A 55873-nucleotide genomic window follows, 5' to 3' on the forward strand; every position below is an offset into this window, starting at 1 on the left:
TGCAATACATAAAAAAAGCGCAGCTACGCTGCGCCTTTCAACCATTCGACAATAAAGTCGGCGATGCTTTCCGGTCGGTTGAGATCCAGCTGCTTAGCCGAAATGGATAGCGGTCGGTCGCTGGCTACCGCCACCACAAACCGATCCAGCATGTCTTCCAACGGTCTGCCGATCTCGGCCCGATAAAGCAGGATTTTGCTGACCGGCTCATGTTTAAACCCTTCCACCAGAATCAAGTCGACCTTATCGGCGTCAAAACGCTCTGCCAGGTAGCGTAGATCCAAAGATTGTTGCTCCGGCGTTTCGGTCATCAATGCCCAGCGGCGATCGCTGGCGACCAGCGTTTGTTCGGCGCCTGCTTTACGCAGCTCATAGCTGTCTTTACCCGGCGTATCCACATCCATGTCGTGATGCGTATGTTTGATCAGTCCAATCCTTACCTGGCGTTGTTTCAGCAACGGGATCAGCTGTTTGAGCAGGGTGGTTTTCCCCGTTCCGCTGTAGGCGCCGATAGCCAGCAAGGGAGGCAATGAACGATTCATTTTTTGAGCTCTCGCGTTTGTTGCCAATTCAGGCAGTCAGCCGGCGTATTAAGGTTATGAAATGCCGCTTGCTGCCCGCTGAACACTACGCGTTGTGCGCCAATTTGATGCAAGAACAGCATCAGCTTGCGTTCACCGCGCGCCAGATAGTCGGCCAGCTGCGGCGCTATTTGGCTATGCAGTAACGCCAGGGTGGGGTGATCTCGTTCACCATCGCTGGCAAAGGCCGCCTGCGCCGCGCCTTTTTGCTGCCATAGCTGAGCGACTAAGTCGGCGGGAAAGTCGGGGACATCACAAGGGACGAAGGCCACCCATTCGCTGGAAGATTGCTTGAGCCCGGCCAGCATGCCGGCCAGCGGCCCGGCGAAATCGGGCGTCAGATCGCCAATCACCGGCAAACCGCTCGCCTGATAACATGCCTGATTGCGATTGGCGCTGATGACGATGGAAGTCACCTGCGGCCGTAACCGAGCCAATACGTGTTGATAGAGTGCGATCCCGCCAATCGACACCAGGCCTTTGTCTTCACCGCCCATGCGCGTGGCCCGTCCGCCGGCCAAAATGACGCCGCTGATTTCTTTATGCATCTCGTTTATCCCGCCTTGTCGATGCGCTGATTGTAGCGCTAAAGCAGACGTGACATCAGGATTTACCTTTATTGACAAGCCGGTTCTTTCACTGCGTGGGTAAGCCTGTTACTTTGTGAGTTTATTCATGCTATTGGACGATATTGAGATGAAAACGCATCGCGTAAACGAGTTGATCGAGCTGTTGCACCCGGCCTGGCAGGAAGATCCCGATCTCAATTTGATGCAGTTTTTGCAAAAGCTGGCGAAGGAAGCGGGCTTCCAGGGCGAGTTGTCCGAACTGAGCGACGATATTCTTATTTATCACCTGAAAATGCGCGGTAGCGCCGGCACGGATCAGATCCCGGGCCTGAAGAAAGATTATGAAGAAGATTTTAAAACGGCGCTGCTGCGCGCTCGCGGCGTTATCAAGGACTGATCCTCGTGCGGTGCGAGAAAGCATAGCGCGTGAAATGCGCCATTAATGCTACTATTTCTCATTCCCGGCACCGTGCTGTCAGCGATCAAACGAACGTTATGAATAACTCTGCTTTTAATTTCGACACCCTGTCGCCCGATTTGATTATGGACGCGCTAGAAGGAGTTGGCCTGCGCGTCGATTCCGGCCTGACGGCGCTGAACAGCTACGAGAACCGTGTCTATCAGTTTATGGACGAAGATCGCCGGCGCTACGTGGTGAAGTTTTACCGCCCGGAGCGCTGGAGCGCCGCACAGATCGGTGAGGAACATCAGTTCGCTCTGGATCTGGCCGGCGCGGAGATCCCGGCGGTGGCGCCGTTGGCGCTGCAAGGCGCTACGCTGCATACGCACGGCGGCTTTTTCTTTGCCCTGTTCCCCAGCGTGGGGGGCCGGCAATACGAGATAGACAATCTGGATCAGTTGGAATGGGTGGGCCGTTTTCTGGGGCGTATCCACCAGGTCGGCGGTGAGCGTTTGTTCGCCGAGCGGCCAACGATGGGGATTGAAGAGTACCTCACCGCCCCGCGCCAGGTGCTGGCCGATTGCGAGCTGCTACCGGCAACGCAGCGTGACGCGTTCCTGCAGGCGACGGATAATCTGATTGCGGCGATCAAGTCGCACTGGCATCTGAACTGGCAGCCGCGCCGTTTGCACGGTGATTGCCATCCGGGCAATATTCTGTGGCGCGATGGCCCGCTGTTCGTCGATCTTGATGACGCGCGCAACGGCCCGGCAGTGCAGGATCTGTGGATGTTGCTGCACGGCGAACGTCGCGATCAACTGATGCAGCTGGATGTCTTGCTGGAGGCGTATAGCGAATTTGCCGAGTTTGATCAGCGCGAGCTGGCGTTGATTGAACCACTGCGGGCGATGCGCATGGTGTATTACCTGGCCTGGGTCGCTCGCCGTTGGCAGGATCCGGCCTTCCCCAAGAGTTTTCCGTGGATGGCGGAGTCTGATTTCTGGTTGTCTCAGACTGCGGCCTTCACCGAACAGGTTAAGCTGTTGCAGGAGCCCCCTCTGCAGCTGACGCCAATGTATTGAAGCTTTAACACAATGGAGAGTTTAGTCTTATGAAAAAAATATGGTTGGCGCTCGTTGGCATGGTGATGGCATTCAGTGCCTCGGCAGCACAGTTTAGCGATGGCGCTCAGTATGTGACCCTGGACAAACCGGTGACCGGCGAGCCGCAGGTGTTGGAGTTCTTCTCCTTCTACTGCCCGCACTGCTACCAGTTCGAGCAGGTCTATCATGTGTCTGAGAACGTAAAGAAAGCGCTGCCTGCCGGCACCAAAATGACCAAGTACCACGTTGAATTCCTGGGGCCGTTGGGCAAACAGCTGACTCAGGCATGGGCGGTAGCGATGGCGCTGGGCGTGGAAGACAAGGTGAGCCCGCTGATGTTTGAAGCGGTGCAGAAAACCCAGACCGTGCAAACGCCGGATGATATCCGCAATGTCTTCGTGAAAGCGGGTGTGACCGCAGCAGATTATGATGCGGCCTGGAACAGCTTCGTGGTGAAATCTCTGGTGGTTCAACAGGAGAAAGCCGCAGAAGATCTGCAGCTGCGCGGCGTGCCGGCGGTATTCGTCAACGGCAAATACATGGTTAAGAACGATGGCCTGGACACCAGCTCGATGGACGCTTACGTGAAGCAGTTCGCCGATGTGGTTAAATTCCTCAGCCAGCAGAAATAAGCCAGACCCCATGCGAAAACGCCGGCATCGCCGGCGTTTTTTTATCCATATTGCCGTTTCAATTTATCCAGCAACCGATCTTTTTCCTGCCATAGCGTATTCAGCCACAGCTGGAAGCGCCGCTTGAACTGCTTGTCGTTGAAGTAGTCCCCGTGCAGGGTTTCATCGATCGGCAGCGTCTCTATTCTCACCACGATACGCGTCAGCCGCCCGCACAGCATATCCCTAAAAGGCCGTTGGTTATTTTCCGGATAGAGCAGAGTAACGTTCAATATTTTGTCGAACTGATTGCCCAACGCGCTGAGCGTAAACGCGATGCCGGCGGCTTTAGGCGCCAGCAAATTGCGATACGGCGAATTGCTTTTAATTTTCTTGGCTTCGGTGAAGCGTGAACCCTCGACGAAATTGACGATGGTGGTTGGACGCTGGCGGAATTTTTCGCAGGAACGGCGCGTCGTTTCGATATCCTTGCCGCGCTTTTCCGGATGCTTGAGCAAATAGGCGCGGGAGTAACGCTTCATGAATGGCATATCCAGCGCCCAGCAGGCCAGGCCGACAAAAGGCACCCAGGCGAGCTGTTGCTTGAGAAAATACTTATTCATTGGAATATGATTTCTGAACAGCACGCACAGTACGACAATGTCCGACCAACTTTCGTGGTTGCTGATCAGCAGATACCAGTTTTTGCGGTCCAGCCCTTCCAGCCCTTCAATATCCCAACGCAATTGCCCGTTAATGCGCAATAACAGCGCCAGCCCTTGGCACCAACACCACATCATGAAATCGGCGAAAGCCGAGATATATCGCCAGACGGCGGGAATGGGCACCAGGAGTTTCACGATGCCGGCCAGCGTGATGGGGATGGAGCACAACACCGTCACCAGAATGGTAAGTATGACGGAAATGATAAAGATAACAGGCGTTAACAATCTTGGCATGATTATGGGCTGACGGTTGTTGGGAACATCGTTGCATGCCAAAACGCATGAACAAAAACGCATTTTAACAGAAATCGCCGGGGTAAAGCGCCGCTAAAAATCACTGTTTTTCGTCTCATCGGATAACCATTTGCTGAGTTTTCGTGCAACTTGTCCAGCTTGTGCTATGGTAATTGAGGCGCCGAATTTGATGAATAGTGCGATTAAAATCCGGCGAAAGTTATATCCACAAATCCAATAAAAGCCAATAATAAAGCGTCGCCGGAATTCGTTCTTTTAACGCGGTGATTTAAATAGGAATTTTATTCGCCGTTATAACGATAATCGCAGCGTTATAATTCGGTCTCTTTTCTATGCACAAAGTTATCCACAGGTAAGATCTTGCGGATCCTCGCACACAATCACATCATTTTCGTCCGCAATGCACGCTAAGGTTCGTCTCCGACGGCCAGCTATGGCATGCTTACCCCTATGTCCGATCACGATAAAGAAACGCTATGGCCCAGATTGCAGAAAACCCACTAATCCTGGTTGACGGTTCCTCCTACCTCTACCGCGCTTATCACGCCTTCCCGCCGCTGACCAACTCGGCGGGCGAGCCGACCGGCGCGATGTACGGCGTGCTGAATATGCTGCGCAGCCTGCTGCTGCAGTATCAACCGAGCCACGTTGCCGTGGTGTTTGATGCCAAAGGGAAGACCTTCCGCGATGATCTCTTCGCTGAATATAAGTCACACCGGCCGCCGATGCCGGACGATCTGCGCGCGCAGATCGAGCCGCTGCACAGCATGGTCAAGGCGATGGGCCTGCCGCTGCTGGTGACGCCCGGCGTTGAGGCGGACGACGTTATCGGTACGCTGGCGCTGGAGGCCGAAAAGGCCGGCCATGCGGTGCTGATCAGCACCGGCGACAAAGACATGGCGCAGCTGGTGACGCCGAACGTCACCCTGATCAACACCATGAACAACACGATCCTCGGTCCGCAGGAAGTGTGCGACAAGTACGGCATTCCGCCGGAGTTGATCATCGACTTCCTGGCGCTGATGGGCGATTCATCGGACAACATTCCCGGCGTACCGGGCGTGGGCGAGAAAACCGCCCAGGCGTTGCTGCAGGGTATCGGCGGGCTGGATGCGCTGTACGGTAATCTGGAGAACATCGCCACGCTGAGCTTCCGCGGCGCCAAAACCATGGCGGCCAAGCTGGAACAGAATAAAGAGGTCGCGTACCTCTCCTATAAGCTGGCGACGATCAAAACCGACGTCGAGCTGGATCTGACCTGCGCGGACCTGACGGTCTCCGCGCCGGATGTCGACACGTTGCAACAGCTGTTCAAACAGTACGAGTTCAAACGCTGGCTGGCGGACGTGGAAGCCGGCGTCTGGCTGGAACACAAGAAAGGCGCGGGCGCGAAAGCTGCCGGCGCCGCCAAACCGGCTGCCGCCGTGGAAGCGCCGAAAGCCTTGGCGGAAGCCAAGCTGTCCCAGGACGGGTATGTCACTATCCTGGACGAAGCGACCTTTACCGACTGGCTGGCGCGGCTGAAAAAGGCCGACGTGTTTGCCTTCGATACCGAAACCGACGGTCTGGATACCCTGACCGCCAACCTGATCGGCCTGTCCTTCGCGATCGCGCCGGGCGAAGCGGCTTATTTGCCGGTGGCGCACGATTATCTGGATGCGCCGGCGCAGCTGGATCGCGCTTATGTGCTGGAGGCGCTCAAGCCGCTGCTGGAAGACGAGAAGGCGCTCAAGGTCGGGCAAAACCTGAAGTTCGACATGAGCCTGCTGGCGCGCTATGGCATCGAGATGCGCGGCATCGCCTACGACACCATGCTGGAGTCCTATGTGCTGGACAGCGTCGGCGGCCGTCACGATATGGACAGCCTGGCCGATCGTTATCTTGGCCACAAAACCATCACCTTTGAAGAGATCGCCGGCAAGGGCAAAAACCAGCTGACGTTCAACCAGATCGCGCTGGAGCAGGCGGCGCCTTACGCCGCCGAAGACGCCGATGTCACGCTGCAGCTGCACCTGGCGATGTGGCCGCAGCTGAAACAGAGCGCGGAACTGCTGACGGTATTCAATGAGATTGAAATGCCGCTGCTGCCGGTGCTGTCACATATCGAACGCACCGGGGTACTGATCGATCCGGCCATTTTGTCGGCCCACTCCCAAGAGCTGGCCAAGCGTCTGGCTGAGCTGGAAGCGCAGGCCCACGAGCTGGCGGAAGAGCCGTTCAACCTGGCGTCGACCAAGCAACTGCAGGCGATCCTGTACGAAAAACAAAAGCTGCCGGTGCTGAAGAAAACCCCGGGCGGGGCGCCGTCCACTAACGAAGAGGTGCTGGCCGAGCTGGCGCTGGACTACCCGCTGCCGAAGGTGATCCTGGAATACCGCGGCCTGGCGAAGCTGAAGACCACCTATACCGACAAGCTGCCGCTGATGATCAATCCGGTCAGCGGGCGGGTGCATACCTCGTACCATCAGGCGGTGACCGCCACCGGCCGCCTCTCCTCGAGCGATCCGAACCTGCAGAACATCCCGGTGCGCAACGAAGAAGGGCGGCGCATTCGCCAGGCCTTTATTGCGCCGGAAGGCTACCGCATCGTTGCGGCCGACTACTCGCAGATCGAGCTGCGCATCATGGCGCATCTGTCACAGGATGAAGGGCTGCTGAAGGCCTTCGCCGAAGGGAAAGACATTCACCGCGCCACGGCGTCGGAAGTTTTCGGCGTGCCGCTGGATAAAGTGACCGGCGAGCAGCGCCGCAGCGCCAAGGCGATTAACTTTGGTTTGATTTACGGCATGAGCGCTTTCGGCCTGGCGCGTCAGCTGGGGATCCCGCGTGGGGAAGCCCAGCGCTATATGGATCTCTACTTCGAACGTTACCCGGGCGTGCTGGATTACATGGAGCGCACCCGTCAGCAGGCTTCCGAGCAGGGCTATGTCAGCACGCTGGACGGCCGCCGTCTGTATCTGCCGGACGTCCGCTCCAGCAATGCCATGCGCCGCAAGGCGGCCGAGCGCGCCGCCATCAACGCCCCGATGCAGGGCACGGCGGCCGATATCATCAAGCGTGCGATGATCGAGGTCGACGCCTGGCTGCAGGGGCAGGAGAAGCCGTTGGTGCGCGCGATCATGCAGGTGCACGATGAATTGGTGTTCGAGGTGCATGAATCGGTGATCGACGAAGCCAGCCAGCGTATCCGCCAACTGATGGAAGGCAGCATGACGCTGGCGGTGCCGCTGAAGGTCGATGTGGGCGTCGGCATGAACTGGGATGAGGCGCACTGATCGCCGGGTTATCGCCGTATGCGCTAACTGGCGATAACCTAAGCACTTTTCGTAATTAAGCTACAAGATGCGGCGATAGTTTCCCCAACTTCGCCGTTCTTGCGCCGCAAATTGTGTAAGTAAACTACAAAAAATTCTTTTTCCCTGCGAAAAAATGATGTAGAGTTACAGGCGTAGGGTACAGAGGTAAGATGTTCTATCTTTCAGACCTTTTACTTCACGTAATCGGATTTGGCTGAATATTTAGCCGCCCCAGTCAGTATTGACTGGGGCGTTTTTTATTGTAAAAACAGCAGCAAACCATACGTTTTTCCTATCGCTCGGCCCCGCTTTTCATTTCAGCTTCCGCTCCCTCAATCCGCGTAATTCGGCGAGACAAGCCCGTTTTGGCAATAAGTCTTTATGATGGCTTTATTTCAAAAATGTAATTAGATAACGAAAAATCCCGCCTGCGGCCGATCTGCGGGCATAAAAAAGCCGATGCGGCGAGGCATCGGCTCAAACGTGCGATCAGGGCTTATTCGCCGATGTCCTCTTCCGGCAGCACTTCCGGCGGGATCTCGTTAAACCAGGTGTCCAGCTTCTGGCGCAGCTTGTCGACGCCGATCTTTTTCAGCGATGAGAAGGCTTCGACCTGGATGTCCCCCATAAACGGCAGCACCGCTTCACGCACCATGCTAAGTTGCGCCTTGCGTGCGCCGGAGGCCAGCTTGTCGGCCTTGGTCAGCAACACCAGCACCGGCGTGCCGACGTCGACCGCCCATTGGATCATCTGCTGGTCGAGATCTTTCAGCGGATGGCGGATATCCATCAGCACTACCAGCCCTTTCAGGCTGTTGCGCATCTGCAGGTATTCGCCCAGCGCGCGTTGCCATTTGCGCTTCATTTCTTCCGGCACTTCGGCGTAGCCATAACCCGGCAGGTCGACCAGACGAATGCCGTCTTCCACTTCGAACAGGTTGATCAGCTGGGTGCGCCCCGGCGTCTTACTGGTGCGCGCCAGGCTTTTTTGATTGGTCAGCGTATTCAGCGCGCTGGATTTACCGGCGTTGGAACGGCCGGCAAAGGCGACTTCAATTCCTGCATCCCCCGGCAGATGGCGAATATCGGGTGCGCTGGTGACGAAATGGGTCACATGATAGTTGTAGTTCTTGCTGGTCAAAATTTTTCGTCTCCGTGAGGATGGCTAACTGGTTGGCGATTATAACTGCATCAGCGGTAAAAATGGCGTGTTTCTCCGTTTTTAAGCGGCGGGGCGCGATAAAACGGCAGTTATGCCGACCGTACGTTGTGAGACATTTGCCATTCGAATCGCGGGTAATGTCGCTTTATTCGAAAGCGATATTTCTGTTTCTATTTTAAAAACAATGTGTTGTTTTTTCGTTGTGTGGAAATGTCAGTCAAATCGGCGTCAGGTGCCTTGAGCCTTCGCAACAATAACGTAAAGTACTCGTTAACGCAGGGTTGCGCAGGATTAGGGAACATCCGGGAAGGATGACAAATCTCAGGGAATGCACAGGGCGTGCAATGAGTGCCAGGATGAACGCAAAAGGAAGTGACCCTTTCGCGCCGGAATAGGCGGCAGGCACATCGGATGGTGAAGTATCGGCAGTTTGGATGCCCGCAGGAAGCACGTTCGGGAAGAGCGGATGCGAATGGATTGCGCCATGGACGATTTTCCTTTCAGGATGAAGGACGTAGTGGCAGGGAATGCGGTTATAGCAGAAGGAAAAACCGGGATGTTGCATGTACGCAAGGAGCGCGTAACAGGAATACCCTTCGCAAGAAGGTGCGAAATAGGCGGCAGGTTTAACCTGCCGCCTTTTTTCTTTGTCCGCTTTCTGCTAGATTCCGCCGCAATTCTATACTGAATCTACATACCTAAGAGCACACGCTATGAACCAGCCATCAAAAGCACCTCGCGGCAGCGCGGCGAAGTCAAAAACGAAAAAGAAAAGCCGTATGGAGCTCGATCAGGAAGCGCGCGAGCGCAAACGCCTGAAAAAGCGCCGCGGCCACGCTTCCGGTTCACGCACCCAGGTTGAGTCCGGCAGCCAAAAAAACAAATCGGCGGCGGAAGCCAAAGATCCGCGTATCGGCAGTAAAGTGCCGGTTGCGCTGGTGGTCGACGAAACCAAAGTGAAGGCCAAACCGCAGCCGAAGCCAAAGGCCGAAGCGAAACCGCGCCTGTCGCCGGAAGAAGAGCTGGCGAAGCTGGAAAATGACGAACGCCTGAACGCGCTGCTGGATCGCATCGACGATGGCGAAACGCTGAACGCGCAAGAACAGGCGTATGTCGATAAGACGCTGGATCGTATCGATGTGCTGATGGACGTGCTGGGCATCGAGCTGGGCGATGAAGACGACGAGGAAGAAGAAGAGAAGCAGGAAGATATTCTGAAGCTGCTGAAAGGCGGCAACCCGAAGGATGCTTTTTAACGCGCCATGTGGCTGATCCCGACAATAGCCCTACTCTTGATGTGTTATCTGCTGTGGTTATTCGGTAAACTATGGCGGCTGTCTAAGCGCAAAGCGCGTTTTCGCAGCGCTTCCGTGGCCAGACAGCGCAGACAACCGCCCCTCTCCCGGCCCGGTAGAAAAAGATATCGGAAGGAGTGAGCATGTCAGAGCAGACGATTGTCTGGGATTTGGCCCTGATCCAAAAATATAACTACTCAGGGCCGCGTTATACCTCATACCCCACGGCGCTGGAGTTTAACCAGCGCTACGACGAAGCGGCGTTTCAATGCGCCGCTGCGCGCTACCCTGAGCGGCCGCTGTCGCTGTACGTGCATATCCCTTTCTGCCATAAGCTGTGCTATTTCTGTGGCTGCAACAAGCTGGTGACGCGCCAGACGCACAAGGCCGACGAATACCTGAACGTTTTGGCGCAAGAGATCGCCAGCCGTGCGCCGCTGTTCGCCGGCCGCAAGGTTGGCCAGATGCACTGGGGCGGCGGTACGCCAACCTACCTGGACAAAGCGCAAATCAGCCGGCTGGTGGCGCTGCTGCGCGAACATTTTGATTTTCTGCCCGATGCGGAGATGTCGATCGAAGTCGATCCGCGCGAGATTGAGCTGGATGTGCTCGATCATTTACGCGCCGAAGGCTTTAACCGTTTGAGCATGGGGGTGCAGGATTTCAACAAGCAGGTGCAGCAGTTGGTCAACCGCGAGCAGGACGAAGCCTTCATCTTCGCTCTGATCGAACGGGCCAAAGCGCTGGGCTTCCGCTCAACCAATATCGATCTGATCTACGGCCTGCCGAAACAGACGCCGGAAAGCTTCGCTTTCACGCTGCAGCGGGTGGCCGAACTGAATCCCGATCGCCTCAGCGTGTTCAACTACGCGCATATGCCGAATTTGTTCGCCGCCCAGCGCAAAATCAAAGACGCCGATCTGCCCAGCGCGCAGCAGAAGTTGGATATCTTGCAGCAGAGCATCGCGTTCCTGACTGACGCCGGCTATCAGTTCATCGGTATGGATCACTTTGCGCATCCGGACGACGAGCTGGCGATCGCCCAACGCGAAGGCAAACTGCACCGCAATTTCCAGGGCTACACCACTCAGGGCGACAGCGATCTGCTGGGGCTGGGCGTGTCGGCTATCAGCATGCTCGGCGACAGCTATGCGCAGAATCAGAAAGAGCTGAAGCATTACTATGACAGCGTGCAAGCGCAGGGCAACGCGCTGTGGCGCGGGCTGGCGCTGACGGACGACGATTGCCTGCGGCGCGATCTGATCAAAACCCTGATCTGCAATTTCCGGTTGGCGTATCAGCCGCTCGAACGGCAATACGGCATCGATTTCACCGCTTACTTCGCCGAAGACCTGCAGCTGCTGGCGCCGTTTGAACGCGATGGGCTGGTGGAGCGCGATGAGCAAGGCATTCGCGTCACGCCGCGCGGGCGCCTGCTGATCCGCAATATCTGTATGTGTTTCGACCGCTATCTGCGGCAACAGGCACGCAGCCAGCAGTTCTCTCGGGTGATCTGAGGATGAAAAAACAGCCGCTGATGCGGCTGTTTTTTTAACTGAAGAAGTTAATCAGCGCGGCGCACAGCACCGCGGCGACCGCCGCCTGCGGAGTGTGGCTGGCGGCGGAGCCCAGCTCCGCGCCCTGAGAAATAAATGCGATGAATGAGTCCAGCATCGTCAACCTCCAGAGTGTGCGACACGATCATACTGCGCCCGCACCGGCTGTAAAGCCTGCGGTTGGCGTTTTTTTGTGCGCCGGACTGCGTTTTTCATCATCCATCCCCGTTCCTATTCCATGCCCAGCTCTTTAAGCTTGCGGGTGAGGGTATTGCGCCCCCAGCCCAGCAGGCGCGCGGCTTCCTGTTTGTGCCCCTGGGTATGGCGCAGGGCGGTGGTGAGCAGCGTGCGCTCCATTTCCGGCTGGGCTTCCGACAGCAGGTTTTGATGACCGGAACGCAGCGCGCGATCGGCCCACTGCGCCAGCAGCGTGGCCCAGCTGTCCGGCAGACTGTGGCTGGGGCTCTCCGGCGCGGCGGTTTCGAACAGCTCACCCGGCAGATCCTGAATCAGCACTTCCTGCCCGGCGGCCATCACCGTCAGCCAGCGGCAGGTGTTCTCCAACTGGCGCACGTTGCCCGGCCAGGGCAGGCGGGTCAGCGCAGTTTCGGTTTCCGGATGCAGGTTCTTGGCCTCGACGCCCAGCTCTTTGGCGGCGATCTGCAGGAAGTGGCGCGCCAGTCGCGGGATGTCTTCACGGCGCTCGCGCAGCGGCGGCAGGTGTACGCGGATCACGTTCAGGCGGTGGAACAGATCCTCGCGGAACTTGCCTTCCTGTACCCGCAGCTCCAGGTTCTGGTGCGTGGCGGCGATGATGCGCACGTCGACCTTCACCGGCGCATAGCCGCCGACCCGGTAGAACTGGCCGTCCGCCAGCACCCGCAGCAGGCGCGTTTGCACGTCGAGCGGCATATCGCCGATCTCGTCGAGGAACAGCGTGCCGCCGTCGGCCTGTTCAAAGCGCCCCTGGCGGATTTGGTTAGCGCCGGTGAAGGCGCCTTTCTCGTGGCCGAACAGCTCGGACTCGATCAGATCCTTGGGAATAGCGGCCATGTTCAGGGCGATGAACGGTGATTTGGCGCGCGGGCTGTGGCGGTGCAGCGCATGCGCCACCAGCTCTTTACCGGTGCCGGATTCGCCGTTGATCAGCACGCTGATCGACGAACGCGACAGCCGGCCGATGATGCGAAACACGTCCTGCATCGCCGGCGCCTCGCCGATGATGTCCGCCGCCGGATCGCTGGCCGGCTGGCTGCGCACCGGCTGCTGCTGCTCCTGATAATGGCTGATGGCGCGCTCGACCAGCGCCACCGCTTCGTCGATGTCGAACGGCTTCGGCAGGTAGTCGAAGGCCCCTTGCTGATAAGCGCTGACGGCGGCGTCCAAATCCGAATGCGCGGTCATGATGATCACCGGCAGCATCGGGTGACGCTGTTTGATCTGCTTGAGCAGCGCCAGGCCGTCTATACCCGGCATGCGGATATCCGACAGCAGCACGTCGGGGGTTTGCGTGGCCAAGGCTTCCAGCACGTCATTGCCGCCTTCGAAGGTGGCGCAGCTCAGGCCCGCGCCGGTGAGCGCGCGCTCAAGCACCCAGCGGATGGAGCTATCGTCATCGACGATCCAGACTATCCCTCGTTGCATAGCAAACCTCACTGACGAATGGGCAGGTAGACCGAGAATTCGGTATGACCTGGCCAACTGTTGAATTCAATTTTTCCGCAATGCTGATCGATCAGATTGCGTGCGATGGATAATCCCAGGCCGGTACCGCCTTCACGGCCGCTGACCATCGGGTAGAACAGCGTGTCCTGCAGCTGCGCCGGCACGCCGGGGCCGTCGTCTTCGACGTCGATGCGCGCCGCCAGTCGGTAGCGGGTACCGTGCAACGTAATCTGAAACGCGGTGCGGGTGCGCAGCGTGATGGTGCCGCCCGCCTCGCCCAGCGCCTGCAGCGCATTGCGGGTGATGTTCAGCAGCACCTGTTCTATCTGATCCGGGTCATGAGCCATTTCCGGCAGACTCGGATCGTAGTCGCGCACCAGCGTGACGTTATCCGGCATTTCCAGGGACACCAGTTGGCAGACGCGCTCCGCGACCTGATGAATGCTCTGGGTAATATGCTGGCCGGGCCGCTGCGGCCCGAGCAGACGATCCACCAGATTGCGCAGCCGATCGGCCTGCTCAATGATCACCTTGGTGTATTCGGTCAGCGCCGGATCGGGCAGCGCCTTGGCCAGCAGCTGCGCCGCGCCCCGCAGGCCGCCCAGCGGGTTTTTGATTTCGTGCGCCAAACCGCGCACCAGATCGCGGGCTGCTACCTGTTGGGCATGCTGCAGCTGTTCCTGGCTCAGGCGGCGCTGATTGTCCATCGGCGCCAGTTCGACCAGGATATAGCCTTCCGGCAGCGCCTGAGCGGTCAGGGAAAGGATATGCGCGCGGCCGTCGACCACCAGGGTCACTTCGTTATCGGTGAAGCCCTGCCCGGCGCGCAGGCTTTCGCGCATCAAAGAGACGTTCAGCGAAAAATAACCGAGCAAATCGGGCAGCGGCGTACCGAACAGCTTGCGGGAGCTTTGCGCCAGCAGCTGCTGTGCCGCCGGGTTGGCGTAGTGAACCGCCAGTGAGTCATCCAACAGCAGGATGCTGTTGATGAGTGAATTGAGGATCTGCCCAGCATCGGGCAGCTTGCCAGTTGCCATACAGCAGACTCCTGCACCTTTTTAGTGCATCTATCCTACTCCATCCGGGATCGACACGGTATGGAATAGTTTTGCAGAAAATACGGTGGAGAAAAAAACCCATCCGAAGATGGGCTGAAAGTTTCCACGGCAACAAAAAAGCGATAACAAAAATTGTGGGCGCCGTCCGCCAGGGCAGACGGCGCGGGTAGAACTTAGACGCTGTAGTACAGTTCGAACTCGACCGGGTGTGGCGTCATGCGAATGCGGTCCATCTCTTCTTTGCGCAGTTCGATGTAGGCATCGATCGCATCGTCGGTGAACACGCCGCCGCGGGTCAGGAACTCGCGGTCTTCGTTCAGTGCGGCCATCGCCTCGTCCAGCGAGCCGGCCACTTTTGGGATCTCGGCTTCTTCTTCCGGCGGCAGGTCGTACAGGTTTTTGTCCATGGCGTCGCCAGGGTGGATCTTGTTGATGATGCCGTCCAGGCCGGCCATCAGCAGCGCGGCGAAGCACAGGTATGGGTTAGCCGCCGGATCCGGGAAGCGGGCTTCGATGCGGCGCGCTTTCGGGCTGGCGACCACCGGGATACGGATGGACGCGGAGCGGTTACGGGCGGAGTAAGCCAGCATCACCGGCGCTTCGTAGCCCGGCACCAGACGTTTGTACGAGTTGGTGGTCGGGTTGGCCAGCGCGTTGATCGCCTTGGCGTGCTTGATGATGCCGCCGATGTAGAACAGCGCGGTTTCAGACAGGCCGCCGTATTTGTCGCCGGCGAACAGGTTGGTGCCGTTCTTGGACAGCGACATGTGGCAGTGCATGCCGGAACCGTTGTCGCCGAACATAGGCTTCGGCATGAAGGTTGCGGTTTTACCAAAGGCGTGCGCCACGTTGTGCACTACGTACTTGTAGATCTGAATTTCGTCGGCTTTCTTGGTCATGGTGTTGAAGCGGGTCGCCACTTCGTTCTGACCGGCGGTCGCCACTTCGTGGTGGTGCGCTTCAACCACCAGGCCCATCTCTTCCATGGTCAGACACATGGTGGAACGCAGATCCTGCGAAGAGTCGACCGGTGGAACCGGGAAGTAACCGCCTTTCACCGCCGGACGGTGGCCTTTGTTGCCGCCGTCGTATTTTGTGCCGGAGTTCCAGGCGCCTTCGATATCGTCGATCGCCACGTGGGAACCGCGGATGCTGCTGCCGAAGCGGATGTCGTCGAACAGGAAGAACTCAGGCTCTGGCCCGAACAGCACAGTGTCCGCGATGCCGGAGGAGCGCAGGAAGTCTTCGGCGCGTTTGGAAATGGAGCGCGGGTCGCGATCGTAGCCTTGCATGGTGCCCGGCTCGAGAATGTCGCAGCGAATGATCAGCGTAGGTTCTTCGAAGAATGGATCCAGAACCGCCGTGCTGGCGTCCGGCATCAGCACCATGTCAGATTCGTTGATGCCCTTCCAACCACCGATAGAGGAGCCGTCAAACATTTTACCTTCTTCGAAGAAGTCGGCGTTTACCTGGTGAGCCGGGATAGTCACGTGCTGTTCCTTACCCTTGGTGTCAGTGAAACGCAGGTCTACGAATTTCACTTCATGCTCATTCAGCATCGTCAAAACGTGTTCAGCGGACATACTTAACTCTCCCGGTTTATCATTGTCGTCGTCGTGGAACGAATCTGTGGAACTGGCTTTTTTTCGCCTTGAAAAGACTAAAGCGAAAAGCGTGCCAACTTTTAAAAAAGGCTTTCATCGCCTTTCTGCGCGGGTTTTACCCAACCCCAGTATGCACCATCAGTGATAAATTGCACCGAAATGGTGCAATCGGAGTGAGCGAGGGCACTGAAATGGTGCAAAAGTGCAACGATTGCGGCTTTTTGCACCGTGAAAGGGATCACAAACTGACCGGCACGCGGTTGTTTATAAGAGATGGTTGTGATCTTGTTTAGTCCCTCGCTTAATACGTGTACAATAGCGCGCTATTTCTAATGCCCGAGGCAAAGCTGTGATCGAAAATTTGCGTAACATCGCCATTATTGCCCACGTTGACCATGGTAAAACCACCCTGGTTGATAAGCTGCTGCAACAATCCGGTACTTTCGGAGAGCGTGCGGAAGCCACCGAACGCGTAATGGACTCCAACGATTTGGAGAAAGAGCGTGGGATTACCATCCTCGCAAAAAACACCGCCATTAATTGGAACGGTTACCGCATCAACATCGTGGATACCCCAGGACACGCCGACTTCGGCGGCGAGGTAGAGCGCGTGATGTCGATGGTTGACTCGGTGCTGCTGGTTGTGGATGCAATGGATGGCCCTATGCCGCAAACCCGCTTCGTGACCAAGAAGGCCTTCGCCAATGGTCTGAAGCCGATCGTGGTCATCAACAAGGTTGACCGTCCTGGCGCGCGCCCTGACTGGGTTGTAGATCAGGTGTTCGACCTGTTCGTGAACCTCGATGCGACCGACGAGCAGCTCGACTTCCCGATCATCTACGCTTCTGCGCTGAACGGCATCGCCGGCGTCGACCACACCGACATGGCGGAAGACATGACCCCGCTGTATCAGGCGATCGTCGACCATGTGTCTGCGCCGCAGGTTGAGCTGGAAGCGCCATTCCAGATGCAGATCTCCCAGTTGGACTACAACAACTACCTGGGCGTTATCGGCATCGGCCGCATCAAGCGCGGTAAAGTGAAGCCGAACCAGCAGGTCACCATCATCGACAGCGAAGGCAAAACTCGCAACGGTAAAGTGGGTAAAGTGCTGGGTCACCTGGGTCTGGAGCGTATCGACAGCACCCTGGCGGAAGCGGGCGACATCATCGCCATCACCGGCCTGGGCGAGCTGAACATCTCCGACACCATCTGCGACACCAACGCCGTAGAAGCGCTGCCGGCGCTGTCCGTCGACGAACCGACCGTCACCATGTTCTTCAACGTCAACACCTCGCCGTTCTGCGGTAAAGAAGGCAAGTACGTGACGTCGCGTCAGATCCTTGACCGTCTGAACAAAGAGCTGGTGCACAACGTGGCGCTGCGCGTTGAAGAAACCGACGATGCGGACGCCTTCCGCGTATCCGGTCGTGGCGAGCTGCACCTGTCGGTGCTGATCGAAAACATGCGCCGTGAAGGTTTCGAGCTGGCGGTTTCCCGTCCGAAAGTTATCTTCCGCGAAATCGATGGCCGCAAGCAGGAGCCATTCGAGAACGTGACGCTGGATATCGAAGAGCAGCATCAGGGTTCCGTGATGCAGGCGATGGGCGAGCGTAAAGCCGACCTGAAAAACATGGATCCGGACGGTAAGGGCCGCGTGCGTCTCGACTACGTGATCCCAAGCCGCGGTCTGATCGGCTTCCGTAACGAATTCATGACCATGACTTCGGGTACTGGTCTGCTGTACTCCACCTTCAGCCACTACGACGACGTGCGTCCGGGCGAAGTGGGCCAGCGTCAGAACGGCGTGCTGATCTCCAACGGCCAGGGCAAAGCGGTCGCGTTCGCGCTGTTCGGCCTGCAGGATCGCGGCAAGCTGTTCCTGGGCCACGGTGCGGAAGTGTATGAAGGCCAGATCATCGGTATTCACTCACGTTCCAACGACCTGACCGTAAACTGCCTGACCGGTAAGAAGCTGACCAACATGCGTGCTTCCGGTACTGACGAAGCGACTACCCTGGTTCCGGCCATCAAAATGACCCTGGAGCAAGCTCTGGAGTTCATCGATGACGACGAACTGGTAGAAGTGACGCCAACCTCGATCCGTATCCGTAAGCGTCACCTGACGGAAAACGATCGTAAGCGTGCCAGCCGCGGTCCAAAAGACGCTTAATCGCTGATTGAGTGTCTCATGCTTAGGGCGCGGTTCTCGCGCCCTGAGTTTTTTCCTCTGTTGTTCCCCGTTTGTGCGGCGCGCTATGCGCTTTTCCGTTCGCTCCCTGTTCAGCTGTTCCTTTTCCCGCTACAGTGAAATCTCACCGGCCCATCAGGAGAGGACTATGCTGTATATCTTTGATTTAGGTAATGTGATCGTCGATATCGATTTCAAGCGTGTGCTGGGCGTGTGGAGCAATTTGAGCGGCACGCCGTTGGCGGTGCTGTCCGATCGTTTCGCCATGGGTGAGGTGTTCCAGCAACATGAGCGCGGTGAAATCAGCGACGAAGACTTCGCCGGCAAGTTGTGCGATGAAATGGGCATCGCGCTCAGCTTCGAACAATTCGCCACCGGCTGGCAGGCGGTATTCGTCGCGCTGCGCCCGGAAGTGATCGACATCATGCAGCGCCTGCGCAACGAAGGCCACCGGGTGGTGGTGCTGTCGAACACCAACCGTCTGCACTGCAACTACTGGCCGCAGCACTATCCTGAAGTGGCCGCCGCCGCCGATCATCTCTATTTGTCGCAAGATCTCGGCATGCGCAAGCCGGAGGCCGAGATCTATCAACATGTGCTGGCCGCGGAAAACACCGCCGCCGCAGACGCGGTGTTCTTCGACGATCACCCGGCGAACGTCCTCGCCGCGCAGGCGCTGGGGATCAAGACGGTGCACGTCACCGATCGCGACGTGGTGCCGGCCTATTTTGCCCAATGAGCGCAGGGCGCGTTAAGCTTAAGGCGTATCAACGGACATCAAGGAGTGACCATGTCGTTTTTCCGCCGCAAGAAGCTGCCCCCTGCGATTAAGCCCGGCGTTACTTTTGGGCGTTTGCTGTACCAGCGCATCGACAACGATGGCCTGACGATGCTGGCGGGCCATCTCGCCTATGTTTCTCTGCTGTCGCTGGTGCCGTTGGTCACCGTGGTGTTCGCGCTGTTCGCCGCTTTCCCGATGTTTGCCGACATCAGCGAACAGCTGAAGCGCTTTGTTTTTGCCAATTTCGTGCCGGCCGCCGGCAATGTGATCCAGAACTACCTGGAGCAGTTCGTCGCCAACTCCAACAAGATGACCGCCGTCGGCACCTGCGGGCTGATTGTCACCGCGCTGTTGCTGATCTCCTCGGTGGACAGCGTGCTGAACACCATCTGGCGCAGCAAGAACAAACGGCCGATCGTCTTCTCCTTCGCCGTGTACTGGATGGTGCTGACGCTGGGGCCGCTGCTGGTGGGCGCCAGCATGGCCATCAGCTCCTACCTGCTGTCGCTCAACTGGCTGGCGCAGACCGGGGTTAACGGGCTGGTGGATCAGGTGCTGCGCATTTTCCCGCTGATTTTGTCGTGCATCTCCTTCTGGCTGCTGTATTGCATCGTGCCGACGGTGCGCGTGCCGCCCAAAGACGCGCTGATCGGCGCGGTGGTGGCCGGATTGCTGTTCGAGCTGGGCAAGAAGGGATTCGCGCTGTACGTCACCATGTTCCCTTCCTATCAGCTGATTTACGGCGTGCTGGCGGTGATCCCGATTTTATTCCTGTGGGTCTACTGGAGCTGGTGTATCGTGTTACTCGGCGCGGAAATCACCGTGACCATCGGCGAATACCGCGACTACCGCCGGCAGAAGGCGGAGCAACAGGAACCAAAACCAGAAGGGCAGCAGGAATGATTGCGTTGATTCAACGGGTGTTAAACGCCAGCGTCACGGTAGGTGGCGAGACGGTAGGCAAAATTGGCCCCGGTTTGTTAGTGTTATTGGGCGTGGAGCAGGGCGATAACGAGCAAAAAGCGCAGCGCCTGTGCGAACGCGTGTTGGGATACCGCATTTTCGGCGACGAGAACGACAAGATGAACCTCAACGTCCAGCAGACCGGGGGCAGCGTGCTGGTCGTTTCGCAGTTCACCCTGGCGGCGGACACTCAGAAGGGCATGCGGCCCAGCTTCTCGCGCGGCGCCGCGCCTTTGGTCGCCGATCGGTTGTATCAATATTTTGTTGGCCAATGCCGCGAACGCGGCGTAGAGACCCAGACCGGCGAGTTCGCCGCCGACATGCAGGTGGCGCTGGTCAACGATGGTCCGGTGACATTCTGGCTACAGGTCTAAGCATTCGGAGAACAGGCGTCTATGTATCACCTACGAGTACCCGTAACAGAGCAAGAACTGAAGGAATATTACCAGTTTCGCTGGGAAATGCTGCGCAAGCCGCTGCACCAGCCGGTGGGTTCGGAAAAGGATGCCTATGACGCCATGGCCCATCACCAAATGGTGGTGGACGAGGCCGGTAAAATCGTCGCCATTGGGCGGCTGTACATCAATGCCGACAACGAGGCGGCGATCCGTTTTCTGGCGGTAGACCCGACGTTGCAGGATAAAGGGCTCGGGACGCTGGTAGCGATAACGCTGGAGTCCGTCGCGCGGCAGGAAGGCGTGAAGCGGGTGGTGTGCAGCGCCCGTGAAGACGCGGTGGATTTCTTCGCCAAGCTGGGGTTCGTTAATCAGGGCGAGATCACCGCGCCGCAGACCACCCCGATCCGTCACTTCTTGATGATCAAACCGGTGGCGACGCTGGACGATATCCTGCATCGCCCCGACTGGTGCGGCCAATTGCAGCAGGCCTGGTATGAACATATCCCGCTGAGCGAAAAGATGGGCGTGCGCATCAGCCAATACACCGGCCAGCGCTTTGTCACCACCATGCCGGAGATCGGCAACCAGAATCCGCACCATACGCTGTTTGCCGGCAGCCTGTTCTCACTGGCGACGCTGACCGCCTGGGGGCTGATTTGGCTGCTGTTGCGCGAGCGCCATCTCGGCGGCACCATCATTCTGGCGGACGCGCACATTCGCTACAGCAAACCGATCACCGGCAGGCCGCGGGCGGTGGCGGATCTTGGTTCGCTGAGCGGCGACTTGGCGCGTCTGGCGCGTGGCCGCCGCGCGCGCGTGCACGCCGAAGTGCATCTGTTCGGCGATGAGGATAAGGGCGCGGTGTTCGAAGGCACTTACATGGTGTTGCCGGCCGAGCCGGATGTGCCGCTGGATCAGGGCGGCTCTGAAGCGCTGGAGGAGTAAGGCGGCGGCCCTGCCCTGAGGGCGGGCCGCGCAGTGCATTACGGCAGCTGTTGGTTCACCGTCTGGCCGTCGCCGGCGGTGGCTTGCAGAGTCCCCTTCAATGAAGCTTTGAACGGCCCGTCGCTGTTCAGCAGCCCTTTCAACTGCAGCTCAAGGTTGCCGTCGCCCGTCAGCGGCACCGGCTGCCATCCCCATTGCTGCAAGGTATTGAGCGGTACCGAGCGGCCGTGCAGCATCAGCTGGAACGGCTTGCCCGGCAACTGATCGACGGTCGCTTTGGCCTCAAGCAACCCATTAGGCATGAAGGCGCTGAGTTCGGTGACGGCGATCTGGCTGGCGTCGGCGTTCAGCGCCAGCGAAGGGCGCCGCACGTCGATCTTGTTGAAGGTCGCCTCGCTGCCGTTCAGGTTCAGCGAACCGGACCATATGCCCCACTGGTGGTCGCGCGCCAGCAGCAGGTTGCTGCCGTAACCGTCCAGCGCGGTGATCTGGAACGGGAATGCCGGGTTGATATCGATAATCAGATTGCGGTTGGTGGTCAGCTTGGTGACGTACACCTCGGCCAGCCAGTCCGGCAGCGGTTTCAGCCACAGCTCGCGCCAGTCGATAGGCAGGGTGTACTCCAGCGCCGCCATGGCCACTTCATCCAGCTGCAGGCGTTTGCCGGCGCGCAGCCAATTGCCGGAGGTGCGCAGCAGCCCGCCTTCCCAACGGGTGGTGAACTGCTGAATGGCGATGCCGGCGGAGGAGAGGCGCAGGGTGGCGATCGGGTCGATCAGGTGGAAACCGCCGTTGATCACATCACTGGCATTGACGTTGAGCGAGCCGTCTTCGCTGCGCCAGTCGCCTTTTTCGATGCTGACGTTTTGCAGCGACAGATCGAGATCGTTAAACGCCCACGCCTTGCCTTCCAGGCGCGCGTCGATCAGATCGAAACGCTTGAGGGTGACCGGCGGCAGGGCGGTAAAGCGCCGCATGAATTCCGCCAACGTCATCGGGGTCTGCAGGCGCACGCCGCTCAGCCGCAGGCGATCCACCTGCCAACTGCCGTCGGCGGCGCGGCTGGCTACGCCGGTCAGGTCGCCCTGCGCCAGATCGGCGCCGAAATTGTTCAACAGCAGCTGACCCTGCTTTTGCTCCCCCTGCACCAACACCTTCGAAGCGGGGATGCCGTTCAGCGTCATCGAACCGGCGCTGAACTGGAACTGATTGTTGTCCCCCAGCAGATGGCCGGCCAGCGGGCGCCACGGCGTGATGCCGGCATTGACCTGCTGCGCGTTGAGCTGCCACGCGTTATCGTTGGATTGCAGCGCCATGTTGCTCAGTTGCAGCACGTCGGCCTGTACAGGCAGCGCCGCAGTCTGCGGCTGCACGTTCAGCGTGCCGTCACGCAGCGTGACGCTGTGGAAATAGCGCGGTTCGGTGATTTGGCGCAGGCTGAGGCCGAGATCGACGCGTTTGGCGACCAGCGCCTGCGGCTGGCCACTGCGCGCCAGCCGCACGTCTTCCAGAGCGATCTGGTCCGGTTGGCGCCACGAATGGGTGATTTTTCCTATCGACAGGCGGTATTCGCTGTTGTCGCTGATCCAGGCGCTCAGGCGGCCTGCCGCCCAGCGGGTTTGCCCGACCAGGTACAGCAGCACCACCGCCAGCACGATCAGCAGCAGCAACGTCAGCAACAGCTTTCCGATAAATTTCATCGTCTACATCCGCATCGGTCAAAAAAGATACCCTGTTTATGCCGCAATTGGCTGGGCATCTCAAGGGCAATGGTCTGATAGACAATAAAAAACGGCCGCAAGCGGCCGTTTGAACGCCAATGGGCGGGTTACTTTTTCTCGTGTTCCTGCGGAAACACCAGGTTCAGCACGATGGCGGTAATGCCGCCGGCGGCGATGCCGGAAGAGAGCAGGGTTTTCAGCCAGTCCGGCGCGAACTGCAGGATCAGCGGCTGCTGGGAGACGCCCATGCCGACGGCCAGCGACAGCGCCATGATCATGATGGCGCGGCGGTTCAGGCGCTCGCGCGACACGATGCGCACGCCGGAGGCGGCGATGGTGCCGAACATCACGATGGTCGCGCCGCCCAGTACCGGCTCGGGGATGTGCTGCACGAAGCCGGCCACCGCCGGGAACAGCCCCAGCGCGATCAGCATCAGCGCCACCACGAAGCCGACATAGCGGCTGGCGACGCCGGTCAGCTGGATCACGCCGTTGTTCTGGCCGAAGCAGGAGTTGGGGAAGGTGTTGAACACCGCCGACAGCATCGAGTTCAGGCCGTTGGCCAGTACGCCGCCCTTCAGGCGCTTCATGTACAGCGGCCCGCTGACAGGCTGTTCGGAGACGTCGGAAGTGGCGGTGATGTCGCCGATGGTTTCCAGCGAGGTGACCATAAAGATCAGCATCAGCGGCAGCAGCAGGTTCCAGTCGAAGCCCAGACCGTAATAGAGCGGCGTGGGGATGGTGATCGCCGCCGTTGGAGCTGCCGGTGCGTCGGCGGGCAGCATGTCCATCGCCCAGGCCAACAGATAGCCGACCGCCATGGCGATCACCAGCGAAGCGACGCGCAGGTAAGGGTTGCGCTGGCGGTTCAGCAGGATGATGACCGCCAGCACCGCGCCGGCCAGCAGCAGGTTTTTCGGTGAGCCGAAGCTGTGATCGTTCATCGCGGCATAACCGCCGCCGATCGAGGTCAGACCGACCTGAATCAGCGACAGGCCAATGATCATCACCACGATGCCGGAAACCAGCGGGGTGATGATGCGGCGCGCCAGATGCAGCACGCGCGACAGTAAAATTTCGGTGCAAGAAGCGACCATCAGGGTGCCGAACAGCGCGGCCATCATGGTCGGCACGTCGGCGCCGCCGTTTTTCAGCGCCAGACCGCCCATGATCAGCGGCGAAACGAAATTGAAGCTGGTGCCCTGAATCGACAACAGCCCGGAACCCACCGGTCCCCAGGTTTTGATTTGCAGAATGGAAGCCAGACCGGAGGCGAACAGCGACATGCTGATGATGTGCTGGGTATCCTGTGCCGGCAGGCCCAGCGCCTGGCAGATCAGCAGAGCCGGTGTGATCACCGCGACGAACATCGCCAGCAGATGCTGGCCGGCGGCAAACAGCGTTTGCGGCAGCGGCGGGCGATCTTCCAGGCGATAAATCAGTTCACTGGCGCGGGGTTCTGAGGCGGCTTGGCGCGCGGCATCAAGCTCGGAGGATGACATGCTCATGGTGTGGCGTTTCCAGATACGGCAAAGCAGGCATTTTAATGCCCCGCCCCGCAAAAGCAAACGGTTGCGCGTAAATATTATGTTGCCGACTTTCTCGTTTATGTCGCATTTTCATTCATTTTTTCTTGTCATCTCAGCGTTTTTTACTTCTAATCCTGCACTCATCAAGTTTAAAAACTAAGTGGTTTTCTATAACTTATTATTTTTATTTGGATCTTTTCCCTTACATGGAGTACCTGGATGTTTCATCTTGATACTTATGGCACGTTAGTCGCGGCGACGCTGGTTTTGCTTCTCGGAGGCAAGTGCGTCAGAAGCATTCCCCTGCTGCGAAAATATACCATTCCCGCTCCCGTCGCCGGCGGTTTGCTGGTGGCCCTCCTGCTGTTAGCCCTGAAAAAGTTCGCCAACTGGGAAATCAGCTTTGACATGTCGCTGAAGGATCCGCTGATGCTGGCCTTCTTCGCCACCATCGGCCTGAACGCCAACCTGGCGCGGTTGCGCGCCGGCGGCAAGGCGCTGATGGTATTCCTGTTCGTGGTGCTGGGGCTGCTGCTGGTGCAGAACGCCATCGGCATCGGCATGGCGAAAATGCTGGGGTTGGATCCGCTGATGGGCCTGATCGCCGGGTCGATCACCCTGTCGGGCGGCCACGGCACCGGGGCGGCCTGGAGCAAGCTGTTCATCGAGCGCTACGGCTTTGAAAACGCGACGGAAGTCGCCATGGCCTGCGCCACCTTCGGCCTGGTGCTGGGCGGCCTGATCGGCGGCCCGGTGGCGCGCTATCTGGTCAAACACTCCTCTACGCCGGAAGGCACCCCGGAAGACAGCGTGCAGCCGAGCGGTTTCGAGAAGCCGGAAAGCGGCCGCCTGATCACCTCGCTGGTGATGATCGAAACCATCGCCATGATCGCCATCTGTCTGAGCCTGGGGCAGCTGATTGCCGGCCTGCTGAACGGTACGGTGTTTGAGCTGCCTAACTTCGTTTGCGTGCTGTTCGTCGGGGTGATCCTCAGCAACACCCTGGCCTTCACCGGTTTCTATACCGTGTTCGAACGGGCGGTATCGGTGCTGGGTAATGTCAGCCTGTCGCTGTTCCTGGCGATGGCGTTGATGAGCCTGCGCCTTTGGGAGCTGGCTTCGCTGGCGTTGCCGATGCTGGCGATCCTGGCGGTGCAGACGCTGGTGATGGCGCTGTACGCGATCTTTGTTACTTACCGGGTGATGGGCAAGAACTACGACGCGGCGGTGCTGGCCGCCGGCCACTGCGGCTTCGGCATGGGCGCCACGCCGACGGCGATCGCCAACATGCAGGCGATCACCGATCGCTTCGGCCCGTCGCATCTGGCGTTTCTGGTGGTGCCGATGGTGGGGGCGTTCTTTATCGATATCGCCAACGCCATCGTCATCAAGCTGTATCTGCTGCTGCCGGTGTTCCCGGCGGTGGGGTGATATCGCGAGTCACCACGAAAAGGGCGCCGCAGGCGCCCTTTTTTATGCGTTGGAGTAGCGCGCCTTCTCCGGCAGCCAGCGTTCGATCAGCGCCTGGGCGTGTTCCGGATAGTGCTGATGGAGATGGCGAGCGACGCGCTGCACTTCGGGGATCATCGCCTGGTCGCGCAGCAGATCCGCCACCTTGAATTCGGCGCTGCCGGTCTGGCGGGTGCCCAGCAGCTCGCCCGGGCCGCGGATCTCCAGATCGCGCTGGGCGATGACAAAGCCGTCGTTGCTGTCGCGCAGCACTTGCAGGCGCGTTTGCGCGGTTTTGCTCAGCGGCGTTTTGTACAGCAACACGCAGTGTGAGGCCACGGCGCCGCGCCCTACGCGGCCGCGCAGCTGGTGCAGTTGCGCCAGGCCCAGCCGTTCCGGGTTTTCGATGATCATCAGGCTGGCGTTCGGCACGTCGACGCCGACTTCGATCACCGTGGTGGCGACCAACAGCTGCAGCTCGCCCTGTTTAAACGCCTGCATCACCGCCTGCTTTTCCTGCGCTTTCATGCGGCCGTGCACCAGCGCCACCTTCAGCTCCGGCAGCGCGGCTTTCAATTCTTCCCAAGTGGCTTCCGCCGCCTGCGCTTCCAGCAGCTCGGACTCTTCGATCAGCGTGCACACCCAGTAAGCCTGTCGCCCCTCTTCCAGACAGGCGCTTTTCACCCGCTGAATGATGTCGGCGCGGCGGGTATCGGGAATGGCGACGGTGGTCACCGGCGTACGGCCCGGCGGCAGCTCGTCGATGACCGAGGTATCGAGATCGGCGTAGGCGGTCATCGCCAGCGTGCGCGGGATCGGCGTGGCGGTCATGATCAGCTGATGGGCGTGGAAGCCTTGCTCTTCGCCTTTCTCCCACAGCGCCAGCCGCTGATGCACCCCGAAGCGGTGCTGCTCATCGATGATCACCAGCGCCAGGCCGTTGAACTGCACCTGCTCCTGGAAGATGGCGTGGGTGCCGACCACCATCGACACCTGGCCGCTGGCGATGGCCTCCTGCTGTGCAATGCGCGCCTTGCCTTTCTGCTTGCCGGCCAGCCAGCCGACTTCCAACCCCAGCGGTTCGAACCACTGGCGGAAGTTGTTGGCATGCTGTTCGGCCAGCAGCTCGGTCGGCGCCATCAGCGCCACCTGCTTGCCGTGCGCGATGGCGCGAAGCGCCGCCAGCGCCGCCACCAGCGTTTTGCCGGAGCCGACGTCGCCCTGCACCAGCCGCATCATCGGGAAGTCTTTTTGCATATCGGCTTCGATGTCGGCCACCACGCGCGTTTGCGCGCCGGTCGGCGAGAACGGCAACTGGGCGAGAAAACGGTTTTTCAGCCGATCGTCCGGCAGCAGCGGCTGCGCCTGATAACTCTGCGCGCCGGCGCGCACCGCCAGCATGCTGAGGTTATGCGCCAGCAGCTCTTCGAGGATCAGACGCTTTTGCGCCGGGTGTTTGCCCAGCTCCAGATCCGCCAGCTGGATGTCCGGCGGCGGGCGGTGCAGGGTGTGCAGCGCCTGTGGCAGGCTCATCAGGCCGCCGCTCAGCTCCGGCGGCAGCAGCTCGGCGATGGCGCAGGTATCCAGCAGCGCCAGCGCCTGATCGGTCAGCTTGCGCAGCGTGGCCTGCCGCACCCCTTCGGTGGTGGGGTAAACCGGCGTCAGCGACTCCTGCAGCTCAACCTCGCTGGTTTCGCCCTGAATACGGTATTCCGGATGGATGATCTCCGCGCCGTGGTTGCCGCGTTTGATCTCGCCGTAGGCGGTCACGCGGCGGCCGGTGGCCAGGCTGTTTTTCATTGCGGCGTTGAAGTTGAAGAACCGCATGGTGAGGATGCCGGTGCCGTCGCTGATCTGGCAGGTCAGCATGCGGCGGCGGCCGAAGCTGATGTCGCTGCGCAGCACTTCCCCTTCTACCGTGGCGTAGATGCCCGGCAGCAGATCGTTGATCGGGTAGAGGCGGGTGCGGTCTTCGTAGCGCAGCGGCAGGTGCAGCAGCAGATCCTGAATGGTGTCGAGGCCAAGCTTGGCCAGTTTGCCCGCCTGGCTGGCGCCAACCCCGGAAAGCGTGGTGAGTGGGACAGCATCCAGCAGGCGGCCTTTCATTTGCGCACCGTCGCCTGCATGGCCGCCCACCATTCGGCGCTGGCGACCACCTGGCCCTGTTCGTCGATCTGCGGACGCGGCAGCCCCTTGCGCTTGGCCACGTTGGCCAGCACCGGATAGCCGCCTTCGAACAGCAGACGCTGCTGCTCTTCTTCGTCCAGCATGCTGTTGTCGCGGCGATACAGACCGGCGTTCTGCCGCTGGCGCTGCGCCTCATACAGGATCAGCGCGGAGGCCACGGAGACGTTGAGCGATTGCACCATGCCGATCATCGGAATGACGATGTCTTGATCGGCCAGCGCCAGCGCTTCTTCGGTGATGCCGGTTTTTTCCTGGCCGAGCAGCACGCAGGTTGGCCGGGTGTAGTCCACCTCGCGGAAATCGACCGCGCGCGCAGACAGGTTGGTGGCCAGAATTTGCATGCCCTGCGCTTTCAGGTGACCGACCGCGTCGCCGATGGTGGGATGGGTTTTAACGCTGACCCAGCTGTTGCTGCCGGCGGCGGAGGAAACCAGGGTGCGCATGCGGGTGGTGGGCCACACGGCGTGGACCTGATGCACGCCGACGGCGTCGGCGGTGCGGATAATGGCGGAGACGTTATGCGGCTTGTGCACCTGCTCCAGGCAGACCGTCAGATCCGGCTGCCGGGTCGCAAGCATTTCACAAATCCGCGCATAGCGTTCAGGACTCATAAGCGCTAGTTTCGGTTGCGGTTAACTTTGATCACATCCGGCATGATACGGATTTTACGCATAATGTTTGCCAAATGGATGCGATCGCGGGTGGTCAAGCGGATAAAGGCGCTATAAACCCGACCGTCTTTCTCTTCGGTGTTCAGGCTCTGAATATTGGACTCGGCCGCGTTGATCGCCGCCGTCAGGTTGGCCAGCGCGCCCTGGTGGTTAAACATATCCACCTTGATCTCGGCGATGAACTCCTGCTCGGTCTCTTTATCCCACTCAACCGCCATGAACTTCTCAGGCTCTTTCTGATAGCCGCGAATATTGCGGCAAGATTCATGGTGGATCACCAGCCCTTTGCCCGGACTGACGTGAGCGATAATCGGGTCGCCCGGAATCGGACGGCAGCACTTGGCGAAGGTGATCAACACGCCGTCGGCGCCCTTGATGGCCAGGTTGCGCACGCCGGAGGTGGTGCCCAGGCTGGACTGATCGCCCTGCAGGTTCTTCGCCACCACCACGCTCATGGCGTTGCCCAGGCCGATTTCCGCCAGCAGATCGTCCAGCGTCGCCAGCTTCATGCGGTCCAGCTCGTGCTGAATGTTTTCCTGCGGAATTTCGGCCAGCTTGCGGCTGCCGCCCAGCGCATGGTTGAGCAGACGGCGGCCGAGGCCGACGGAGTCGTCGCGCTTGAGGTTCTTCAGCATCTGGCGAATTTTGGCGCGCGCTTTCGAGCTGACCACGAAGTTCAACCAGGCGGCGTTGGGCCGCGCGCCCGGCGCGGTGATGATCTCGACGGTCTGGCCGCTGGTCAGCGACTGCGACAGCGGGTACGGCTGACGATCGACGCGCGCGCCGACGCAGGCATGGCCGATATCGGTATGCACCGCATAGGCGAAGTCGACCGGCGTGGCGCCGGCGGGCAGCTCGACGATGCGGCCTTCCGGGGTGAAAACGTAAATCTCATCCGGGAACAGATCGGATTTGACGCTCTCGATAAATTCAAACGAACTGCCGGCGCTTTGCTGCAGCTCCAGCAGGCTTTGCATCCAGCGCTGGGCGCGGATCTGCGCCGTAGTGCCGGTTTCGCCCTGTTCTCTTTCCTTGTAAGCCCAGTGCGCGGCCACCCCCATCTCAGCCATCTGGTCCATGTCTTCGGTGCGGATCTGCACTTCGACCGGGACGCCGTGCGGGCCGATCAGCGAGGTATGCAGCGATTGATAGCCGTTGGCCTTGGGAATGGCGATGTAATCTTTCACCCGCCCCGGGCGCGGTTTATACAGGCTGTGCACCTGGCCGAGCACGCGGTAGCAGGTATCGACCTCTTTGACGATCACCCGGAACGCGTAGATATCCATGATGGAATGGAAACGCTGTTCTTTCAGGTGCATCTTGAGGTAGATGGAGTAAAGGTGTTTTTCCCTTCCGCTGACGCGGCAGGCGATGCCGGCCTCGGTCAGCCGCCCTTCGATCTCGGAGAGGATTTTTTGAATCATCTCTTTGCGATTGCCGCGCGCCGCTTTCACCACTTCCTTGATCACGCGATAGCGGTTTGGGTACAGCGCCTCGAAGCCCAGCTCTTCCAGCTCGGTTTTCAGGTGATGAATACCCAGACGGTGGGCGAGGGGGCTGTAGATTTCCAGGGTTTCACGCGCGATGCGCCGGCGTTTGTCGGGGCGCAGCGAACCGAGGGTGCGCATGTTGTGCGTACGGTCGGCCAGCTTGATCAGCACGACGCGGATATCCTGCACCATCGCCATGATCATCTTGCGGAAGTTTTCCGCCTGCGCTTCTTTCTTGTCCTGGAACTTCAGTTTGTCGAGCTTGGAGACGCCCTCAACCAGTTCGGCGACGCTCTTGCCGAACAGCTGTTCCATATCTTGATAGGTGGCCGGGGTGTCTTCGATGACGTCGTGCAACAACGCCGCCATCAGCGTCTCGTGGTCGAGACGCATTTCCGCCAGGATGCAGGCCACGGCGACCGGGTGAGTAATGTAGGGCTCACCGCTGGAGCGTGTCTGGCCCTCGTGCGCGTCGCGCGCGACGAGGTATGCCTGTTTGAGGCGCTTAATCTGCTCCTCGGGCAGGTAACGTTGAATCAGCAGATTCAGGCTTTCAAACAGGTACAAGGCGGACTCGCTGTCTAATTAACGACGACCTTCAGCAATCGCGGTAACCGCTTGAATCTCTGCGGCTTCCTGCTCTTGCTGCTCCTGGCGCTCACGCACGTCGAGGATCTGGCTGGTGATCAGGCCTTCTTCGATTTCGCGCAGGGCGATAACGGTGTACTTGTCGTTCTCTTCCGGAACCAGTGCATCTTTGCCGCCGGTCTGGATCTGACGCGCCCGACGAGCAGCGACCAACACCAGGTCAAAACGGTTACCAATTTTCTCTACAGCGTCTTGAACAGTTACGCGTGCCATATTTGTGCTACTCCACAGGTGACGAAAAGACTGGGCATGATACTGAAACTGCCTTCAGTCTGCCAATAGTTTGCTGATTAAAGCGTCATGCCGCAGCAACTGGCGGCCCAAACGCAGGCGTTCGGCGCGAATGATGGTCTTCAGATCGGACAGCGCCAGATCGAAGTCATCGTTCACGATCAGGTAATCGTACTCCGCGTAATGCGTCATTTCCGCCACGGCCTGAGCCATGCGTTTGGCGATCACCTCTTCGGAGTCCTGCCCGCGCCCCCGCAGGCGACGGCCCAGTTCCTCCTTCGACGGCGGCAGAATGAAGATGCTGCGCGCCTGCGGCATTTTGGCGCGGATTTGCTGCGCGCCCTGCCAGTCGATATCCAGAAACACGTCTACGCCGGTCGCCAACACTTGTTCGATGGCGGCGCGCGAGGTGCCGTAATAGTTGCCGAACACTTCGGCGTGCTCAAGAAACGCATCCTGCTCGATCATCCGGCGGAATTCGTCTTTCGAGACGAAGAAATAGTGCTCGCCGTGATTTTCACCCGGGCGGCTGTCGCGCGTGGTGTGCGAAACCGAAACCTGCGTGTCGTACAGCGGTTGCGTCTTTAACAAAGCCTGAATCAGACTTGATTTACCTGCGCCACTGGGAGCAGAGACAATATAAAGCGTGCCTTGAGCCATGATGATGTTCGTTGATAACGGTTGATATGCCAAAAACAGCGGATGTGTATTTTCTCCGCACAGTATACACGGCTAACGCGCCGGGTGCAGCGTTAGCTCGCATTTTGCCCGTGGCTTTGCGCGGAAAAAGCGTCGAATGAGCGAATATGCGCGCTGAAGAGCGACATTTTGGCGGTTTTGGCCCAGCGGCGGCGCGCTGCCGCCCCGGGATCAGTGATCCGGATGCTGGTAGTTGAACACCGGCAGACCGAGGCGGAAGCGCAGGGCGATCAGACGCGCGCTCAGGCCGGCGACCAGCGTGAGGATCACCACCAGATTGTGCGGCAGGCTGAGGTGCTGCAGGCCGATATACAGCCAGGCGGCGCTGAAGGAGATGCCGGCGTAGATCTCTTTCTGGAAAACCAGCGGGATACGGTTGCAGAACATATCGCGCAGCACCCCGCCGAAGACGCCGGTGATCACTGCGGCGATGGCGGCGATAATCGCGCTGTGCCCCATATCCAGCGCCACCTGGGCGCCGATGATCGAGAAAACGATCAGTCCGACGGCGTCGAGCACCAGGAACAGGCGGCGCAGATGGCGCATCAGGGGAGCCACCCAGGTGGTGACGATCGCCGCTATCGCGACGATGACGATGTATTCCGGGTGTTTGACCCAGCCCAATGGAAAATGCCCGAGCAACATATCGCGCACCGACCCGCCGCCGATTGCGGTGACAGAGGCGATGATGATCACGCCGAACATGTCCATTTGGCGGCGGCCGGCCGCCAGCGCGCCGGTCATGGCTTCGGCGGTGATGCCGATGATATAAAGGATGCTCAGTAACATAAGGGATTCACAGCGTACTTGCGTCAGAATGATGGCCGGCAGGGTAATCGCCGCCGAGGACGCGCGCCACTGAGTTTTTTTCACCGATGGCGTTTCGGATTAATTTAGCTAATCCAAATTCCGTTTTTATTGCCGATAACCAGCCTTTTTTAACATCTGGATGTTGATAAAAGCATTAGAAATTTCGCGCTGGTTTCCATCGCTGACTATGCTTTTTGCAGCTAATCCTTCAACCGAGAAACCGAGACTGCAGATGAAAAACTCCCCGAGACTGGCCGCCGGCGCCGTGGTGGCCGCCCTGCTGCTGAGCGGCTGCGTGGCGCCAGGCCACCAGGCAACGTCACCCGCCCCGGTTTGCCGCACCGGTGATCCGCTGGTGCAAACAACGCTCTACTTCGGCCTGAACCGCCCTGCGGGGCCGGCGATCACCGCCGCCGAGTGGCAAACCTTCGTCGATAGCCAGGTGACGCCGCGCTTTAAAGACGGGCTGACGGTGTTTGATGCCAAAGGGCAGTGGCTGGGCCACGACGGCAAGCTGGCGCGCGAGAACAGCAAGGCGCTGCTGTTGATCCATGCGCCGGGCAAAGAGAGCGAGGCGAATATCGAGGCGCTGCGCAGCGGTTATAAGCAGCAGTTTGCGCAGGATTCGGTGATGCGGGTGGATGCGCCGGTGTGCGTGGCGTTTTAAAACGAACTCCCGGCCCTGTGGCCGGGAGTGGGGATTACAGCACCAGGCCGGCGATGGCCGCCGACAACAGGCTCACCAGCGTCGAGCCGTAAACCAGCTTCAGGCCAAAACGGGAAACCACGTTGCCTTGCTGCTCGTTCAGCCCCTTGATGGCGCCGGCGACGATGCCGATGGAGGCGAAGTTGGCGAACGACACCAGGAACACCGACAGAATGCCCAACCCGCGCGGCGACAGCTCCGCCGCGATTTTCTTCAGCTCAATCATCGCCACGAATTCGTTGGCCACCAGTTTGGTCGCCATGATGCTGCCCGCCTTCAGGGCCTCCTCCGCCGGGATGCCGATCAGCCAGGCCAGCGGATAGAACACATAGCCGAGGATCTGCTGGAAGCTGATGCCAAGCACCGCGGAGAACAGCGCATTGACGGCGGAGATCAGCGCGATAAAGCCGATCAGCATCGCCGCGATGATCATCGCAATCTTGAAGCCGGCCAGAATGTACTCGCCCAGCATTTCGAAGAAACTCTGATCTTCATGCAGTTTGTTCAGCTTCAGCTCCGGCTCGTCTTCGACCTGATACGGGTTGATGATCGACAGGATGATGAAGGTGCTGAACATATTAAGGATCAATGCCGCCACCACGTACTGCGCGTCGATCATCGACATGTAGGCGCCGACGATGGAGAGCGAAACCGTCGACATGGCGGTCGCGGCCATGGTGTACATGCGGCGCGGCGAGATGTCGCCGATGATGCCCTTGTAGGCGATGAAGTTCTCTGACTGCCCCAGCACCAGCGTGCTGACGGCGTTGAACGATTCCAGCTTGCCCATGCCGTTGACCTTGGACAGCAGGGTGCCCACCAGACGGATGATCAGCGGCAGGATGCGGAAATGCTGCAAAATGCCGATCAGGGCGGAAATAAAGATGATAGGGCACAAAACGCCGAGGAAGATAAACGCCAGGCCATCCTTGCTCATGCCGCCGAACACGAACTCCGACCCTTGGGCGGCGTAGGCGAGCAGGGTGTCGAAGAAGCCGGCGACGTGCTTGATCACGCTGAGCCCGCTGGCGGAGTGCAGGAAGAAGTAGGCCAGCGCGCCTTCGATCACTAACAGCTGGATGATATAGCGCAGGCGGATTTTCTTGCGATTATTGCTGACCAGCAGCGCCAGGGCGATGATCACCACCAGGGCCATAATAAATTGCAGAATTTGTGGCATAAACGGTCCGTACGGTTCACGGGCAGGAAAAAAACACATTTAGCCACAGCATCGCCGGCCTTTCATTACCTTGCGTGATAATTAGAACAAAATACTTATGGCATGCGGGATATCTTGCCGATTGTCATCCGCACGCGCTGCTCGGCAGTTTTTCATAAGCCCCCGACGTTCCTTAGTGGGCTGTCTTCCATGATGCCTGCCGGCTCGCAGCCTGATGCAACCACCGTCCCGCACGTTCAGGCGCCTGGAATCTGGCTCGCAATGGGCGATTTTTCCCGGCGCAAAGCGTGGTTTTCTCGGCTAAGGCGGAGAAACATGTTTGGGCAAGGCGCCGCGACTGGCGCGCATTTTCTCAAACCAGGAGGCGAACGATGAATACCGGCACGTTGCTCAGGGCGCTGGCCAACGGCGTTAATCCCGACACCGGCGAGCTGTTGAAACCGGCTTCAGCGGCCTGCGCGCCGGAGGCTATCCGGCTGCTGTTCGCATTGGCCAGCGAGTTCGACGGCGAATCCGAACTGCAGAAAAAAGCCCGGCTGACGCCGGAGGAGAAGCGGCAGAAGAATCTGGCCGAGGGGCGGCCGGCCAATGCCTACTTCCCCTGGCCGGAAGAGGAAAAGCTGCGGCTGCGTGAGAGCCATGCGGCTGGGGCGACGCTGGAAGCGCTGAGCGATGAGTTTGAGCGCTCAACCTGGAGCATTGCGGTGCAGCTGCAGAAAATGGGGCTGATGGAGGAAGAGCAGGCGGCCGCCTATCGCTGATCTGCAGCCATAAAAAAGCCCGCTTGACGCGGGCTTGATGGAGTGCGGAGCGGGATCACTCGATGTTCTGGATCTGCTCGCGCATCTGCTCGATCAGCACCTTCAGCTCGATGGCGGAGGCGGTGACGTCGGCATTGATCGACTTGGAGGCCAGGGTGTTCGATTCGCGGTTGAACTCCTGCATCATAAAGTCGAGGCGGCGGCCGACGGCTTCTTTCTTTTTCAGGATGTTGTGCGTCTCTTTCACGTGCGCTTCCAGACGATCCAGCTCTTCGGCGACGTCGATGCGCTGTGCCATCAGCACCAGCTCTTGCTCCAGGCGGGTGTTTTCCAACTGCACCTGCGCCTCTTCCAGCTTGCTGACCAGGCGCTCGCGCTGCCATTGCAGGATGTTCGGCATCTGGGCGCGCACTTTGACCACTTCGGCGCTGACGCCGTCGAGGCGCTGTTCGATCAGCGTTTTCAGCGCGGCGCCTTCGCTTTCGCGTGCGACGATAAAGTCATCCAGCGCGCCGTCCAGCGCCTGCATCAGCTCGGCGCTGATGGCGTCCAGATCCTGCTCCTGCGCGGACATCACGCCCGGCCAGCGCAGCACGTCGATCGGGTTGATTTCCCCTTCGTCGCTCTGCATTTTCACCCAGTTGGCGGCTTCGACCAGCTGTTTGGCCAGTTTTTCGTTCAGGATCAGCGAGCTTTGCGCGCTTGGATCCAGTTCGAAACGCAGGTTGCATTCGACTTTGCCGCGGGTCAGGCGGCCACGGATACGTTCACGGATCACCGGCTCCAGGCTGCGGAATTGTTCCGGCAGGCGGATGTAGGTTTCTAAGTAGCGCTGGTTAACGGAACGCAGCTCCCAGGCTGCGCTGCCCCATTCACCCTTGATTTCACGCCGGGCGTAGGCGGTCATGCTGCGGATCATTGATGCGTACCCGTAATAGGAAAAGATGGGGCGATTATAGCGTCGCGGCTGCGGGCAGGATAGGCATTACGTCACGAAGCCCGTATAATGCGCAGCCAATAGTTGATTTGAAGCCGGAGAGAGCCCATGCGTCCTGCAGGCAGAGCACCACAGCAAGTTCGCCCCCTGACACTGACCCGTCACTATACCAAACACGCTGAAGGTTCAGTGCTGGTTGAGTTTGGCGATACCAAAGTCTTGTGCACCGCCACGGTAGAAGAGGGCGTTCCGCGCTTCCTGAAAGGCCAGGGGCAAGGTTGGATCACCGCCGAGTACGGCATGCTGCCGCGCTCCACCCACAGCCGCAACGCCCGTGAAGCCGCCAAAGGCAAACAGGGTGGCCGCACGCTGGAGATCCAGCGCCTGATCGCTCGCTCGCTGCGCGCCGCGGTGGATCTGAAAAAGCTCGGTGAATTCACCATCACCCTCGACTGCGACGTACTGCAGGCCGACGGCGGCACCCGCACCGCTTCCATCTCCGGCGCCTGCGTGGCGCTGGCCGACGCGCTGAACACGCTGGTGGCCAACGGCAAGCTGAAAGCCAATCCGATGAAGGGCATGGTGGCGGCGGTTTCCGTCGGCATCGTCAATGGCGAAGCGCTGTGCGATCTGGAGTATGTGGAAGATTCCGCGGCGGAAACCGACATGAACGTAGTGATGATGGAAGACGGCCGCATGATTGAAGTGCAGGGCACCGCCGAAGGCGAGCCGTTCAGCCACGATGAGCTGTTGGCGCTGTTGGCGTTGGCCCGAGGGGGCATCGAAACCATCTTCCAGGCGCAGAAAGCGGCGCTGGCGGACTGATTTTTCAAGGCGACTGAGAAGTCGCCTTTTTTATGCCCGGCGATCGGGCGGCAGTAATGACAAGACCCAAGCAGATTCAGACGAGGAGAAGCAGTAATGAAAGCCTATCAGCGCCAGTTTATCGAGTTCGCGCTTAACAAGCAGGTATTGAAATTCGGCGAGTTCACCCTGAAATCCGGCCGCACCAGCCCGTATTTCTTCAACGCCGGCCTGTTTAATACCGGGCGCGATCTTGCGCTGTTGGGGCGCTTCTACGCCGAAGCCCTGATGGATTCCGGCATCGATTTCGATCTGCTGTTTGGCCCGGCCTATAAAGGCATTCCTATCGCCACCACCACGGCGGTGGCGCTGGCGGAACACCATGAGCGCGATGTGCCTTACTGCTTTAACCGCAAGGAGGCCAAGACGCACGGCGAAGGCGGTTCGCTGGTGGGCAGCCCGCTGCAGGGGCGCGTGATGCTGGTGGACGATGTGATCACCGCCGGCACCGCGATCCGCGAATCGATGGAAATCATCGGCGCCAACGGCGCTTCGCTGGCGGGCGTGCTGATCTCCCTCGACCGTCAGGAACGCGGCCGCGCGGATATCTCCGCCATTCAGGAAGTGGAGCGCGACTATCACTGCAAGGTGATTTCAATCGTCACACTGAAGGATCTGATCGCCTATCTGGAAGAGAAACCGGAGATGGCGGACCATCTGGCGGCGGTGCGCGCTTACCGCGAGCAGTACGGGGTATAAATAACAACGCCGGGCATGCCCGGCGTGTTCGTTATTGCAGCTGTGCCGCCAACAGCGGCCAGCGGGCGTCGAATTCCTGTGTGGGGCGATAGCGGAATTCCGAACGCACATAGCGCGACAACATGCCTTCGCAGAAGGCCAGCAGCTGGCTGGCCAACAGCGTTTCATCGACGATAAAGCCTTTGCCTTCGCGCAATTTGCGCTCTTTCAGCACCTGACGCAGCTGCGCCTCGATGCGTTCGAACAGTTGGTTGATGCGGCCCTGCAGGCGATCCTGTTCAAACATCAGCGCGTGGCCTGTCATGATGCGCGTCAGCCCCGGGTTGCGTTCCGCAAAGCCCAGAATCAGCAGTAAAATCAGGCGCAGACGATTGAACGTCTCTTTCTCGTCCTGCAAGATCAGGTTGATGCGGGTGATCAGGCTGTCTTCGATAAACTCGATCAGACTGTCGAACATCCGTGTCTTGCTGGGGAAATGCCGGTACAGCGCAGCTTCAGAAACACCCACGTTTGCGGCGAGCTTGGCGGTGGTGATGCGTTGGCTGCCGTCGCTGGATTCCAGCATCTGGGCTAACGCCTGCAATATTTCCTCGCGCCGATTCCTTTTCGTATTTTCTTTTTCTGCCATGTCTGATTAGACCCTTGCTAAAACTTAACTGACGGAAACCCGGGCACCGGCCGCTGCAGAGCAGGCTCTGTGCGGCTTATGTGATAGCTTTTTTACGATGCTGGGGTCAGCGGCCTTAACGGCCTTTTTCCGCGCTGCCTGGTGTGCGCTGCAATTGTCGCGGTAAAACCTTGCCGCAGAGACATCCCTCTCCCCGGAAAGCAAGGTTCAGGCGACGTTTCCCTGCCGGCCCTCGTGCATTGGGTGGCGCTTAGTGGCGCCCCGAGTGGCCGAAGCCGCCTTCGCCGCGTTCGCTGCTGTCGAACTCTTCCACCAGGTTGAATTCGGCCTGCACCACCGGCACGAAGACCATCTGCGCGATGCGTTCGCCCGGCTCGATGGTGAAGTGCTTCTGGCCGCGGTTCCAAACGGACACCATCAGCTGGCCCTGATAATCGGAGTCGATCAGGCCGACCAGGTTGCCCAGCACGACGCCGTGCTTATGGCCCAGGCCTGAGCGCGGCAGGATCACCGCCGCCAGGCTGGCGTCGGCGATGTGGATCGCGAGGCCAGTAGGCAGCAGCGTGGTTTCACCCGGCGCCAGCTCTACCGCGCTATCCAGACAGGCGCGCAGGTCGAGACCGGCGGAGCCCGGCGTAGCGTAGGTCGGTAGCGGGAAATCCTGACCGATGCGCGGGTCGAGGATCTTAACGTCGATTTTTTTCATCATAACGGCTGACTATCTCGTCTATTAAACGTTGGCCAAGGAGTGCCTTGTCGCTCAGCGCCAGGCGCTTTTCTCCATCCTGCCAAAAAAGGTGCAGGGCATTGGTGTCGCTGTTGAACCCGTGCTCTGCAAGCGAAACATCGTTAGCGCAAATCAAATCCAGCTTCTTACGCGCCAGTTTTTGCCGCGCGTATTCTTCCACATTCTGGGTTTCGGCGGCAAACCCCACGACAAACGGTCGATTTTTGGTCATCGCCGCCACGCCGGCGACGATATCGGGGTTTTTTACCATCTTGAGGACGATTTCATCACCCTGTTTTTTTATTTTTTCATCGGCGATCCGCTCGGGACGGTAGTCAGCCACGGCGGCGCAGGAGATGAAAATCTGCTGCTGCGCGGCGCGCTGTTGCACCGCCTGTTCCATCTCCAGCGCGCTGGTGACGTCCACGCGTGCGACCCTCGGCGGCGTCGGCAGGCTCACCGGCCCGGCGATCAGCGTCACCTGCGCGCCGCGGGCGGCGGCGGCGCGGGCGATGGCGAAGCCCATTTTGCCGGAGCTGTGATTGCTGATGAAACGCACCGGATCCAGCGCTTCGCGCGTCGGGCCGGCGGTGATCATAACCTGCAAATGTTGCAGATCCTGCGGGGCGGAGAAATGACCGTTCGCCAGCTCGACGATGTCCAGCGGATCCAGCATGCGGCCCGGGCCGACGTCGCCGCAGGCCTGGCTGCCGCTGTCCGGCCCCCAGAGCAGCATGCCGCGCGCCTGCAGCGTTTGCAGGTTGGCCTGCGTGGCGGCGGCGCGATACATCTGCTGGTTCATGGCGGGGGCGGCGGCGATGGGGGCGTCGGTCGCCAGGCAGACGGTGGTCAGCAGATCGTTGGCCATGCCGGCGGCGACGCGAGCCAGCAGATCGGCGGTCGCCGGCGCCAGAATCACCAGATCCGCCCATTTGCCGAGTTCGATGTGGCCCATGGCGGCCTCGGCGGCGGGATCCAACAGATCGTCGGACACCGGGTGGCCGGAAACGGCCTGCAGCGTCAGCGGCGTAATGAACGCCTTGGCGGCGTGGGTCATCACCACGCGCACTTCTGCGCCCCTGTCGCGCAGGCGGCGCACCAGCTCTGGGCATTTGTAGGCGGCGATGCCGCCGCTGATGCCAAGCACAATATGTTTGCCGGAAAGTCCCGTCATCATCATTGTCCGATTGAAAGCCGAAAGATGCGCCATTTTAGCATATCCGCCGTTCAGGTGAGTGATTCCGCAATGGCTGCAGGGCGTTACATTGTGCTTTGCGAAACACTTCGCAATGTTATCAAACACCTGTCGAACGCGCCGGGCGGCGCGTGGCATGCTGTAGCCCTTTCAGGGAGGAACACGATGAGCAACCCGACTGTGGCGTGCTGGCCGGGCGCGCTGGCGCCGCGTGAAAAGCTGTTGATGCAGGGGGCCGCGGCGCTGTCCGACGCGGAGCTGTTAGCCATTTTCTTGCGCACCGGGTTGCCCGGCGTGCACGTGATGCAGCTGGCGGAGCAGCTGCTGCGCCGGTTCGGCTCGCTTTACCACCTGATGTCGGCCGATCATCAGGCGTTTTGCAGTCAAAAAGGCCTGGGCGACGCCAGCTATACGCAGCTGCAGGCGATTGCCGAGCTGGCGCTGCGCTTCTTTTCCAGCCATTTGTCGCAGGAAAACGCCATGCTCAATCCGCGCGTCACCCAGCATTATCTGCAAAGCCTGCTGGCGCATCGCGAGCGAGAGGTCTTTTTGGTATTGTTTTTAGACAATCAGCACCGGGTTATTCGCCATCAGGAGATGTTTGCTGGTACCATCAGCAGCGTCGTCGTCTACCCGAGAGAAATTGTGCGTGAAGCGTTGAAGGCTAATGCCGCCGCGCTGATTCTCGCGCATAATCACCCTTCGGGTAAGGCTGAACCCAGTCATGCCGACCGTTTAATAACGGAACAGGTGGTGAAAGCCTGTCAGTTATTGGAGATCCGAGTGCTTGATCATTTGGTGATCGGTCGGGGTGAATGCGTCTCTTTTGCCGAGCGCGGATGGCTTTAAGCGATTTTTTCGCGATCCTTGTGGGATCTTTAGCTGTTCGGGACTTGAGCACTTACGCTTCAGAGCGTATACTACGCCACCTTTGAGAATCTTGGGTTTGGCGCAAGAGCCTATCTCAGCAGGTTTCTGACCTGATGTGTGGTTTCTACCTGATGACGAGAGTCTCCTCAGTATGAAGTTTGCTGAGATGGGCTCTAAAAGCCTGACGAGGCGGCCATACCCTATACGAAGCTCGAGCTGATTTGATTTTTGGAGAATAGACATGTCCCGAGTCTGCCAAGTTACTGGCAAGCGCCCGGTGAGCGGTAACAACCGTTCCCACGCAATGAACGCGACCAAACGCCGTTTTCTGCCTAACCTGCACTCACACCGTTTTTGGGTTGAGGCTGAGAAGCGCTTTGTAACTCTGCGTGTATCTGCTAAAGGTATGCGTGTTATCGATAAGAAGGGTATTGAGACGGTTCTGGCCGATCTGCGTGCCCGTGGTGAGAAGTATTAAGGAACTGAATCATGGCTAAAGGTGTTCGCGAGAAGATCAAGCTGGTTTCTTCTGCTGGTACTGGTCACTTCTATACCACCACGAAGAACAAGCGTACTAAGCCGGAAAAATTGGAACTGAAGAAATTCGATCCAGTTGTCCGTCAGCACGTAGTATACAAAGAAGCTAAAATTAAATAATTTTAGTGGATTAATGAAAAACCCGGCCTTGGCCGGGTTTTTTGTTTTATAAAGGGTAGAAAACGTCGGAGGGGAAGCCAGATGCCTGAATTACCGGAAGTTGAGACGAGCAGACGCGGTATAGAGCCTTATCTTGTCGGCCACAGCATTCAGTATGCGGTGGTGCGCAACGCGCGCCTGCGCTGGCCGGTTTCCGAACAGATCCTGACGCTGAGCGATCGGCCGGTGCTCAGCGTGCAGCGCCGGGCCAAATACCTGCTGATCGAGCTGGAGAACGGTTGGATTATCGTGCACCTGGGCATGTCGGGCAGCCTGCGCATGCTGCGCGAGGAAAACGAAGACGAGGCCGGCAAACACGACCACGTCGATCTGGTGATCAGCAACGGCATGATCCTGCGCTATACCGATCCGCGCCGTTTCGGCGCCTGGCTGTGGTGCGAAGACCTGGCGACCAGCAGCGTGTTGGCGCATCTGGGGCCGGAACCGCTGAGCGAAGCGTTCAACGGCGACTACCTGTATGAAAAATCACGCAATAAGCGCACGCTGATCAAACCGTGGCTGATGGATAACAAGCTGGTGGTCGGCGTCGGTAACATTTACGCCAGCGAATCGCTGTTCAGCGCTGGGATCCTGCCCGATCGTCCGGCGGGATCGTTGAGCAAAGCCGAAGCGGAACTGCTGGCGAAGACCATCAAGGCGGTGTTGCAGCGCTCTATCGAGCAGGGTGGCACGACATTGCGCGACTTTTTGCAGTCGGACGGCAAACCGGGGTATTTCGCGCAGGAGTTGCAGGTTTACGGGCGGGCGGGAGAACCTTGCCGCGCGTGCGGCACGCCGATCGAATCCGCCAAGCACGGGCAGCGCAGCACCTTCTTTTGCCGGCGCTGCCAGCGCTGAGCATCACTCGGCGGCGAGCTTCGCCATCAGCGCTTGCGTAACCACATCAGGCAGGAAAGGCGCAATATCGCCGCCGTGACGCGCGACCTCCTTCACCAGTGAGGAGGAGATGAACGACCACTCTTCGGAAGGCATCAGGAACACGCTTTCCAGCGTTGGCATCAAATGGCGGTTCATGTTCGCCAGCTGCAGTTCGTATTCAAAGTCAGACACCGCACGCAGGCCGCGCACCAGGATGTTGGCATTCTGGTGAGCGGCAAAGTGCGCCATCAGCTCGCTGAAGCCCAGTACTTCCACATTGTCCAGATGCGAGGTGACCTGCGTCGCCAACGCCACGCGCTCATCCAGGCTAAACAGCGGCTTTTTGCTTGGGCTGGCGGCGATGGCCAGAATCACGTGATCGAACATCAGCGACGCGCGCGTCACTAAATCCAGGTGGCCGTTGGTCATGGGATCGAACGTCCCGGGATAGATGGCTTTGCTGGTCATGATTCACTTCTCTGAGTAGTTGCGGCCCAATGCCCATAATGCGGCATATTTATTGAAGGTATATTGCGCGTTGACCACCGCCAACAGCAACCCCTGTTTGCCATCCAGGAAGCCGGCGCGCAGCAGCCAGGTTTTGACGAAGGCGCCGAGCGTGTGGGTCAGGATAGACAGATAGCCGCAACGCTTGCCGGCTCGATGACGCTGTGTGGCCCACTCTTCGGCATAGCGCAGCTGTTTGCGCTGGAAGGCGAAGAAGTCGCGGCAGGTCAGGTGCAGCATATCGCCGCTGAGGGGGATGACTTTGGCGTCGCCGATGTTCAGCGACTCGTGCACCAGATCGTCGTTATAGCGATAGCGTGGGTTGGCGTACAGGCGGTTGACGCGGTCGGGATACCAGCCGCTGTGGCGCATGAAGCGGCCAAGGAACAGGTTGCGCCGCGCACAGCTGTAGACGGCGCCGTCGTCCGGTGCGTTCAACACCCGTTCGATGGATTGCCGCAGTTCGGGCGTGACGCGTTCGTCGGCGTCGATCATCAAAACGTAGTCATGGCTGGCGTAGCTTTGCGCCAGCTGACGCTGCTTGCCGAATCCTTGCCAGTCGGTGTGCGTGAAGACTTTGGCGCCCAGGCTTTCGGCGACGGCGACGCTGTCGTCCTCGCTGCCGGAGTCCAGCACGATGATTTCATCGGCCCACTCGACCGAGCGCAGACAGTCCGGCAACAGCCCGGCTTCGTTTTTGGCGATCATCACCACCGACAGGCTTTTGCGGCTGCTCATTCAGTGGCTCCGGGGCGGCAGATGCGGTTCAAGCAGCTGCAGCAGGCGCTGCAACGCTCCCTGATTCTGATACAGCACTTCCACCGCATGGCGGCCGTAGTAGCGACGGTAATCTTCGTCAGTCAACAGGGTTTCCACTTCCTTCACCAGTGAATCCACGTCGGCCACGGTGATCAGGCCTTCGGCCTGCGAGAGCTTGGCGCAGATGTCTTTAAAGTTGAAGGTATGCGGGCCCATCAGCACCGGGATGGCGTGCGCGGCGGCTTCCAGCGGGTTGTGCCCGCCGCGTTCCACCAGGCTGCCGCCGACAAAGGCCAGATCGGCGATGCCGTACAGCAGCATCAGTTCGCCCATGGTATCGCCGATCACCACTTGGGTGCTGCCAGACGGGATTTCGCCGCTGCTGCGCAGGGTGTAGCTGAAGCCGGCTTTCTGCACCAGCTCCTTGGCGGTCGGGAAGCGTTCCGGGTGACGCGGCACCAGGATCAGCAGCAGGTCGGGGTGTTTTTCCAGCAGCTTGCGGTGCGCTTCCAGCAGGATGGTTTCTTCACCGTCATGGGTGCTGGTGGCGATCCACACCGGGCGGCGCGGCGCCCATTGGCGGCGCAGCGTAACGGCGCGGGCGGCCAGTTCCGGGGTGACGGAGATATCGAATTTCAGGCTGCCGGTTACGGCCAGCTGCGAGCGTTTCAGGCCCAGTTCGATAAACCGATCGCCGTCTTCCTGGTTCTGTGCGGCGATCAGCGTAATGCGGCGCAGCATATCGCGCATGAATCCGCCAATTTTCTTATAGCCGGCGGCGGAGCGGGCCGACAGGCGCGCATTGGCGATCACCAGGGGGATTTGCCGCTGATGCAGCGCGTTGATCAGGTTAGGCCACAGCTCGGTTTCCATGATGATCACCAGCTTGGGATTCACCTGGTCGAGGAAGCGGTTCATGGAACCGGGCAGATCGTAGGGCAGATAGACATGATGCACGTCTTTGCCGAAAGCGGACTGGACGCGTTCTGAACCTGTCGGGGTCATTGTGGTCACAGTTATCGGCAAAGCGGGGTAACGATGGCGCAGCGCCCGCACCAGCGGGATGGCCGCCAGCGTTTCGCCGACGGAGACGGAATGCAGCATGATGCCGCCCGGCACGACTTTCCCGGCGCAGAAGCCATAGCGTTCCGCCCAGCGTTTACGGTAGGCTGGAGCTTTGCGGCTGCGCAGCAGTAAGCGGAGCCAGATCAGGGGTTGGATGAGGTAGAGTAGTACCTGATATAAACGCAGCAACATTCTATCAATTTCATTTATATGGGTTATTCGGAATAGTACCATAACTGGAAGGGAAAGGCGCTAATTTGGTAACCTTGGGTGTCAGTTTCAGACAACCGGCGAGCGATTTCGCCGATAGGCTCGGAATGAAGAATATTTTAATTATTCGCCGCGACAACATCGGCGATCTTGTTTGCACCACGCCTCTGATTGAAGGGGTGAAAATTGCCTATCCAGACGCAAAAGTTTATCTGCTGATCAATAAAGTCAGCCAGGACGTTGTTAAAAACAACCCTCATCTCGAGAAAGTCTTTGTCTATAAAAAGGCCAAGCACAAGGCGAAACATGAAACGACGTTGGGCGTTTATTTCGAACGTCTGATGATCTTCCTGAAGCTGCGCAAAATAAAGTTCGATGCGGTCATTCTGGCCAACCCGGTGCCATGCAAATACAGCCTGCGTTTAGCGAAAATGGCCGGCGCCACCCATATCATCGGCGCCGATCTGGGCACGAAAGATATTCAACGCCCGTTCCGCAAGGACGATTTCCGTGGCCTCCATCAGGTCGAACACACCTACAGCTATTTATCGGCGATCACCGATCAATCCATTCCGATCCCGCCGGTGCGGGTATTCCTGACGTCTGAAGAGCGGCAATTGGCGGCGCAGCGGCTGCAGGAACGTCTGCCGTCGGTCGAACGGGTATGCGCCGTGCATATCAGCAGCCGCAGCCCGAAAAGACGCTGGCCGGTTGAACGCTATGCCGAAATCATCAACCATCTGACCGCCGATCCCCACACCGGCGTGCTGATCTTTTGGTCGCCGCAGGGCACGCTGGCGCCGGACGACGTCGGCGATCAGCAGCGCGCCGAACAGCTGCTGGCGCTGTGCCAAAACGAACGCGTCGCGCTTTATCCGACGGCGTCGGTGCGCGAGCTGTTGGGCGGGTTTGATTTATGCGACCGGGTGCTGTGCAGCGACGGTGGGCAGATGCATCTTGCCGCTGCGTTGAATAAGGACATGGTGGTGTTCTTTGGCGATACCGATAAAACGTCCTGGCATCCATGGACCGGCCGTCATCATATTTTGCAGAGCGAGTCGGGGCACTGTGAAGATGTTTCTGTCGATGAGGTTTGGCAGAAAATGCAGGCGCTCAACTAACGAAGAAAATAAGGCAGGCATCCCCTGCCTTATTTATTTTTTTATTATTTTTCTTTCAGCTCAATATATTGATGGCAAATAGGCTCAAGCCCGTAGCTCAGCAATTGCTGTTGATTTATCTGTGGCGGGTTGGCGTAAATTTCCGCCATTTTTTCTGCCAGCGACGCTTCGTTTAATTCCGCCAACGCGTTAGCCATGCCGGCTTTTTCCAGAATTTCCGCAGGGCCGCCCGGACAGCGGGTGCTGACCACCGGCGTGTCGCACAACAGCGATTCTACCAGCACATTGCCAAACCCTTCGCTATCGGAGCTGAGCACCAACAGCGAGGCATGGCGGATAAACGGATAGGGATTGGTCTGGAAACCGAGGAACAGCACGCGCTCTGCGATGCCCAAGTCTGCCGCCAGACGCTTGACCTCGGCGACGCGAGCGTCATCCCCGGTGCCGATCAAGGCCAGCGGCGCCTGAATGCCGGAGAGCGCATAGGCTTTCAGCAGGCGGTCATGCCGCTTGGTGGCGTGAAAGCGGCCGACGTGCACCAGATAGTCCTGGCCGGCCAGTTCGCAAGGCGCCGCCGCCTGTTGCCGGATGGCGTCGATGTCGAACGGATTGTTGATGACCGCCAGGCGGCGCGGGCGGATCGGCAAGTTCCGCTGCAGATCGTCGCCGACCGCCTGTGAAACGGCGACGATATTTCTCCCCTGGTAAACGTTGGCGATTTTGCGTTGCTTCAGCCAGCGATCCAGACCCTTGCGGTGGCCGAGGTAGGAGGTGGAGAGGATGCCGTGAATGCAGAACCACAGACGGTCCGAAGCCAGCCGCTTGCTGCGGCTGACGATGCGATCGGTTTTATGCAGGTTGGAGAACACCAGATCGAACGCGCCGCGTTGGCGCTCGTGTTCGGCTATCGCGCGATCCAGCGCGGCGGCGCGGCGCGGCAGCTCGGTCAGCTTGCGCCAGGGGGCACGGCTGCGATCGGCTACCACCTGATAATCAATGCCTGACGGGATAGGGTAATTGCAGACGTCGCGCAGCGAGATCAGACTGACGTCATGTCCCTGTTGCTGCATGCCCTGACACAGGGTCAGCACCACTTTTTCCGCGCCGCCGCCCGGCAGACCATCGATGATCATCAGAATACGCATAGCTAATCCAGTAACCGGTTATAGAGGGAAATGAGCTGTTCGGACAGATGCGCCGGCGTAGCCGTCATAATGCGCAATCTCGCCGCTTCGCCCATGGATGAACCCAGCGCCTGGCGCGGCAGTGCCCGAATAGCCTCCGTGATGGCCGGTACATCGAGCGCGTCGGTCACGAAGCCGTTCTGGCCTGGGGTGATAAACTCGGCGCCGCCGCAGGTGGTGCTGGTGATAACCGGCAGGCCGCATGACATGGCTTCCAGAATCACATTCGGGAATGGATCGTACAGCGTCGGCAGCAGCAGCGCGTCCGCGGCCTGATAGAATGGCAGGGTCTGCTTCTGCACGCCCATAAAGTGAATGCGATCGCCGCAGCCCAGCGACTGCGCCAGCGCCCGATAGCGTTTTTCGGCTTTGTCTTTACCGACCACCAGGAGGTGGCTGTCGGTAGCCGCCACGGCGCGGATGGCGGCGGCCAGCCCTTTGCGCTCAAAGCCGGAGCCGACGAAGATCAGGCAGTGCGCCTGTTGCGGGATCTGATATTGCTCGCGCAGACGTTGACGCTGGGCCTCGTCGGCGGGCGGGAATTTTTGATTGTCGATGGCGTTATAGATCACCGTGATCTTGTCGGCGGGCACGCCAAAGTCGGCGATGATTTCCTGCTTGATCATCTCGGCGTTGCAGATGACGGCTTTCAGCTCGGGCGCGGCGTACATGGCGCGTTCGGCGCACATCACATAGCGGTGATAGCGATTGGAGAACAGCCACTTGCGGCGCCACTCGGGCAGCAGCCGCGCGCGTTGCAGCAGCCAGCGGCGGTGTACGCCGTCGCCGGCGCGATAGATGTCACAGCCGGGAATGCGCTCGTGGCTTTGCACCAGATCGAAGCGCTCTTTCTGCCACAGCGCTCTGGCCGCCACGGCGAAGCCCCGTTCGCGGCTGATGCGGCCGAGCTTTAATGGATTGCACAGGTGGATATGCCAGTTGGGATTGGCGTCACCCTGCCATTCGCGAGTGATGACGTTCAGATCGAGATCCTGTTGCTCCAGCGCTTCCAGGGCGCGGGAAACGAAACGTTCGGCTCCGCCGTCCGGGCGGTATTTTTGGCGAACGATCGCCAAACGAAATGCTTTCATGCCAGCGTGCTCCGCGCGGCTGCAATCACCGCGTCTGTAGGAATAAGGTCGAGATACCGTTCGTCGGTGCCGGTATCGATGGCGTCCGGATCGGGCAGTTCGCCGAAGTCGCCGGCCCAGATCACGGCGCCGGTAGCTTGCCACGGCCGCCAGAAAGTCAGCTTGGAAGGGCCGAACAGCGCCACGCACGGCGTTTGCAGCGCGGCGGCCATGTGCATAGGCACTGAATCCACGCCGATAAACAATTTGGCGTGGTCGATCAGGGCGGCCAGTTGGCGCAGCGTCAGCTGGCCGGCCAACGAGATTACTCCCTGCGGCGGGCAGAGCGCCAAAATGCGCTCGACCATGGCTTTTTCTCTGGCGTCGGGGCCGGAGGTGATCACCAACTGGTGTCCGTCGGCCTGTAAGGCGGTGAGGGTGGCGGCCATTTTCTCTTCGCTCCAGCATTTGAAGAACCAGCGCGAGGTGGGCTGCACCACAATATAACCGCCGGCGACGCCCTGTTTCTGCAACCGTTGCTCACAGGTTTGCCAATCCTGCGGATCGTAACTCATGGTCACATGTTCATTGAGCGCGGGCAGGTTCAGCGGCGCCAGCAGCGAAAGATTCTGTTCGACGGTATGCAGGTGGGCGTGATTGTCGACCGGCACCAGCTGCGTATGGCAATGGCGCCACAGGAAGCCGCGTCGTTTGGGGAAATCGAAGCCCAAACGGATGCGCGCGCCGGTCAGGCGCGTGATGATGGCGCTGCGCCACTGATCGGCCAGGTTGACCACCAGATCGTAGCGCTGCGCCTTCAGGCGGCGTAGCAGCGCCAGTTCGTGCCCCAGATGCGCGCGGACGCCCTGTTTCTTCCATTGGCGGTCGATGGCGAACAGCGTCGACAGTTCCGGGTTACTGACCAGCATCTCCTGCGTTTCCTGATACAGCAGCACATCGATCTGCGCCTGCGGGTAGCTTTGCCGCAGGCTGCTGATGACCGGCGTGACCAGCAGCATATCGCCGTGATGGCGCAGTTTTATGATCAAAATACGCTGTACGGATGGGGCGGAAGTTAGTGCTGGCGCGTCGTTCATCGTGAGTCGCTTTCTGGGAAACCAATCTTTGATTCTAAATGACCCGATCGCATGTGGCTACTGTTGCACGGTTTTCTTGCCGGGCCGCAAAAAAATCGCCGAGCCGGGGACGAATGCGCTTCAACGTTGTCCAAACCAGGCAGCAAAGTCGTTTGCCCTGGCGAAACGGCCTGCGTAACATAGTGCATTCTGTTGATATCAGGCTCGATATTCATGACTAAACCGGCGTTTCTCATCACCATTGATACCGAAGGCGATAATCTGTGGCAAAACCACGATCGCATCGCGACCGAAAACACGCGTTTCTTGCCGCGCTTTCAGGCGCTGTGCGAGAAATACGCCTTCAAACCGGTTTATCTCACCAACTATGAAATGGCGATGGACCCGGCTTACGTCGAGTTCGCACGCGACGTGATCGCCCGCGACGCCGGCGAGGTCGGCATGCACCTGCACGCCTGGAACAGCCCGCCGTTGACGCCGCTGACCGACGATGACTGGCGCCACAAGCCTTATTTGATCGAGTATCCCGCCGATCAGATCCGCGCCAAGGTCGATCACATGACCAAGCTGCTGGAAGATGCCTTCCAGACCAAAATGCTTAGCCATCGCGCCGGTCGTTGGGCGTTCAACGAATACTATGCCTCACTGCTGCTGGAATACGGCTATCAGGTGGACTGTTCGGTGACGCCGCGGGTCAACTGGCAGTTTTCGCCGGGTAACCCGCAGGGCAACGGCGGTACCGATTACAGCCGGTTCCCGTCGCAGGCCTATTTCATCGATCCGCAGAACATCGCCAAGCCGGGCGCTTCGGCGCTGCTGGAAGTGCCGATGAGCATCCAGTACAAGCATTCGGCGCTGATGAATGCGTTCAAGCAGGGCTATGATCGGCTGCGCGGCAAGCGGCGTTCGCCGTCCGTCAACTGGCTGCGGCCGAGTGGCGGCAACGTGGCCAAGATGATCAGCGTGGCTGAGGCATCGCTGGCGCAGGGGCATGACTACGTTGAATTCATGCTGCACTCCTCCGAATTTATGCCGGGCGGCAGCCCGACGTTCAAAACCGAGCAGGATATCGAAGGGCTGTACCGCGATCTGGAGCAGCTGTTTGACTGGCTGCAGCAGCGCACGGTGGGCATGACGCTGGCCGAGTATTATCAACTTAAAGCGAACTAAGCACGCACATGTCGAAGAAATGGAAAATCAAGGTTGCCGACTGGTTCTTGCGGCGCTATACGGCGAAATACGGCCGTTTTCAGGACAAGGCGACGTTCGACGGCGCCCAGCAGTTTGACAATATCGTCATCTATTCCACCACGGCGTTGGGCGACTTCATGTTCAACACGCCGGCGTTGAGGGCGATGCGGGAACGCTACCCCAACGCGCACATCACGCTGGTGGTGCACAAGAAAAACCGCGAGCTGGTGGAAAACGGCCGCTATTACGATCGCGTGGTGTATTGGGACAGCAAGATCAAGACGATACGCCCGTTGCTGAAATCGCTGCGCGAACATCAGCCGGATTTGGCGCTGATCCTGCACTCCCATCTGCCTTATGACATCATCAGCGCCGTACTGGCCGGGGCGAAGTACATTATCCGCGATAACTACAGCTCGGGCATTTGCGGGCTGGAGCCTTGGTTGACCAACTATGTCTTCCATTATTACGGCCACTTCGTGCGCCGCAAGCTGGAGCTGATTTCCATTTTAGGTTGCCGCAGCGACGATCCGACGATGGAAATTCCCGTGGATTATCAGCGCGGCGTCAAAAGCAGCGACCACCCCACCATCGGGTTTCAATTGGGGGCATCGACGGAGTCGCGTTGCTGGCCGGTTTCACACTATGCGCGGCTGGCCGATGAGCTGGTGGCGAAGCACCCCAATGTACGCATCGTGCTGATTGGCGCACCGTTTGATGACGGCAAGGCCAAACAGTTTATGAGCCTGATCGGCCCGCAAACGCAGGCCTGCGTGGATAACCAGATCGGCAAAACGGGGCTGCAAGGCTTGCTGACGTTGCTCGACAGTTTCCATGTTCTGGTCACCGGCGACACCGGGCCGCTGCATCTGGCGGTGGCGTTGAAGGTGAAAACCATCAGCCTGTTCGTGACCGCCGATTCACGCTCCACCGGGCCGATTCAGGATCCTGAACTGCACCGCATCATTCAGGTGTCGCGTACCGGCTATACGATGCCGCTGGAGGCGGAAAGCCCGATGGGGGTTATTCAACCGCAGCGGATTTATGACGAACTGGTCGCGCACGTGCCTTTAGCGCGCTAAAGGTGCGGCGACGCATCGGCCGCGAGGCCGATGCGGTTAGCGCGGCCTGCGCCCGCGCAGCTTAGAAAGCAAGGTATCCACTCGCGCATAGCGCATCTGACGGACTTTTTTGCCCGGCACGTCGCTGTTGCGGCAGACAGCGGCGGCGCGGCGCAGAATGCGCAGCGTTGCCGGCGCGTAATGATAATACCCGTACACCGCCTTCGACATGCTTTTCACCTCGGAAAAGCAGTTGGCCAGCATCAGGGCGGCCAACCGGCGCAGCGGCTCATCCCCAGGATGTTGCGCCACAAAGCGCAGCATTTTCTCCATAGCGAACAACAGATCGTCAATATCTTTGGGTTTGATATTGCGGGTGATGCCCTGGTTGTTATCCCGATAGAAGTAGAGTTCGCACTCAAGATGGGCGATACGGCGAGTTTTGAAATACTGAAAAGGCGTGAAAATCACGTCTTCATAGCGCCTGCCGTCTTCGAACGCTTCCCCTGCCAGCAGCGTGCGTTTATATACCCGGCTCCAGAGATGCCACATTGAGCGCGCGAACAGCGGTTGCAGGCAGCTCAGCCCCAACGATGAAAAGTCGTAGGCTACGGGCTGCGTCGCGCGGTTCTCGGATTTCGGCGGTTGTTCGGTGAACTTCTGATAATTAAAATCGATCAGGTCATACTCACCGGCGATCAGCAGGGGATGCAGGATCGCCAGATAGTCGTCGCTTAGCAGATCGTCGCCGTCGAGAAAGGTAACGTAGCGCCCGGTGGCTTGCTGCAGGCCGACATTGCGGGCGTGCGCAATACCGCCGTTGGCCTGAGAAATAAAAGCCACCTGCGGATGCTGCCGCTGCGCCAGATACCGGCTGACCAGCGCCCCCGACGCATCGGTAGAGCCATCGTCGATGATCACCACCTCAATATCATCAGAAATCTGCGTAAATAACGAATCCAGCGCAGCGATGACGAACGCTTCGTTATTATAAAACGGCACGATAACGCTGAGCAGCGGTGGCTGAATGTTCACGCGGCCTGCTCCTGTGCGGAAGGCTGTCTCGCCACGGAGAGCACCCCAGCGATCAGCGCCAGACAGAACATGGCGGTGCCTTCCGTGCTGAAGAAGATGACGTCGCTCAGCCCGTAAACGAACAGGCTGGCGCTCACGCTCAGCAACAGCGCGTTGCGCTGCGGCCGGAACGAAGAGAAGAACAGGCAGACATAGAGCGCCAGCAGCAGCAGTACGCCCCAGACGCCCTTGAGCGAGTAGGTTTCCAGCAGCTCGTTGTGCAGGTGGACGTTGATATAGGGCATAACGCCAGACAGGCGAGGTTGCTGTGCGACCATCGCACGGATCTCTTCGCCGCGCTGTTCGGCGGATTGGCCCCAGGGGGCTTGTGAGCCGGTACGCCATGCCAGCGTTTGCATCGACAGCCGTGAAATGATCGAGTTTTCAGTCTGTGGCTGATCCATCAGACGCATATCGGTCTCAAAGGCCTGAATGCGTTCTTCTATCTGCGGTTTAAACACCAGGCCGCAGGCTACGAGCAGCAGCGGTACCGAGGCCATCAACGCGAGTTTGTGTTTTCTGGAAACCAGTTGCTTGGTGGCCAGCAGCGACAGACAAATCGCCACCGGGTAGACCAGCATCGCCGCGCGGGTGCCGGTGAGCACCAGCGCAGAGAAGGACAGCAGGAATGCCGCAATGTACAACAACAGACGGTAGCGGGTGCGCAGCATCAGGATGGCTTGCATCATGACCAGATCGATGGCGGTCATCAGGTAGGCGGCGACCGTGGCGCGATCGAAGTTGAGCTCTACGCGCGGGATATCCAGACGCAGCCCTTGATAGAGGGAATAACCGTTGATCGCCAGACCGGTGACGAGAGCCACAACGATCAACAGGCGCTGCACGCACAACCGTTCATTGAGCGCAATCAGCAAGATGAAAGCGGTCGCGAGCTGCAGTTTGCCGGTCGACATATAAGAGCGATAAATATTGATGTAGTCACCCGGCTGTTTGAAGTGATGCATCCAGAGGATGGTTCCCATGCCTACGCTGAACATCAACGCGGGCAGCAGCAGATTTCTAACGTTGCTGAAGTAGTAGCGCGGGTATAGGCAAACGGCGATAAAGGCGATGTAGCTGGAAACGTAAAACAGATTGCGTCCGGTGGCGGAACCGAAAGGGATGGTGCAAAAAGCGATGGCGCACCCCAGATAGATCAGATAGCTGAAGGCAGGGTGCGGCGTTCTGTATTTTAGCATCGGGCGTGTTTTCCGGCTCACGTTTCAATTAAGCGATAAAGGATCGCAGCGTGTCGTCGAATTCAACTTTGAACTGAGCATAGTTGAAATGTTCCGCAGGATAGCGCTGCGCATTTCGGCTCAGAGTCTGGTAGGCTTCTCGCTCCAGCAATTTCTCAACGGCATCCGCACAGTCGATATGCGACAGCAGCTTGGGCGCCACCAGGCTATCGGTCAACGGATCGTAGACCTCATGCGGGAAGTCGACCTCGATATCGGTGAGCTGCCGGTGCTGTTCGATGGTGACCGACGGCGTCAGGCCAATGCCGCAGACCTCGTCTTTCACCGCTTCCGGCTGGCCGTCGACCTGCGGGAAGATGACCGGCACGCCGAAATAGAGCGATTCCATGCAGGACAAGCCGAACGGCTCGGTGATCGGCGTGCTCATGTAGATGTGCGTGCGATTGAAGAAGCCGGCGACGTCATCCTGATAACCGCTGAAAGTGACGCGATCGCCGAGCTGAAGCCGATCCGCCAGCGCCTCGAACGCCACGCGATCCGGCCCTTTGCCGGCCACTTCCAGCGTGACGTCATGCCCGCGCCGCAGCAGTTCCTGCATCATCAATAATGAAACGCTGATGCCTTTCAGGCTGACCAGGCGTGAGGCCGTGCCGATCCTGACCGGCTGCGACAGCGTTTTCGGCGCGGCGTCGATCCCCGCCGGCGTCTTGATGCGGTTGATCACCACGTGATTGGGGCAAGGCAGATTAAAGCGCAGCTCCATCACCCGCTTCGACGCGTGTGAGGCGGAAATGACGCCGTCCAGCATGGCGAAGAAACGCAGCGTCTTTTTATTCTTGGGGTAACGCCAGGAGCAGCCGTGATCGTAGTAAACCAGCTTGCCGCGCTTGGGTTTGGCCGCCAGCCCCGGCACCAGGTCCCAGACGATCACCACGTCGGCGTTGGCCCGCTCGATTTTCCACTTCAGCAAAAATTTGCGCAGGAACTGCGGGCAGCGCAGCGGCAGCGCATTGATCAGGCGGTTGGCGAAGGTGACGGGCTGATGCGCAGGCAACTGGCGGCGGATCTCTTCGCCAATGTCGCCGCTGATGCACAGGACCTGGTTGCTGCCGTCGGTGGTATCGTTGATGTACTGCAGAAACAGGCGCTCGACGCCGCCCATTTTACCCAGGTTGATAATATGCAGTTTTTTCATGCTATAACCTTTTGCAACGCCTGCCATGCCGTATCGGCGTCAATTGTCGCCATGCTTTTTTCCGGCGAAATCAGCGAGTGCTGATTTTGCCCGTAGCCGCCGATCAGACCGGGATCGGTCGGCCCGAACAGCGTGATGTTCGGTTTGTCGAGCGCGGCGGTCAAATGGCTGAGTCCGGTGTCGACCGAGACCACGCCCCTGGCGCCGGCCAGCACCTCGGCCACCTGCTGCAGGCTGAGCTTCGGCAGCACTTCGACATGTGAAAAACCTTCCGCCAAGCGCAGCGCGCGCTGATGTTCATGCTCTGCGCCCCACGGCAGTTTGATCTTCAGCCCGCTGTCCGCCGTCAGTGAGATCAGCTCACGCCAGTTTTGCTCCGGCCAATGCTTATCGTCACGGGTTGTC

55 protein-coding genes (1 of these 55 cut by a window edge) are annotated in these 55873 nt (G+C 59.2%); 24 read left to right on the forward strand and 31 right to left on the reverse strand.

Annotation, left to right across the window (positions count from 1 at the left end; genetic code table 11):
• Positions 1–23: 23 nt before the first annotated feature.
• Entirely contained in the window at positions 24–542 is a 519-nt protein-coding gene (gene mobB, locus ACP39K_RS21920; RefSeq protein ID WP_033639114.1) for a molybdopterin-guanine dinucleotide biosynthesis protein MobB, read from the reverse strand.
• Entirely contained in the window at positions 539–1129 is a 591-nt protein-coding gene (mobA, locus tag ACP39K_RS21925; protein ID WP_033639115.1) for a molybdenum cofactor guanylyltransferase MobA, read from the reverse strand. Before mobA ends, mobB begins: the two co-directional genes overlap by 4 nt.
• Positions 1130–1277: 148 nt before the next feature.
• On the opposite strand from mobA, the gene ACP39K_RS21930 reads away from it, so the two are divergent.
• The 3 genes from ACP39K_RS21930 to dsbA all read left to right on the forward strand — a co-directional run bounded on the left by ACP39K_RS21930 (position 1278) and on the right by dsbA (position 3285).
• Positions 1278–1547 carry a YihD family protein gene (locus ACP39K_RS21930; protein ID WP_004931268.1) on the forward strand — a complete coding sequence of 90 codons (270 nt, stop codon included), beginning with the start codon at positions 1278–1280 and terminating at the stop codon, positions 1545–1547.
• Between the two features lie 98 nt (positions 1548–1645).
• Entirely contained in the window at positions 1646–2632 is a 987-nt protein-coding gene (locus ACP39K_RS21935; protein WP_048796327.1) for a serine/threonine protein kinase, read from the forward strand.
• Positions 2633–2661: 29 nt separating this feature from the next.
• A complete protein-coding gene (gene dsbA / locus ACP39K_RS21940) occupies positions 2662–3285 on the forward strand; it encodes a thiol:disulfide interchange protein DsbA (RefSeq protein ID WP_004931264.1) in 624 nt (207 codons plus the stop codon).
• Positions 3286–3326: 41 nt separating this feature from the next.
• Here dsbA and yihG read toward each other — a convergent pair whose 3' ends face one another.
• Positions 3327–4223, reverse strand: coding sequence for a 1-acylglycerol-3-phosphate O-acyltransferase, YihG family (yihG, locus tag ACP39K_RS21945; protein ID WP_033639117.1), 897 nt, complete (start codon positions 4221–4223; stop codon positions 3327–3329).
• Positions 4224–4720: 497 nt separating this feature from the next.
• On the opposite strand from yihG, the gene polA reads away from it, so the two are divergent.
• Entirely contained in the window at positions 4721–7519 is a 2799-nt protein-coding gene (polA, locus tag ACP39K_RS21950) for a DNA polymerase I (RefSeq protein ID WP_033639118.1), read from the forward strand.
• A gap of 191 nt (positions 7520–7710) precedes the next feature.
• Positions 7711–7758 (forward strand): small protein SpfP, encoded by a 48-nt coding sequence (gene spfP / locus ACP39K_RS21955; RefSeq protein WP_071892919.1) that lies wholly within the window; start codon positions 7711–7713, stop codon positions 7756–7758.
• Positions 7759–8036: 278 nt separating this feature from the next.
• On the opposite strand, the gene yihA is transcribed toward spfP, so the two are convergent.
• On the reverse strand, positions 8037–8681 hold the full coding sequence (gene yihA, locus ACP39K_RS21960; protein WP_497008831.1) for a ribosome biogenesis GTP-binding protein YihA/YsxC: 645 nt from the start codon (positions 8679–8681) through the stop codon (positions 8037–8039).
• A gap of 734 nt (positions 8682–9415) precedes the next feature.
• On the opposite strand from yihA, the gene yihI reads away from it, so the two are divergent.
• A complete protein-coding gene (gene yihI, locus ACP39K_RS21965; protein WP_015379455.1) occupies positions 9416–9958 on the forward strand; it encodes a Der GTPase-activating protein YihI in 543 nt (180 codons plus the stop codon).
• A gap of 182 nt (positions 9959–10140) precedes the next feature.
• Entirely contained in the window at positions 10141–11514 is a 1374-nt protein-coding gene (hemN, locus tag ACP39K_RS21970) for an oxygen-independent coproporphyrinogen III oxidase (RefSeq protein ID WP_048796326.1), read from the forward strand.
• Positions 11515–11548: 34 nt separating this feature from the next.
• Here the strand turns inward: hemN and ACP39K_RS21975 are convergent, their stop codons facing one another.
• The 4 genes from ACP39K_RS21975 to glnA form a co-directional block, all read right to left on the reverse strand.
• On the reverse strand, positions 11549–11671 hold the full coding sequence (locus ACP39K_RS21975; RefSeq protein ID WP_004931250.1) for a YshB family small membrane protein: 123 nt from the start codon (positions 11669–11671) through the stop codon (positions 11549–11551).
• 113 nt (positions 11672–11784) lie between these two features.
• Positions 11785–13197 carry a nitrogen regulation protein NR(I) gene (gene glnG / locus ACP39K_RS21980; protein ID WP_015379452.1) on the reverse strand — a complete coding sequence of 471 codons (1413 nt, stop codon included), beginning with the start codon at positions 13195–13197 and terminating at the stop codon, positions 11785–11787.
• Between the two features lie 8 nt (positions 13198–13205).
• The gene (glnL, locus tag ACP39K_RS21985) at positions 13206–14255 is read right to left on the reverse strand and encodes a nitrogen regulation protein NR(II) (RefSeq protein ID WP_004931246.1); all 1050 of its coding nucleotides are present in this window, start codon (positions 14253–14255) and stop codon (positions 13206–13208) included.
• 194 nt (positions 14256–14449) lie between these two features.
• Positions 14450–15859, reverse strand: coding sequence for a glutamate--ammonia ligase (gene glnA, locus ACP39K_RS21990; protein ID WP_004931244.1), 1410 nt, complete (start codon positions 15857–15859; stop codon positions 14450–14452).
• Positions 15860–16229: 370 nt separating this feature from the next.
• Between glnA and typA the strand changes: the two genes are divergently transcribed.
• The 5 genes from typA (at position 16230) to fabY (ending at position 21158) form a co-directional block, all read left to right on the forward strand.
• Complete coding sequence (typA, locus tag ACP39K_RS21995; RefSeq protein WP_004931243.1) at positions 16230–18053, forward strand: ribosome-dependent GTPase TypA; 1824 nt, start codon at positions 16230–16232, stop codon at positions 18051–18053.
• A gap of 166 nt (positions 18054–18219) precedes the next feature.
• Positions 18220–18810, forward strand: coding sequence for a glucose-1-phosphatase (gene yihX, locus ACP39K_RS22000; protein ID WP_154747614.1), 591 nt, complete (start codon positions 18220–18222; stop codon positions 18808–18810).
• 51 nt (positions 18811–18861) lie between these two features.
• Positions 18862–19755: a virulence factor BrkB family protein gene (locus ACP39K_RS22005; protein ID WP_016929643.1), complete on the forward strand. Its 894-nt coding sequence runs from the start codon at positions 18862–18864 to the stop codon at positions 19753–19755.
• Entirely contained in the window at positions 19752–20189 is a 438-nt protein-coding gene (dtd, locus tag ACP39K_RS22010; RefSeq protein WP_497008832.1) for a D-aminoacyl-tRNA deacylase, read from the forward strand. The genes ACP39K_RS22005 and dtd overlap by 4 nt, the downstream gene beginning before the upstream one ends.
• Before the next feature lie 21 nt (positions 20190–20210).
• Positions 20211–21158, forward strand: coding sequence for a fatty acid biosynthesis protein FabY (gene fabY / locus ACP39K_RS22015; protein WP_025304711.1), 948 nt, complete (start codon positions 20211–20213; stop codon positions 21156–21158).
• 38 nt (positions 21159–21196) lie between these two features.
• Here the strand turns inward: fabY and ACP39K_RS22020 are convergent, their stop codons facing one another.
• On the reverse strand, positions 21197–22858 hold the full coding sequence (locus ACP39K_RS22020; protein WP_033639120.1) for an AsmA family protein: 1662 nt from the start codon (positions 22856–22858) through the stop codon (positions 21197–21199).
• A gap of 128 nt (positions 22859–22986) precedes the next feature.
• Positions 22987–24387, reverse strand: a complete 1401-nt coding sequence (locus tag ACP39K_RS22025; RefSeq protein WP_019452186.1) for a nucleobase:cation symporter-2 family protein — start codon at positions 24385–24387, stop codon at positions 22987–22989.
• A 240-nt stretch (positions 24388–24627) separates the two neighbouring features.
• Between ACP39K_RS22025 and gltS the strand changes: the two genes are divergently transcribed.
• Positions 24628–25839 (forward strand): sodium/glutamate symporter, encoded by a 1212-nt coding sequence (gene gltS / locus ACP39K_RS22030; RefSeq protein WP_025304708.1) that lies wholly within the window; start codon positions 24628–24630, stop codon positions 25837–25839.
• A gap of 42 nt (positions 25840–25881) precedes the next feature.
• Here gltS and recG read toward each other — a convergent pair whose 3' ends face one another.
• The 6 genes from recG to ACP39K_RS22060 form a co-directional block, all read right to left on the reverse strand.
• Entirely contained in the window at positions 25882–27963 is a 2082-nt protein-coding gene (gene recG / locus ACP39K_RS22035) for an ATP-dependent DNA helicase RecG (RefSeq protein WP_016929649.1), read from the reverse strand.
• On the reverse strand, positions 27960–28655 hold the full coding sequence (gene trmH / locus ACP39K_RS22040; protein WP_033639122.1) for a tRNA (guanosine(18)-2'-O)-methyltransferase TrmH: 696 nt from the start codon (positions 28653–28655) through the stop codon (positions 27960–27962). The genes recG and trmH overlap by 4 nt, the downstream gene beginning before the upstream one ends.
• A gap of 5 nt (positions 28656–28660) precedes the next feature.
• Entirely contained in the window at positions 28661–30772 is a 2112-nt protein-coding gene (gene spoT / locus ACP39K_RS22045; RefSeq protein ID WP_015379445.1) for a bifunctional GTP diphosphokinase/guanosine-3',5'-bis pyrophosphate 3'-pyrophosphohydrolase, read from the reverse strand.
• Positions 30773–30790: 18 nt separating this feature from the next.
• On the reverse strand, positions 30791–31066 hold the full coding sequence (gene rpoZ / locus ACP39K_RS22050; RefSeq protein ID WP_004931221.1) for a DNA-directed RNA polymerase subunit omega: 276 nt from the start codon (positions 31064–31066) through the stop codon (positions 30791–30793).
• A 54-nt stretch (positions 31067–31120) separates the two neighbouring features.
• Positions 31121–31744, reverse strand: a complete 624-nt coding sequence (gmk, locus tag ACP39K_RS22055) for a guanylate kinase (protein WP_004931218.1) — start codon at positions 31742–31744, stop codon at positions 31121–31123.
• Between the two features lie 210 nt (positions 31745–31954).
• Positions 31955–32572 carry a trimeric intracellular cation channel family protein gene (locus tag ACP39K_RS22060; protein WP_025304704.1) on the reverse strand — a complete coding sequence of 206 codons (618 nt, stop codon included), beginning with the start codon at positions 32570–32572 and terminating at the stop codon, positions 31955–31957.
• A 253-nt stretch (positions 32573–32825) separates the two neighbouring features.
• On the opposite strand from ACP39K_RS22060, the gene ACP39K_RS22065 reads away from it, so the two are divergent.
• The gene (locus ACP39K_RS22065; RefSeq protein ID WP_049299565.1) at positions 32826–33260 is read left to right on the forward strand and encodes a DUF3574 domain-containing protein; all 435 of its coding nucleotides are present in this window, start codon (positions 32826–32828) and stop codon (positions 33258–33260) included.
• 34 nt (positions 33261–33294) lie between these two features.
• Here ACP39K_RS22065 and ACP39K_RS22070 read toward each other — a convergent pair whose 3' ends face one another.
• Positions 33295–34479, reverse strand: a complete 1185-nt coding sequence (locus ACP39K_RS22070; RefSeq protein WP_004931212.1) for a NupC/NupG family nucleoside CNT transporter — start codon at positions 34477–34479, stop codon at positions 33295–33297.
• A gap of 371 nt (positions 34480–34850) precedes the next feature.
• On the opposite strand from ACP39K_RS22070, the gene ACP39K_RS22075 reads away from it, so the two are divergent.
• Positions 34851–35240 carry a hypothetical protein gene (locus ACP39K_RS22075; RefSeq protein WP_048796321.1) on the forward strand — a complete coding sequence of 130 codons (390 nt, stop codon included), beginning with the start codon at positions 34851–34853 and terminating at the stop codon, positions 35238–35240.
• Between the two features lie 55 nt (positions 35241–35295).
• Here ACP39K_RS22075 and ACP39K_RS22080 read toward each other — a convergent pair whose 3' ends face one another.
• Positions 35296–36159 (reverse strand): YicC/YloC family endoribonuclease, encoded by an 864-nt coding sequence (locus ACP39K_RS22080; RefSeq protein ID WP_015379441.1) that lies wholly within the window; start codon positions 36157–36159, stop codon positions 35296–35298.
• A 126-nt stretch (positions 36160–36285) separates the two neighbouring features.
• On the opposite strand from ACP39K_RS22080, the gene rph reads away from it, so the two are divergent.
• Together rph and pyrE are read left to right on the forward strand one after the other, a co-directional pair.
• Positions 36286–37002 (forward strand): ribonuclease PH, encoded by a 717-nt coding sequence (gene rph / locus ACP39K_RS22085; RefSeq protein ID WP_025160305.1) that lies wholly within the window; start codon positions 36286–36288, stop codon positions 37000–37002.
• Positions 37003–37098: 96 nt separating this feature from the next.
• Positions 37099–37740, forward strand: a complete 642-nt coding sequence (gene pyrE, locus ACP39K_RS22090; protein ID WP_497008835.1) for an orotate phosphoribosyltransferase — start codon at positions 37099–37101, stop codon at positions 37738–37740.
• A 31-nt stretch (positions 37741–37771) separates the two neighbouring features.
• On the opposite strand, the gene slmA is transcribed toward pyrE, so the two are convergent.
• From slmA to coaBC, 3 genes are all read right to left on the reverse strand, one after another.
• On the reverse strand, positions 37772–38368 hold the full coding sequence (gene slmA / locus ACP39K_RS22095; RefSeq protein WP_025304700.1) for a nucleoid occlusion factor SlmA: 597 nt from the start codon (positions 38366–38368) through the stop codon (positions 37772–37774).
• Positions 38369–38618: 250 nt separating this feature from the next.
• Positions 38619–39077: a dUTP diphosphatase gene (dut, locus tag ACP39K_RS22100; RefSeq protein ID WP_015379440.1), complete on the reverse strand. Its 459-nt coding sequence runs from the start codon at positions 39075–39077 to the stop codon at positions 38619–38621.
• Positions 39055–40272: a bifunctional phosphopantothenoylcysteine decarboxylase/phosphopantothenate--cysteine ligase CoaBC gene (gene coaBC, locus ACP39K_RS22105; protein ID WP_033641334.1), complete on the reverse strand. Its 1218-nt coding sequence runs from the start codon at positions 40270–40272 to the stop codon at positions 39055–39057. The genes dut and coaBC overlap by 23 nt, the downstream gene beginning before the upstream one ends.
• Before the next feature lie 183 nt (positions 40273–40455).
• Between coaBC and radC the strand changes: the two genes are divergently transcribed.
• From radC to mutM, 4 genes are all read left to right on the forward strand, one after another.
• Positions 40456–41139 carry a RadC family protein gene (gene radC, locus ACP39K_RS22110; protein ID WP_016929682.1) on the forward strand — a complete coding sequence of 228 codons (684 nt, stop codon included), beginning with the start codon at positions 40456–40458 and terminating at the stop codon, positions 41137–41139.
• A 262-nt stretch (positions 41140–41401) separates the two neighbouring features.
• Positions 41402–41638, forward strand: a complete 237-nt coding sequence (gene rpmB, locus ACP39K_RS22115) for a 50S ribosomal protein L28 (protein ID WP_004931195.1) — start codon at positions 41402–41404, stop codon at positions 41636–41638.
• Positions 41639–41649: 11 nt separating this feature from the next.
• Positions 41650–41817 (forward strand): 50S ribosomal protein L33, encoded by a 168-nt coding sequence (rpmG, locus tag ACP39K_RS22120; protein ID WP_002442576.1) that lies wholly within the window; start codon positions 41650–41652, stop codon positions 41815–41817.
• An 81-nt stretch (positions 41818–41898) separates the two neighbouring features.
• On the forward strand, positions 41899–42714 hold the full coding sequence (mutM, locus tag ACP39K_RS22125; RefSeq protein WP_028128080.1) for a bifunctional DNA-formamidopyrimidine glycosylase/DNA-(apurinic or apyrimidinic site) lyase: 816 nt from the start codon (positions 41899–41901) through the stop codon (positions 42712–42714).
• 3 nt (positions 42715–42717) lie between these two features.
• On the opposite strand, the gene coaD is transcribed toward mutM, so the two are convergent.
• The 3 genes from coaD to waaA are packed head-to-tail and all read right to left on the reverse strand — an operon-like array spanning position 42718 to position 45258.
• Positions 42718–43203 carry a pantetheine-phosphate adenylyltransferase gene (coaD, locus tag ACP39K_RS22130; protein WP_004931181.1) on the reverse strand — a complete coding sequence of 162 codons (486 nt, stop codon included), beginning with the start codon at positions 43201–43203 and terminating at the stop codon, positions 42718–42720.
• Between the two features lie 3 nt (positions 43204–43206).
• The gene (locus tag ACP39K_RS22135; protein ID WP_016929684.1) at positions 43207–43980 is read right to left on the reverse strand and encodes a glycosyltransferase family 2 protein; all 774 of its coding nucleotides are present in this window, start codon (positions 43978–43980) and stop codon (positions 43207–43209) included.
• A complete protein-coding gene (waaA, locus tag ACP39K_RS22140) occupies positions 43981–45258 on the reverse strand; it encodes a lipid IV(A) 3-deoxy-D-manno-octulosonic acid transferase (RefSeq protein ID WP_016929685.1) in 1278 nt (425 codons plus the stop codon). It lies immediately after the preceding gene.
• Between the two features lie 125 nt (positions 45259–45383).
• Here waaA and ACP39K_RS22145 point away from each other — a divergent pair, with 125 nt between their 5' ends.
• Positions 45384–46397 carry a glycosyltransferase family 9 protein gene (locus tag ACP39K_RS22145; protein WP_115116369.1) on the forward strand — a complete coding sequence of 338 codons (1014 nt, stop codon included), beginning with the start codon at positions 45384–45386 and terminating at the stop codon, positions 46395–46397.
• 44 nt (positions 46398–46441) lie between these two features.
• Here the strand turns inward: ACP39K_RS22145 and ACP39K_RS22150 are convergent, their stop codons facing one another.
• From ACP39K_RS22150 to rfaQ, 3 genes are read right to left on the reverse strand one after another with little or no spacing between them, the layout of a single operon-like run.
• Positions 46442–47542 carry a glycosyltransferase gene (locus tag ACP39K_RS22150; protein ID WP_033639128.1) on the reverse strand — a complete coding sequence of 367 codons (1101 nt, stop codon included), beginning with the start codon at positions 47540–47542 and terminating at the stop codon, positions 46442–46444.
• Positions 47543–47544: 2 nt separating this feature from the next.
• Positions 47545–48672, reverse strand: a complete 1128-nt coding sequence (locus ACP39K_RS22155; RefSeq protein WP_016929688.1) for a glycosyltransferase family 4 protein — start codon at positions 48670–48672, stop codon at positions 47545–47547.
• Positions 48669–49748 (reverse strand): putative lipopolysaccharide heptosyltransferase III, encoded by a 1080-nt coding sequence (gene rfaQ, locus ACP39K_RS22160; RefSeq protein WP_147882246.1) that lies wholly within the window; start codon positions 49746–49748, stop codon positions 48669–48671. Before rfaQ ends, ACP39K_RS22155 begins: the two co-directional genes overlap by 4 nt.
• A gap of 213 nt (positions 49749–49961) precedes the next feature.
• On the opposite strand from rfaQ, the gene ACP39K_RS22165 reads away from it, so the two are divergent.
• Together ACP39K_RS22165 and ACP39K_RS22170 are read left to right on the forward strand one after the other, a co-directional pair.
• A complete protein-coding gene (locus ACP39K_RS22165) occupies positions 49962–50918 on the forward strand; it encodes a polysaccharide deacetylase family protein (protein WP_033639130.1) in 957 nt (318 codons plus the stop codon).
• Between the two features lie 8 nt (positions 50919–50926).
• Complete coding sequence (locus ACP39K_RS22170; RefSeq protein ID WP_025304689.1) at positions 50927–52021, forward strand: glycosyltransferase family 9 protein; 1095 nt, start codon at positions 50927–50929, stop codon at positions 52019–52021.
• Between the two features lie 36 nt (positions 52022–52057).
• Here the strand turns inward: ACP39K_RS22170 and ACP39K_RS22175 are convergent, their stop codons facing one another.
• The 4 genes in view from ACP39K_RS22175 to rfaC are tightly spaced (at most 28 nt apart) and all read right to left on the reverse strand, a layout consistent with a single transcriptional unit that may run on beyond the window.
• The gene (locus ACP39K_RS22175) at positions 52058–53035 is read right to left on the reverse strand and encodes a glycosyltransferase (RefSeq protein ID WP_060445397.1); all 978 of its coding nucleotides are present in this window, start codon (positions 53033–53035) and stop codon (positions 52058–52060) included.
• Positions 53032–54273, reverse strand: coding sequence for an O-antigen ligase family protein (locus ACP39K_RS22180; RefSeq protein ID WP_048796315.1), 1242 nt, complete (start codon positions 54271–54273; stop codon positions 53032–53034). Before ACP39K_RS22180 ends, ACP39K_RS22175 begins: the two co-directional genes overlap by 4 nt.
• A 28-nt stretch (positions 54274–54301) precedes the next feature.
• Positions 54302–55468 (reverse strand): glycosyltransferase, encoded by a 1167-nt coding sequence (locus ACP39K_RS22185; protein WP_497008836.1) that lies wholly within the window; start codon positions 55466–55468, stop codon positions 54302–54304.
• Positions 55465–55873 carry the 3' end of a lipopolysaccharide heptosyltransferase RfaC gene (gene rfaC / locus ACP39K_RS22190; protein WP_089185129.1) on the reverse strand. Its footprint extends 557 nt past the window's final position, so only the last 409 of its 966 coding nucleotides appear in the window; its start codon lies off the right edge, out of view; its stop codon occupies positions 55465–55467. Before rfaC ends, ACP39K_RS22185 begins: the two co-directional genes overlap by 4 nt.

This window comes from Serratia sp. EC4, assembly GCF_059652115.1.

Excerpts from the sequence above, each read along its gene's own strand:
- mobB (WP_033639114.1), bottom strand. The coding sequence starts at position 542 with ATGAATCGTTCATTGCCTCCCTTGCTGGCTATCGGCGCCTACAGCGGA.
- mobA (WP_033639115.1), bottom strand. The coding sequence starts at position 1,129 with ATGCATAAAGAAATCAGCGGCGTCATTTTGGCCGGCGGACGGGCCACG.
- ACP39K_RS21930 (WP_004931268.1), top strand. The coding sequence starts at position 1,278 with ATGAAAACGCATCGCGTAAACGAGTTGATCGAGCTGTTGCACCCGGCC.
- ACP39K_RS21935 (WP_048796327.1), top strand. The coding sequence starts at position 1,646 with ATGAATAACTCTGCTTTTAATTTCGACACCCTGTCGCCCGATTTGATT.
- dsbA (WP_004931264.1), top strand. The coding sequence starts at position 2,662 with ATGAAAAAAATATGGTTGGCGCTCGTTGGCATGGTGATGGCATTCAGT.
- yihG (WP_033639117.1), bottom strand. The coding sequence starts at position 4,223 with ATGCCAAGATTGTTAACGCCTGTTATCTTTATCATTTCCGTCATACTT.
- polA (WP_033639118.1), top strand. The coding sequence starts at position 4,721 with ATGGCCCAGATTGCAGAAAACCCACTAATCCTGGTTGACGGTTCCTCC.
- yihI (WP_015379455.1), top strand. The coding sequence starts at position 9,416 with ATGAACCAGCCATCAAAAGCACCTCGCGGCAGCGCGGCGAAGTCAAAA.
- hemN (WP_048796326.1), top strand. The coding sequence starts at position 10,141 with ATGTCAGAGCAGACGATTGTCTGGGATTTGGCCCTGATCCAAAAATAT.
- ACP39K_RS21975 (WP_004931250.1), bottom strand. The coding sequence starts at position 11,671 with ATGCTGGACTCATTCATCGCATTTATTTCTCAGGGCGCGGAGCTGGGC.
- glnG (WP_015379452.1), bottom strand. The coding sequence starts at position 13,197 with ATGCAACGAGGGATAGTCTGGATCGTCGATGACGATAGCTCCATCCGC.
- glnL (WP_004931246.1), bottom strand. The coding sequence starts at position 14,255 with ATGGCAACTGGCAAGCTGCCCGATGCTGGGCAGATCCTCAATTCACTC.
- glnA (WP_004931244.1), bottom strand. The coding sequence starts at position 15,859 with ATGTCCGCTGAACACGTTTTGACGATGCTGAATGAGCATGAAGTGAAA.
- yihX (WP_154747614.1), top strand. The coding sequence starts at position 18,220 with ATGCTGTATATCTTTGATTTAGGTAATGTGATCGTCGATATCGATTTC.
- ACP39K_RS22005 (WP_016929643.1), top strand. The coding sequence starts at position 18,862 with ATGTCGTTTTTCCGCCGCAAGAAGCTGCCCCCTGCGATTAAGCCCGGC.
- dtd (WP_497008832.1), top strand. The coding sequence starts at position 19,752 with ATGATTGCGTTGATTCAACGGGTGTTAAACGCCAGCGTCACGGTAGGT.
- fabY (WP_025304711.1), top strand. The coding sequence starts at position 20,211 with ATGTATCACCTACGAGTACCCGTAACAGAGCAAGAACTGAAGGAATAT.
- ACP39K_RS22020 (WP_033639120.1), bottom strand. The coding sequence starts at position 22,858 with ATGAAATTTATCGGAAAGCTGTTGCTGACGTTGCTGCTGCTGATCGTG.
- ACP39K_RS22025 (WP_019452186.1), bottom strand. The coding sequence starts at position 24,387 with ATGAGCATGTCATCCTCCGAGCTTGATGCCGCGCGCCAAGCCGCCTCA.
- gltS (WP_025304708.1), top strand. The coding sequence starts at position 24,628 with ATGTTTCATCTTGATACTTATGGCACGTTAGTCGCGGCGACGCTGGTT.
- recG (WP_016929649.1), bottom strand. The coding sequence starts at position 27,963 with ATGAAAGGCCGCCTGCTGGATGCTGTCCCACTCACCACGCTTTCCGGG.
- trmH (WP_033639122.1), bottom strand. The coding sequence starts at position 28,655 with ATGAGTCCTGAACGCTATGCGCGGATTTGTGAAATGCTTGCGACCCGG.
- rpoZ (WP_004931221.1), bottom strand. The coding sequence starts at position 31,066 with ATGGCACGCGTAACTGTTCAAGACGCTGTAGAGAAAATTGGTAACCGT.
- gmk (WP_004931218.1), bottom strand. The coding sequence starts at position 31,744 with ATGGCTCAAGGCACGCTTTATATTGTCTCTGCTCCCAGTGGCGCAGGT.
- ACP39K_RS22060 (WP_025304704.1), bottom strand. The coding sequence starts at position 32,572 with ATGTTACTGAGCATCCTTTATATCATCGGCATCACCGCCGAAGCCATG.
- ACP39K_RS22065 (WP_049299565.1), top strand. The coding sequence starts at position 32,826 with ATGAAAAACTCCCCGAGACTGGCCGCCGGCGCCGTGGTGGCCGCCCTG.
- ACP39K_RS22070 (WP_004931212.1), bottom strand. The coding sequence starts at position 34,479 with ATGCCACAAATTCTGCAATTTATTATGGCCCTGGTGGTGATCATCGCC.
- ACP39K_RS22075 (WP_048796321.1), top strand. The coding sequence starts at position 34,851 with ATGAATACCGGCACGTTGCTCAGGGCGCTGGCCAACGGCGTTAATCCC.
- ACP39K_RS22080 (WP_015379441.1), bottom strand. The coding sequence starts at position 36,159 with ATGATCCGCAGCATGACCGCCTACGCCCGGCGTGAAATCAAGGGTGAA.
- rph (WP_025160305.1), top strand. The coding sequence starts at position 36,286 with ATGCGTCCTGCAGGCAGAGCACCACAGCAAGTTCGCCCCCTGACACTG.
- pyrE (WP_497008835.1), top strand. The coding sequence starts at position 37,099 with ATGAAAGCCTATCAGCGCCAGTTTATCGAGTTCGCGCTTAACAAGCAG.
- slmA (WP_025304700.1), bottom strand. The coding sequence starts at position 38,368 with ATGGCAGAAAAAGAAAATACGAAAAGGAATCGGCGCGAGGAAATATTG.
- dut (WP_015379440.1), bottom strand. The coding sequence starts at position 39,077 with ATGATGAAAAAAATCGACGTTAAGATCCTCGACCCGCGCATCGGTCAG.
- coaBC (WP_033641334.1), bottom strand. The coding sequence starts at position 40,272 with ATGATGACGGGACTTTCCGGCAAACATATTGTGCTTGGCATCAGCGGC.
- radC (WP_016929682.1), top strand. The coding sequence starts at position 40,456 with ATGAGCAACCCGACTGTGGCGTGCTGGCCGGGCGCGCTGGCGCCGCGT.
- rpmB (WP_004931195.1), top strand. The coding sequence starts at position 41,402 with ATGTCCCGAGTCTGCCAAGTTACTGGCAAGCGCCCGGTGAGCGGTAAC.
- rpmG (WP_002442576.1), top strand. The coding sequence starts at position 41,650 with ATGGCTAAAGGTGTTCGCGAGAAGATCAAGCTGGTTTCTTCTGCTGGT.
- mutM (WP_028128080.1), top strand. The coding sequence starts at position 41,899 with ATGCCTGAATTACCGGAAGTTGAGACGAGCAGACGCGGTATAGAGCCT.
- coaD (WP_004931181.1), bottom strand. The coding sequence starts at position 43,203 with ATGACCAGCAAAGCCATCTATCCCGGGACGTTCGATCCCATGACCAAC.
- ACP39K_RS22135 (WP_016929684.1), bottom strand. The coding sequence starts at position 43,980 with ATGAGCAGCCGCAAAAGCCTGTCGGTGGTGATGATCGCCAAAAACGAA.
- waaA (WP_016929685.1), bottom strand. The coding sequence starts at position 45,258 with ATGTTGCTGCGTTTATATCAGGTACTACTCTACCTCATCCAACCCCTG.
- ACP39K_RS22145 (WP_115116369.1), top strand. The coding sequence starts at position 45,384 with ATGAAGAATATTTTAATTATTCGCCGCGACAACATCGGCGATCTTGTT.
- ACP39K_RS22150 (WP_033639128.1), bottom strand. The coding sequence starts at position 47,542 with ATGCGTATTCTGATGATCATCGATGGTCTGCCGGGCGGCGGCGCGGAA.
- ACP39K_RS22155 (WP_016929688.1), bottom strand. The coding sequence starts at position 48,672 with ATGAAAGCATTTCGTTTGGCGATCGTTCGCCAAAAATACCGCCCGGAC.
- rfaQ (WP_147882246.1), bottom strand. The coding sequence starts at position 49,748 with ATGAACGACGCGCCAGCACTAACTTCCGCCCCATCCGTACAGCGTATT.
- ACP39K_RS22165 (WP_033639130.1), top strand. The coding sequence starts at position 49,962 with ATGACTAAACCGGCGTTTCTCATCACCATTGATACCGAAGGCGATAAT.
- ACP39K_RS22170 (WP_025304689.1), top strand. The coding sequence starts at position 50,927 with ATGTCGAAGAAATGGAAAATCAAGGTTGCCGACTGGTTCTTGCGGCGC.
- ACP39K_RS22180 (WP_048796315.1), bottom strand. The coding sequence starts at position 54,273 with ATGCTAAAATACAGAACGCCGCACCCTGCCTTCAGCTATCTGATCTAT.
- ACP39K_RS22185 (WP_497008836.1), bottom strand. The coding sequence starts at position 55,468 with ATGAAAAAACTGCATATTATCAACCTGGGTAAAATGGGCGGCGTCGAG.